The sequence below is a fragment of the Maribacter polysaccharolyticus genome (genome assembly GCF_028882255.1).
Classification (GTDB): Bacteria; Bacteroidota; Bacteroidia; order Flavobacteriales; family Flavobacteriaceae; genus Maribacter_A; species Maribacter_A polysaccharolyticus.
This window is the reverse complement of sequence record NZ_JARBUY010000002.1, coordinates 531,383-589,053: the sequence shown is the minus strand read 5'-3', so window position 1 is coordinate 589,053 and position 57,671 is coordinate 531,383. Positions and strand designations below refer to the sequence as shown.

General features: G+C 41.5%; 60 protein-coding genes (1 of these 60 cut by a window edge). 25 read left to right on the top strand and 35 right to left on the bottom strand.

All coding sequences use genetic code 11. The annotated features are described in order from the left end of the window. Positions 1-713, top strand: partial view of an ABC transporter permease gene (locus PHU20_RS08495; protein WP_274824924.1) — the 3' portion only. The gene continues 121 nt to the left of window position 1, outside the view; only the last 713 of its 834 coding nucleotides appear in the window; its start codon lies off the left edge, out of view; it ends in the stop codon at positions 711-713. Positions 714-887: 174 nt separating this feature from the next. Then, on the top strand, positions 888-2,876 hold the full coding sequence (gene uvrB, locus PHU20_RS08490) for an excinuclease ABC subunit UvrB (RefSeq protein WP_274824923.1): 1,989 nt from the start codon (positions 888-890) through the stop codon (positions 2,874-2,876). A 213-nt stretch (positions 2,877-3,089) separates the two neighbouring features. On the opposite strand, the gene PHU20_RS08485 is transcribed toward uvrB, so the two are convergent. Both PHU20_RS08485 and PHU20_RS08480 read right to left on the bottom strand, forming a co-directional pair. Continuing rightward, complete coding sequence (locus PHU20_RS08485) at positions 3,090-3,518, bottom strand: Hsp20/alpha crystallin family protein (RefSeq protein WP_274824922.1); 429 nt, start codon at positions 3,516-3,518, stop codon at positions 3,090-3,092. A gap of 181 nt (positions 3,519-3,699) precedes the next feature. Beyond that, positions 3,700-4,101 carry a TerB family tellurite resistance protein gene (locus tag PHU20_RS08480; RefSeq protein ID WP_274824921.1) on the bottom strand — a complete coding sequence of 134 codons (402 nt, stop codon included), beginning with the start codon at positions 4,099-4,101 and terminating at the stop codon, positions 3,700-3,702. Positions 4,102-4,404: 303 nt separating this feature from the next. Between PHU20_RS08480 and PHU20_RS08475 the strand changes: the two genes are divergently transcribed. Next, on the top strand, positions 4,405-4,794 hold the full coding sequence (locus PHU20_RS08475) for a DUF1456 family protein (RefSeq protein WP_274824920.1): 390 nt from the start codon (positions 4,405-4,407) through the stop codon (positions 4,792-4,794). A 46-nt stretch (positions 4,795-4,840) separates the two neighbouring features. Here PHU20_RS08475 and PHU20_RS08470 read toward each other — a convergent pair whose 3' ends face one another. From PHU20_RS08470 to PHU20_RS08460, 3 genes are all read right to left on the bottom strand, one after another. Then, a complete protein-coding gene (locus PHU20_RS08470) occupies positions 4,841-5,179 on the bottom strand; it encodes a hypothetical protein (protein ID WP_274824919.1) in 339 nt (112 codons plus the stop codon). Positions 5,180-5,458: 279 nt separating this feature from the next. Then, positions 5,459-6,652 carry an ADP-forming succinate--CoA ligase subunit beta gene (sucC, locus tag PHU20_RS08465; protein WP_274824918.1) on the bottom strand — a complete coding sequence of 398 codons (1,194 nt, stop codon included), beginning with the start codon at positions 6,650-6,652 and terminating at the stop codon, positions 5,459-5,461. Between the two features lie 71 nt (positions 6,653-6,723). Next, positions 6,724-7,365 (bottom strand): LON peptidase substrate-binding domain-containing protein, encoded by a 642-nt coding sequence (locus PHU20_RS08460; protein ID WP_274824917.1) that lies wholly within the window; start codon positions 7,363-7,365, stop codon positions 6,724-6,726. Between the two features lie 167 nt (positions 7,366-7,532). Here PHU20_RS08460 and lysA point away from each other — a divergent pair, with 167 nt between their 5' ends. Together lysA and PHU20_RS08450 are read left to right on the top strand one after the other, a co-directional pair. Next, on the top strand, positions 7,533-8,774 hold the full coding sequence (lysA, locus tag PHU20_RS08455; RefSeq protein WP_274824916.1) for a diaminopimelate decarboxylase: 1,242 nt from the start codon (positions 7,533-7,535) through the stop codon (positions 8,772-8,774). 61 nt (positions 8,775-8,835) lie between these two features. Next, on the top strand, positions 8,836-9,369 hold the full coding sequence (locus tag PHU20_RS08450) for a thioredoxin family protein (protein ID WP_274824915.1): 534 nt from the start codon (positions 8,836-8,838) through the stop codon (positions 9,367-9,369). Positions 9,370-9,459: 90 nt separating this feature from the next. Here the strand turns inward: PHU20_RS08450 and guaB are convergent, their stop codons facing one another. The 9 genes from guaB to PHU20_RS08405 form a co-directional block, all read right to left on the bottom strand. After that, positions 9,460-10,932: an IMP dehydrogenase gene (gene guaB / locus PHU20_RS08445; RefSeq protein WP_274824914.1), complete on the bottom strand. Its 1,473-nt coding sequence runs from the start codon at positions 10,930-10,932 to the stop codon at positions 9,460-9,462. Between the two features lie 65 nt (positions 10,933-10,997). Further along, the gene (locus tag PHU20_RS08440; protein WP_274824913.1) at positions 10,998-11,498 is read right to left on the bottom strand and encodes a hypothetical protein; all 501 of its coding nucleotides are present in this window, start codon (positions 11,496-11,498) and stop codon (positions 10,998-11,000) included. Continuing rightward, positions 11,498-12,034, bottom strand: a complete 537-nt coding sequence (locus PHU20_RS08435; RefSeq protein ID WP_274824912.1) for an FMN-binding protein — start codon at positions 12,032-12,034, stop codon at positions 11,498-11,500. The genes PHU20_RS08440 and PHU20_RS08435 overlap by 1 nt, the downstream gene beginning before the upstream one ends. 80 nt (positions 12,035-12,114) lie before the next feature. Then, positions 12,115-13,293: a porin family protein gene (locus PHU20_RS08430; protein ID WP_274824911.1), complete on the bottom strand. Its 1,179-nt coding sequence runs from the start codon at positions 13,291-13,293 to the stop codon at positions 12,115-12,117. Positions 13,294-13,448: 155 nt separating this feature from the next. Further along, positions 13,449-14,315, bottom strand: coding sequence for a hydroxymethylglutaryl-CoA lyase (locus tag PHU20_RS08425; protein ID WP_274824910.1), 867 nt, complete (start codon positions 14,313-14,315; stop codon positions 13,449-13,451). A gap of 33 nt (positions 14,316-14,348) precedes the next feature. Further along, on the bottom strand, positions 14,349-14,975 hold the full coding sequence (locus PHU20_RS08420; RefSeq protein ID WP_274824909.1) for a LysE family translocator: 627 nt from the start codon (positions 14,973-14,975) through the stop codon (positions 14,349-14,351). A gap of 92 nt (positions 14,976-15,067) precedes the next feature. Next, positions 15,068-16,108: a quinone-dependent dihydroorotate dehydrogenase gene (locus tag PHU20_RS08415; RefSeq protein WP_274824908.1), complete on the bottom strand. Its 1,041-nt coding sequence runs from the start codon at positions 16,106-16,108 to the stop codon at positions 15,068-15,070. 89 nt (positions 16,109-16,197) lie between these two features. Beyond that, the gene (locus PHU20_RS08410; RefSeq protein ID WP_274824907.1) at positions 16,198-16,644 is read right to left on the bottom strand and encodes a hypothetical protein; all 447 of its coding nucleotides are present in this window, start codon (positions 16,642-16,644) and stop codon (positions 16,198-16,200) included. A 245-nt stretch (positions 16,645-16,889) separates the two neighbouring features. Beyond that, entirely contained in the window at positions 16,890-19,784 is a 2,895-nt protein-coding gene (locus PHU20_RS08405; RefSeq protein WP_274824906.1) for a TonB-dependent receptor, read from the bottom strand. Between the two features lie 146 nt (positions 19,785-19,930). On the opposite strand from PHU20_RS08405, the gene pepT reads away from it, so the two are divergent. Continuing rightward, positions 19,931-21,157, top strand: coding sequence for a peptidase T (gene pepT, locus PHU20_RS08400; RefSeq protein ID WP_274824905.1), 1,227 nt, complete (start codon positions 19,931-19,933; stop codon positions 21,155-21,157). Between the two features lie 3 nt (positions 21,158-21,160). Further along, a complete protein-coding gene (locus PHU20_RS08395) occupies positions 21,161-21,760 on the top strand; it encodes a YdeI/OmpD-associated family protein (protein ID WP_274824904.1) in 600 nt (199 codons plus the stop codon). 148 nt (positions 21,761-21,908) lie between these two features. Here PHU20_RS08395 and yajC read toward each other — a convergent pair whose 3' ends face one another. Genes yajC through nusB form a run of 3 tightly spaced genes read right to left on the bottom strand, consistent with a single transcriptional unit; the run spans position 21,909 to position 23,685 of the window. Continuing rightward, a complete protein-coding gene (yajC, locus tag PHU20_RS08390) occupies positions 21,909-22,205 on the bottom strand; it encodes a preprotein translocase subunit YajC (protein ID WP_274824903.1) in 297 nt (98 codons plus the stop codon). A 20-nt stretch (positions 22,206-22,225) separates the two neighbouring features. Beyond that, positions 22,226-22,696, bottom strand: coding sequence for a DUF1573 domain-containing protein (locus PHU20_RS08385; RefSeq protein ID WP_274824902.1), 471 nt, complete (start codon positions 22,694-22,696; stop codon positions 22,226-22,228). 41 nt (positions 22,697-22,737) lie between these two features. Continuing rightward, entirely contained in the window at positions 22,738-23,685 is a 948-nt protein-coding gene (nusB, locus tag PHU20_RS08380) for a transcription antitermination factor NusB (protein ID WP_274824901.1), read from the bottom strand. A 185-nt stretch (positions 23,686-23,870) separates the two neighbouring features. Here nusB and PHU20_RS08375 point away from each other — a divergent pair, with 185 nt between their 5' ends. After that, positions 23,871-25,625 (top strand): ABC transporter ATP-binding protein, encoded by a 1,755-nt coding sequence (locus PHU20_RS08375; protein WP_274824900.1) that lies wholly within the window; start codon positions 23,871-23,873, stop codon positions 25,623-25,625. A 77-nt stretch (positions 25,626-25,702) separates the two neighbouring features. Beyond that, complete coding sequence (locus tag PHU20_RS08370; protein WP_274824899.1) at positions 25,703-26,074, top strand: PUR family DNA/RNA-binding protein; 372 nt, start codon at positions 25,703-25,705, stop codon at positions 26,072-26,074. A 171-nt stretch (positions 26,075-26,245) separates the two neighbouring features. On the opposite strand, the gene PHU20_RS08365 is transcribed toward PHU20_RS08370, so the two are convergent. Continuing rightward, complete coding sequence (locus tag PHU20_RS08365; RefSeq protein ID WP_274824898.1) at positions 26,246-26,584, bottom strand: tRNA-binding protein; 339 nt, start codon at positions 26,582-26,584, stop codon at positions 26,246-26,248. A 127-nt stretch (positions 26,585-26,711) separates the two neighbouring features. After that, positions 26,712-27,254, bottom strand: coding sequence for a YfiT family bacillithiol transferase (locus PHU20_RS08360; protein ID WP_274824897.1), 543 nt, complete (start codon positions 27,252-27,254; stop codon positions 26,712-26,714). A gap of 111 nt (positions 27,255-27,365) precedes the next feature. On the opposite strand from PHU20_RS08360, the gene PHU20_RS08355 reads away from it, so the two are divergent. Beyond that, a complete protein-coding gene (locus PHU20_RS08355) occupies positions 27,366-28,004 on the top strand; it encodes a peroxiredoxin (RefSeq protein WP_274824896.1) in 639 nt (212 codons plus the stop codon). 160 nt (positions 28,005-28,164) lie between these two features. Beyond that, positions 28,165-28,359 (top strand): cold-shock protein, encoded by a 195-nt coding sequence (locus tag PHU20_RS08350; RefSeq protein WP_027064347.1) that lies wholly within the window; start codon positions 28,165-28,167, stop codon positions 28,357-28,359. A 507-nt stretch (positions 28,360-28,866) separates the two neighbouring features. Here PHU20_RS08350 and PHU20_RS08345 read toward each other — a convergent pair. From PHU20_RS08345 to PHU20_RS08335, 3 genes are all read right to left on the bottom strand, one after another. Next, positions 28,867-29,799, bottom strand: a complete 933-nt coding sequence (locus PHU20_RS08345; protein WP_274824895.1) for a peptidylprolyl isomerase — start codon at positions 29,797-29,799, stop codon at positions 28,867-28,869. Between the two features lie 126 nt (positions 29,800-29,925). After that, positions 29,926-31,308: a M20/M25/M40 family metallo-hydrolase gene (locus PHU20_RS08340; RefSeq protein ID WP_274824894.1), complete on the bottom strand. Its 1,383-nt coding sequence runs from the start codon at positions 31,306-31,308 to the stop codon at positions 29,926-29,928. Continuing rightward, positions 31,305-32,183, bottom strand: a complete 879-nt coding sequence (locus PHU20_RS08335) for a PPK2 family polyphosphate kinase (RefSeq protein WP_274824893.1) — start codon at positions 32,181-32,183, stop codon at positions 31,305-31,307. The genes PHU20_RS08340 and PHU20_RS08335 overlap by 4 nt, the downstream gene beginning before the upstream one ends. A gap of 199 nt (positions 32,184-32,382) precedes the next feature. Between PHU20_RS08335 and PHU20_RS08330 the strand changes: the two genes are divergently transcribed. Continuing rightward, positions 32,383-33,066 (top strand): hypothetical protein, encoded by a 684-nt coding sequence (locus tag PHU20_RS08330; protein ID WP_274824892.1) that lies wholly within the window; start codon positions 32,383-32,385, stop codon positions 33,064-33,066. 6 nt (positions 33,067-33,072) lie between these two features. Here PHU20_RS08330 and PHU20_RS08325 read toward each other — a convergent pair whose 3' ends face one another. From PHU20_RS08325 to PHU20_RS08280, 10 genes are all read right to left on the bottom strand, one after another. Next, positions 33,073-34,236: a sigma-54-dependent transcriptional regulator gene (locus PHU20_RS08325; RefSeq protein ID WP_274824891.1), complete on the bottom strand. Its 1,164-nt coding sequence runs from the start codon at positions 34,234-34,236 to the stop codon at positions 33,073-33,075. Positions 34,237-34,247: 11 nt separating this feature from the next. After that, positions 34,248-35,138, bottom strand: coding sequence for a DUF6268 family outer membrane beta-barrel protein (locus tag PHU20_RS08320; protein ID WP_274824890.1), 891 nt, complete (start codon positions 35,136-35,138; stop codon positions 34,248-34,250). Beyond that, complete coding sequence (locus tag PHU20_RS08315) at positions 35,135-36,046, bottom strand: mechanosensitive ion channel family protein (protein ID WP_274824889.1); 912 nt, start codon at positions 36,044-36,046, stop codon at positions 35,135-35,137. Before PHU20_RS08315 ends, PHU20_RS08320 begins: the two co-directional genes overlap by 4 nt. Then, positions 36,031-37,368, bottom strand: a complete 1,338-nt coding sequence (locus tag PHU20_RS08310) for an ABC transporter permease (protein ID WP_274825178.1) — start codon at positions 37,366-37,368, stop codon at positions 36,031-36,033. The genes PHU20_RS08315 and PHU20_RS08310 overlap by 16 nt, the downstream gene beginning before the upstream one ends. Beyond that, complete coding sequence (locus PHU20_RS08305; RefSeq protein ID WP_274824888.1) at positions 37,361-38,296, bottom strand: ABC transporter ATP-binding protein; 936 nt, start codon at positions 38,294-38,296, stop codon at positions 37,361-37,363. Before PHU20_RS08305 ends, PHU20_RS08310 begins: the two co-directional genes overlap by 8 nt. A gap of 751 nt (positions 38,297-39,047) precedes the next feature. Next, a complete protein-coding gene (gene dnaJ, locus PHU20_RS08300; RefSeq protein ID WP_274824887.1) occupies positions 39,048-40,169 on the bottom strand; it encodes a molecular chaperone DnaJ in 1,122 nt (373 codons plus the stop codon). A gap of 9 nt (positions 40,170-40,178) precedes the next feature. Then, positions 40,179-40,739, bottom strand: coding sequence for a nucleotide exchange factor GrpE (locus PHU20_RS08295; RefSeq protein WP_274824886.1), 561 nt, complete (start codon positions 40,737-40,739; stop codon positions 40,179-40,181). A 179-nt stretch (positions 40,740-40,918) separates the two neighbouring features. Further along, entirely contained in the window at positions 40,919-41,833 is a 915-nt protein-coding gene (locus PHU20_RS08290) for a TIGR01777 family oxidoreductase (RefSeq protein ID WP_274824885.1), read from the bottom strand. Positions 41,834-41,956: 123 nt separating this feature from the next. Further along, positions 41,957-42,625 (bottom strand): tRNA (5-methylaminomethyl-2-thiouridine)(34)-methyltransferase MnmC2, encoded by a 669-nt coding sequence (gene mnmC2, locus PHU20_RS08285; RefSeq protein ID WP_274824884.1) that lies wholly within the window; start codon positions 42,623-42,625, stop codon positions 41,957-41,959. Further along, positions 42,625-43,173 (bottom strand): DUF4920 domain-containing protein, encoded by a 549-nt coding sequence (locus PHU20_RS08280; protein ID WP_274824883.1) that lies wholly within the window; start codon positions 43,171-43,173, stop codon positions 42,625-42,627. The genes mnmC2 and PHU20_RS08280 overlap by 1 nt, the downstream gene beginning before the upstream one ends. Positions 43,174-43,211: 38 nt before the next feature. On the opposite strand from PHU20_RS08280, the gene PHU20_RS08275 reads away from it, so the two are divergent. Together PHU20_RS08275 and PHU20_RS08270 are read left to right on the top strand one after the other, a co-directional pair. Further along, on the top strand, positions 43,212-44,276 hold the full coding sequence (locus PHU20_RS08275; RefSeq protein ID WP_274824882.1) for a branched-chain amino acid aminotransferase: 1,065 nt from the start codon (positions 43,212-43,214) through the stop codon (positions 44,274-44,276). A gap of 192 nt (positions 44,277-44,468) precedes the next feature. Beyond that, a complete protein-coding gene (locus PHU20_RS08270) occupies positions 44,469-45,281 on the top strand; it encodes a hypothetical protein (protein ID WP_274824881.1) in 813 nt (270 codons plus the stop codon). A 166-nt stretch (positions 45,282-45,447) separates the two neighbouring features. On the opposite strand, the gene PHU20_RS08265 is transcribed toward PHU20_RS08270, so the two are convergent. Further along, positions 45,448-45,834, bottom strand: coding sequence for a nucleoside triphosphate pyrophosphohydrolase family protein (locus tag PHU20_RS08265; RefSeq protein ID WP_274824880.1), 387 nt, complete (start codon positions 45,832-45,834; stop codon positions 45,448-45,450). A 733-nt stretch (positions 45,835-46,567) separates the two neighbouring features. Here PHU20_RS08265 and crcB point away from each other — a divergent pair. The 5 genes from crcB to PHU20_RS08235 all read left to right on the top strand — a co-directional run bounded on the left by crcB (position 46,568) and on the right by PHU20_RS08235 (position 50,421). Next, on the top strand, positions 46,568-46,942 hold the full coding sequence (gene crcB / locus PHU20_RS08255; RefSeq protein WP_274824878.1) for a fluoride efflux transporter CrcB: 375 nt from the start codon (positions 46,568-46,570) through the stop codon (positions 46,940-46,942). 242 nt (positions 46,943-47,184) lie between these two features. Continuing rightward, positions 47,185-47,523 carry a P-II family nitrogen regulator gene (locus tag PHU20_RS08250; protein ID WP_274824877.1) on the top strand — a complete coding sequence of 113 codons (339 nt, stop codon included), beginning with the start codon at positions 47,185-47,187 and terminating at the stop codon, positions 47,521-47,523. 29 nt (positions 47,524-47,552) lie between these two features. Beyond that, positions 47,553-48,833, top strand: coding sequence for an ammonium transporter (locus tag PHU20_RS08245; protein ID WP_274824876.1), 1,281 nt, complete (start codon positions 47,553-47,555; stop codon positions 48,831-48,833). Positions 48,834-48,950: 117 nt separating this feature from the next. Beyond that, complete coding sequence (locus PHU20_RS08240; protein ID WP_274824875.1) at positions 48,951-49,952, top strand: outer membrane beta-barrel protein; 1,002 nt, start codon at positions 48,951-48,953, stop codon at positions 49,950-49,952. 130 nt (positions 49,953-50,082) lie between these two features. Beyond that, positions 50,083-50,421: a P-II family nitrogen regulator gene (locus PHU20_RS08235; protein ID WP_274824874.1), complete on the top strand. Its 339-nt coding sequence runs from the start codon at positions 50,083-50,085 to the stop codon at positions 50,419-50,421. Between the two features lie 132 nt (positions 50,422-50,553). On the opposite strand, the gene PHU20_RS08230 is transcribed toward PHU20_RS08235, so the two are convergent. Continuing rightward, complete coding sequence (locus tag PHU20_RS08230; protein WP_274824873.1) at positions 50,554-51,216, bottom strand: DUF1684 domain-containing protein; 663 nt, start codon at positions 51,214-51,216, stop codon at positions 50,554-50,556. A gap of 225 nt (positions 51,217-51,441) precedes the next feature. Here PHU20_RS08230 and PHU20_RS08225 point away from each other — a divergent pair, with 225 nt between their 5' ends. Together PHU20_RS08225 and PHU20_RS08220 are read left to right on the top strand one after the other, a co-directional pair. Then, a complete protein-coding gene (locus PHU20_RS08225) occupies positions 51,442-52,650 on the top strand; it encodes an MFS transporter (RefSeq protein ID WP_274824872.1) in 1,209 nt (402 codons plus the stop codon). After that, a complete protein-coding gene (locus tag PHU20_RS08220) occupies positions 52,651-53,388 on the top strand; it encodes a DJ-1/PfpI family protein (protein ID WP_274824871.1) in 738 nt (245 codons plus the stop codon). It begins immediately after the preceding gene. Here the strand turns inward: PHU20_RS08220 and PHU20_RS08215 are convergent. Next, positions 53,375-54,787, bottom strand: coding sequence for an alpha/beta hydrolase (locus PHU20_RS08215; RefSeq protein ID WP_274824870.1), 1,413 nt, complete (start codon positions 54,785-54,787; stop codon positions 53,375-53,377). The two genes, PHU20_RS08220 and PHU20_RS08215, sit on opposite strands and share 14 nt — an antisense overlap. A gap of 66 nt (positions 54,788-54,853) precedes the next feature. On the opposite strand from PHU20_RS08215, the gene PHU20_RS08210 reads away from it, so the two are divergent. The 4 genes from PHU20_RS08210 (at position 54,854) to PHU20_RS08195 (ending at position 57,537) form a co-directional block, all read left to right on the top strand. Continuing rightward, positions 54,854-55,027 (top strand): hypothetical protein, encoded by a 174-nt coding sequence (locus PHU20_RS08210; protein ID WP_274824869.1) that lies wholly within the window; start codon positions 54,854-54,856, stop codon positions 55,025-55,027. Between the two features lie 418 nt (positions 55,028-55,445). Then, positions 55,446-55,850 (top strand): hypothetical protein, encoded by a 405-nt coding sequence (locus tag PHU20_RS08205; protein ID WP_274824868.1) that lies wholly within the window; start codon positions 55,446-55,448, stop codon positions 55,848-55,850. 101 nt (positions 55,851-55,951) lie between these two features. Further along, entirely contained in the window at positions 55,952-56,803 is an 852-nt protein-coding gene (gene purU, locus PHU20_RS08200) for a formyltetrahydrofolate deformylase (protein WP_274824867.1), read from the top strand. Between the two features lie 26 nt (positions 56,804-56,829). Further along, positions 56,830-57,537 carry a DUF4197 domain-containing protein gene (locus PHU20_RS08195; protein ID WP_274824866.1) on the top strand — a complete coding sequence of 236 codons (708 nt, stop codon included), beginning with the start codon at positions 56,830-56,832 and terminating at the stop codon, positions 57,535-57,537. Positions 57,538-57,671: the final 134 nt, after the last annotated feature.

Below are 57,671 nucleotides of genomic sequence, written 5' to 3'. Positions count from 1 at the left end.
ATATCGGTCCGATAAAATTCCATTTGGCCGAGCAGGGTATTTTCAATTTTCCATATATCTGGCATTTCAACACCTTCATTACCGCCTTTTTTAAATTGTTCCTGGCGATTGTCATAGTATCCATGATGGCCAACGAATACAGCAATAAGACCATAAAACAGAATTTGATCGACGGACTTTCGAAAAAAGAATTCATTCTTTCCAAATTTTTGACCGTAGTATCCTTTTCCCTCATATCGACCTTCTTTGTTTTTTCGGTCTCCTTGATCTTAGGACTCATCTATTCCGACTACAATGAACTAAGTATCATTTTTTCCGATATGGAATTTCTGTTAGCCTACTTTGTGAAACTAATGGGATTCTTCGCTTTCTGTCTTTTTCTGGGCATCTTGGTAAAGCGTTCCGCTTTTGCCCTAGGATTCTTGATCTTATGGCAGGTTTTTGAGGGATTCGTGCGGGGAATGATACGATGGAAACTTTTTGATGGGGAAACCACGGATTTTATCATGGGCTTTTTCCCCTTGAATGCCATGTGGAAACTGATCGATGAACCCTTCACCCGATTGGGTGCCGTACAATCTGTGGCCGATCAAATCGGTGAAAAATTCGACATGGATTATGGGGTACATGGGTACGAGATCTTGATCGTATTGGCATGGACATCCCTATTTATTTATTTCTCCTACGCCCTACTGAAAAAGAGGGATTTATAGGCGATCCGTATCCCGTAAACTGGGGATTGCGTAAACCAGGGCCGCAGGTGGGATCATACCAAGGCCATCGGTTTTGACGAAAAAAGTAGATTGAAGGGTTTCACTATGTACCACAGTGTGAATTTTAAGAAAACCTTTCCCCTAATAATCCCCGTGCTTTTGTATTTTTAAAAAATGAAATTCAAGGTCGTTTCCGAATTCAAGCCCACAGGTGATCAACCGGAGGCCATAAGACAATTGGTCAACGGAATAGAAACCCAAGAACCCTACCAAACGCTATTGGGTGTAACGGGTTCGGGTAAAACCTTTACCGTGGCGAATGTGATCGAAGCGGTTCAACGCCCAACATTGGTCCTTGCCCATAATAAAACTTTGGCCGCCCAGTTATATTCGGAATTCAAACAGTTCTTTCCGGATAATGCAGTGGAATATTTTGTTTCCTATTATGATTACTATCAACCGGAAGCCTATATCCCCTCCTCCGGACTATATATAGAAAAGGACCTATCGATTAATGAGGATATCGAAAAACTGCGTTTAAGTGCCACCTCCTCCTTACTTTCAGGCAGAAGGGACGCACTTGTCGTGGCATCGGTGTCTTGTTTATATGGTATCGGAAATCCGGTGGAATTCCAAAAAAACGTCATTAGCATACATAAAGATCAGGTCATAGCACGTACCAAACTATTGCACATGTTGGTACAAAGCCTGTACTCCAGGACCACTGCCGATTTTCGCAATGGAAATTTCAGGGTAAAAGGGGATGTGGTGGATATTTTCCCCAGTTATGCGGACCACGCCTTTAGAATCCATTTCTTCGGGGATGAAATTGAAGAAATCGAAGCCTTTGACCCCTTTAACAATTCCGTGATCGAGGTATATGATAATTTGAATATCTATCCGGCGAACATGTTCGTAACCTCCCCCGATATTCTGCAAAATGCCATTCATTCAATCCAGGACGACTTAGTGCACCAAATCGATTATTTTAAGGAAATCGGAAAACCTTTGGAGGCAAAACGATTGGAAGAGCGTACGAATTTCGACCTTGAAATGATTCGGGAATTGGGATATTGTTCAGGTATAGAAAACTATTCCCGCTATTTGGACGGTCGCGAACCAGGAACACGTCCATTCTGTCTGTTGGATTATTTTCCGGACGATTACCTTATGGTAATCGATGAAAGCCATGTGACCATACCGCAGGTACATGCCATGTATGGAGGGGACCGTTCCCGAAAGGAAAACTTGGTGGATTACGGATTCCGGTTACCTGCAGCAATGGATAACAGACCCTTAAAGTTCGAGGAATTCGAAGCGCTACAGAACCAAGTGATCTATGTGAGTGCCACTCCCGCAGATTACGAATTGCAACTTTGCCAAGGGGTATATGTGGAACAAGTCATCCGTCCTACAGGGTTATTGGATCCCATTATCGAGGTAAGGCCCAGCCTTAACCAAATCGATGACCTGATCGAGGAAATCCAACAAAGGGTTGAAAAGGATGAACGGACCTTGGTCACCACCCTTACCAAACGGATGGCTGAGGAATTGACCAAGTATTTGACACGTATAAATGTGCGTTGTAGATACATCCATAGTGATGTGGACACCTTGGAACGGGTCGAGATCATGCAAGATTTACGTAAAGGCATTTTTGATGTACTGATCGGGGTAAACCTTTTAAGGGAAGGATTGGATTTACCCGAAGTATCCCTCGTGGCCATTTTGGACGCCGATAAGGAGGGCTTTCTGCGCAGTAACCGATCATTGACCCAAACTGTTGGAAGGGCGGCAAGACACCTGAATGGGAAAGCCATTATGTATGCGGACAAAATTACGGACAGCATGCAAAAGACCATTGACGGCACCAATTACCGTCGCGAAAAGCAGATTGCTTACAACACTGCCCACAATTTAACCCCTAAAGCTTTGAACAAGGGACTTGACAGCGTATTGGCCAAGAATTCGGTTTCTACCTACCATTTTGAAAAAGAAGAGTTACGGGCCGCGGAACCGGATCTGGATTATCTGACCAAAGAACAGATAGCGAAATTGATTCGGGAAAAACGAAAAGCCATGGAAAAGGCTGCCAAGGAATTGGATTTTATGCAGGCGGCCAAACTTCGTGACGAAATAAAAATGTTGCAAAAGCAAGATTGACAGCCCCCTATTCCATTGAACCGGTGGCATAACCATACATCAACCAAAGAAAAAGCGTCCCAATTACTTAGGACGCTCCTCCATGCCGACTCTTCCCTGAGAAGGAAAGACTTACGGCAACCTGATGCCTACCTACAGGCCATCAGTCCAAACCAACTAAACCAACCAATATGCAATGCCCGGAAAGGACATTGCATAAGTTTCTTAAAGCCATTACGACAATTCGATCATTCTTTTAGGCTTTGGTAAAGCCTCTTCCCTTTTTGGTAAATTGAATTTCAAAATACCATTTTCGTACGTTGCCTTGATATTTTCCTCATCTATGGTCTCGGGCAGTGTAAATGCGCGTTTGAAAGATGTAAAGGAAAATTCCCTTCGTGTATAATTCTCTTTTTCCTCATTTTCCGTAGCACTTGTTTCTGAGGAAATTGTCAATACATTATCATCGACCTCAATTTTAAAATCCTCTTTATCCCTACCGGGAACAGCTAATTCCAGTTCAAAATCGGTTTCATTTTCCTTGATATTGACTGCAGGTACAACATTGGTATTGAAATTTTCCAATCCACCAAACCAATCAGGCTTTAATATTTCATTCATAAATGATGGGAATAAAACATCGTTTCTCTTTATTAAGCTCATAACTTTTATTTTTTAAGGTTAAATTTTAATTTCAAATCAAACAATAAAAGACAAAAGCCATACCAACCAAAAAAAGATGTCATTATGACATTTTTAACACCAAAACAGGTGTCAATTTGACATTTTTACTAATAGTACGCATTGTGAATATGGAAATCAAGGCTAAAATGGCATTAGCGCCCTAATTGTAATACGTCTTGAAAATATCGATCAATACATTGGGAGGAATGATTTTATCGGGATATTGGTGCATTACCGTTAACACGCTTTCTATGGCTGCCGGTGGCAATCCCATTCCCAATCCGATATTGTGGATTTGATCGATTTCGTTTTGGTCTTGTTTCTTATCCACGTTCATTAACAGGACCAACCTATGGAACTGAAGAATACGATCCGCTTCCGATTTCGGAATGACATACTCCACCTCCTTATGAAAAAGGGACTCGAAGGTTTCCTGCCCCACACCCAGTTGTTCGGCAATACGGTTCAAAAAAGCGTACTCTTCGGGTTTGACGTTGTTTTTCACCTTTGCAAAGGCGATCATTTCCGAGAGTATACTAAGTTTTTCTTTGCTTGTAGGCATAATCATCCCCTTTTTAAAGTTCTTTCATAATTGGGACTACCGGTAATCGTCGTTGACGACCTAATCAAAATAACCCAATTGGAAAAACAAGTATGGATCGCTGTAATTCTTTTGGCAATCAATCCTAGTTACAAAAAAGCAAGTATTCTTCACCTCTTTACAGCTTTATTTCCGATAAACCGACTAATAACCAATCTATGCTATAACTGATATTACCCCGCTTTCGTATAATAAATTGCTATTTTCCGTTGAAATACCACTGGCTATCCTTAATTTGCAGCCCTATTCCAAAAAATCGGAAACATGACGAACAACGATATCTTCAAAAAACTTCGCGTAGCCCTAATGTTGAGGGACGATGACATTGTGGAGATCCTTAAATTAGTGGATTTCAATATATCGAAAAGTGAACTAGGGGCTTTTTTCAGAAATGAGGACCATCCGAAGTATATGGAATGTGGAGATCAAATCCTTCGCAATTTTTTAAATGGCCTTGTCATCCATTTGAGGGGCACCAAGGAGAACCCCAAAAGCCCGGGAGAAGTACTATTAAAGGCAAAGACTTCAAAACCGGCACAGTCACCAAAGAAAAAGGATTTTAAAACCGGCAAACCCAAAGCGTTTAAACCGGATATCTCACCGGTAAAATACAAAAACAAGCCTTCCCAATCGAAAGGCAAAAAAAAATCCTGAAATCGGCACAGGCCAGATTTCAGGATCCAATCAACTTTTTGAAGTATTATACACCTGCGAACCTTACAGGAACGGTATACAGTGCACCTTCTTTAAATTCCCCCACTTCAACTTTCTTGTAGTTTAATCTTGACTTCACAAAGGTTTCGAGTTTTTGATGGTCCGAATCCACGGACAATACCACGATCTCCCCTTTTTTGTTCAAGGTAAACCTAACCTGTGCCGTTAAATCAACGAACTCAGCAGGTAAGGCTTCGCTATCCAAGAGCTCACCGATCTGAGTTGATAATTGCTTTACCGGATTTTCATTTACGGGGTTATTGGCAAAACTACTACCGGTCATTAGTAACATCGCAGCTACAAATACTAAACTTAATTTTCTCATGATTTGTTCGTTTAATGATTGATGAATAATTGATGATTGTTTAAAAGACGCCTTAGAATCGAGTTTGTTACAACGATATTCTCATTTAACATAAATTTAAATAATGATATCCTTAATTCTTGGGCAAAGAAAAACAAGATTTACCAATTACGGACAGGTCGCCCAAAGGTTTAACCATAACTTAAAACCCATAACATTCAGGAAACTTTCAATGACACAAAAAAAGGGCGACACATTGCTGCGTCGCCCTTTATATCCTTAACTCAGAATAGGGTAGCTCTAGCTCAATACCTCTTTAACTTTATCGGCAGCTTCCTGAAATTGCACTGCTGAATGCACCGCCAATCCTGAAGTATCGATGATCTCTTTCGCCAATTCCGCATTGGTCCCCTGTAAACGGACAATAATCGGCACCTTAATGGCATCCCCCATGTTCTTATAGGCATCAACAACGCCCTGAGCGACGCGATCACAACGCACGATACCACCGAAAATATTGATCAATATCGCTTTTACGGCTGGGTCTTTCAATATGATACGGAAAGCTTCCTCAACCCTTTTGGCATCCGCGGTACCCCCGACATCCAAAAAGTTGGCAGGCTCACCCCCGGCCATTTTAATAAGGTCCATGGTAGCCATGGCCAAACCGGCACCATTGACCATACAACCTACATTCCCATCCAAATCAACATAACTCAGTCCAACGGACCTCGCTTCTACCTCAATTGGATTTTCTTCCCTTAAATCACGCATCTCGGCATATTGCTTTCTACGATACAAAGCATTGTCATCAATGGAAACCTTAGCATCTACCGCCATGATCAAATTATCGGACGTCTTTAATACCGGATTGATTTCGAACATGTTCGAATCACTTTCCACATAAGCCTTATATAACGAGGTTACGAATTTGGTCATTTCCTTGAAGGCCGTACCCGAAAGCCCTAAATTGAACGCGATCTTACGCGCTTGAAAAGGCAATATTCCCGTTGCCGGATCTATTTCCTCCGTAAATATCAAATGGGGGGTTTTTTCCGCTACTTCCTCGATATCCATTCCACCCTCCGTGGAATACATGATCATATTACGACCCTTACTACGATCCAATAATACGGACATGTAAAATTCACTTGTTTCACTTTCGCCTGGGTAATATACGTCTTCCGCTATCAAAACTTGATGGACTTTCTTACCTTCCGCAGAGGTCTGGGGGGTAATTAGGTTCATCCCGATGATCTGCCCAGCAATATCTTCAACCTCCTGAAGGTTTTTGGCCAGTTTTACTCCACCACCTTTTCCACGACCACCGGCGTGCACTTGCGCTTTAATGACATGCCAACCCGTTCCCGTTTCCGCGGTTAATTGCTTTGCCGCCGCAACAGCTTCCTTGGGACTATGTGCTACGATACCCCTTTGTATGCGTACACCAAAACTTTCTAAGATTTCTTTTCCTTGATATTCGTGAAGGTTCATATGGATTTGTTATATGTTTGAAAACAAAAATAGGAAACGCACAGGATCTACCCTAATGATTTTCCGCGGTTTTAGCGAATTTTGAAATCCTCAAAATCCAAGGGATCGAAATTTTTGAAATCACCGTTCATTTTAATGGCCCCCTTAGTTCTATCGACCTCCTTCAATACGCCTATGGTCGTTGACAAATGCCTGTTGATATACTCCAATCGCTCCTTTTCGGTCTGCATTTGCAACAGTTGATATTCCTGTTCAAAGGAAAGACCGATTTTATGGATCAATCGGTAAATATTGAATTTTTCGACCGGATCGGCCCTAAATGGGACATCCATAAGACCATAGAGGACTTTTATCTTACCCAGAACACCAACTTTCAGTTCATCGGAGGCATTACGTATATCTTCCAAAAATTCCACCTCACCCCCTGCATATAATTTATAGGGCAATTGATTTTGAAAAGACAATACCTTGAATACCTGACGGCCCACACATACCACATCCATCTCACCTCCTTTATATGTATTCACGACCTCTACCAGCTGCACCTCGGTACCATAAGCTATCTGCTTATGGATATAGACAGGAATACCGAAGGTAAGCGCCTCGTTGCGACAATCCCTTATCAGTTGCTTATACCGTTCCTCAAAAATATGGAGCGGTACGGTCTCCCCTGGAAAAAAGATGGATTTTAAAGGAAATAAAGGTAGCAACATGACATTCTTTTGTTTAAAAATACAACTCCCTATCGATTGTAACAAATACAGCACCCCCTTTAAAATGTTATATTTACAACATTTTGTTTTATTTATTATTTAAAGTTGGATTTTTTTGTCCAAATCGAAATAGAATCCTAGTTTTGCTCAAAATCAAAAGGATAACAATGAAGAATGCTGATTTATTAAAAATCGCCAAAACATACGGTAACCCAGTGTATGTTTATGATTCCGAAAAAATCATTTCCCAATTCAATAGGTTGACGAATGCCTTTAAAGGGGTCAAGCATTTGCGATTGAACTATGCCGCCAAAGCCCTTTCCAATATTTCCATATTGCGTTTAATGAACAGTTTGGGCAGTGGGTTGGATACGGTTTCGATTCAGGAAGTACAACTCGGACTATTGGCCGGTTTTAAACCGGAATCCATCATATATACACCTAATGGCGTTTCCTTGGAAGAAATCGAGGAGGCGGCAAAATTAGGGGTACAGATCAATATCGACAATTTGTCGGTACTGGAACAATTTGGAAGCAAGCATCCGGACATCCCTGTTTGTATCCGTATCAATCCCCATGTAATGGCCGGAGGCAATTCAAACATCTCCGTAGGGCATATCGATTCAAAATTCGGAATCAGCATTCATCAAATCCCGCATTTGTTACGCATTGTTGAATTGACCCAAATGAACATCAATGGTATTCATATGCATACCGGTAGTGACATTTTGGATATCGACGTGTTCCTTTATGCCTCCGAAATCCTTTTCGAAACGGCCAAAAATTTCAAGAACTTGAATTTCATCGATTTTGGAAGCGGCTTTAAAGTCCCCTACAAAGAAGGTGATATTGAAACCAATGTTGAGGAATTAGGTAAAAAATTGACCGATAGGTTCAATGCTTTTTGCAAGGAGTACGGCAAGCAACTCACTTTGGCCTTTGAGCCCGGCAAGTTTTTGGTCAGTGAAGCTGGATTCTTCTTGGCTAAAGTAAATGTTGTAAAACAAACGACCTCTACGGTCTTTGCCAGTGTCGATTCCGGTTTCAACCATTTGATCCGTCCCATGTTGTACGGGGCCAACCACAGTATCGAAAACATCTCGAATCCCGAAGGCAGGGAACGCTACTACTCTGTGGTAGGTTACATCTGTGAAACCGACACTTTCGGCAATAACCGTCGGATCAATGAGATAACCGAAGGGGACATCCTTTGTTTTAAAAATGCAGGTGCCTATTGTTTTACCATGGCCAGCAACTATAATTCCAGATACAGGCCAGCAGAAGTACTTTGGCACAAAGGAAAGGCCATTTTAATTCGGGAAAGGGAGACTTTTGATGACCTTATCAAAAACCAAACAGACCCAAAAGATCTGTTTTCCCCCATCAAAGAGGAAGCAGTTGCAAAATAAAGGTTATAAATAATCGTTAGCTTTGTGGAGTCGGTTCGACTAAATCGCAAAACTAATCAGTATGAAATCAAGTATAAACCCTTTAAATAAATTTCCCTTATTCCTGTTCATTGGATTATTATCCTTAATCGGAAATGCCCAAGAAGTCGAATGGTTGAGTTGGGATCAAGCCGTAGAACGGGCCCAAACCGATGAAAATCCCAAAAAGATGTTCATTGATGTGTATACGGACTGGTGTGGATGGTGTAAAAAAATGGACAAGGATACTTTTCAGCATCCCGATGTAGCCGCTTATATGGCCTCAACGTTTTATATGGTGAAATTGGATGGTGAAGGTAAGGAACCTATTGAATTCAGGGGACAGACGTACAATTTTGTACCCTCGGGAAGAAAAGGATACCATGAATTTGCCGCTGCCTTAATGCAAGGCCGTTTAAGTTATCCGACCACCATATTCCTTGATGAGCAAATGAACATGCTTTCCCCAGTACCCGGGTACCAAAAACCCGAACCCTTCCTAAACATTGCAAGGTATTTCGGGGACAATATTTATTTGGAAAAAGATTGGCAGACCTATAGTGGCCAAAGCAAATAAAGCTATTCAACACAAACAAAAAAAAAAAAGAGCTGTTTCTAAGAAACAGCTCTTTTTTTTATCTTCCGATTATCATTCGGTAAGGATTTTTTATCGACTATAATTCGGGGATTCCTTTGTAATGGTTACATCATGGGGGTGACTTTCATTGATCCCACTAGCGGTAATCTTAACAAATCGTCCGTTTTCCTTTAATGTCTCGATATCCTTGGCACCGCAATACCCCATACCTGCCCGTAGACCACCTACAAACTGATGGATGCTTTCATAGAGTTCTCCCTTATAAGGTACACGACCCACGATTCCTTCCGGAACCAATTTTTTAATGTCATCTTCAACATCTTGAAAATATCGGTCTTTCGATCCTTTTTTCATGGCTTCGACAGAACCCATACCACGGTAGGATTTGAATTTCCTGCCTTCATAAATAATGGTTTCACCCGGGGATTCCTTGGTACCGGCCAACAATGAACCCAACATAACCGTATCAGCCCCTGCTGCAATGGCTTTGGGTATATCCCCCGTATATCGGATACCCCCATCGGCAATTACGGGAACCCCACTGCCTTTTATCGCCGCAGCAACTTCAAGAACTGCCGAAAATTGCGGAAAACCGACCCCTGCCACTACCCTGGTAGTACAAATAGACCCCGGTCCGATTCCGACTTTTACCGCATCCGCACCTGCTTCCACCAAATATTTGGCAGCCTCCCCAGTGGCGATATTACCCACAATGACTTCCAATTTCGGGAATTTCTTTTTTACTTCCTTAAGTACATTGACCACCCCTTTGGTATGGCCATGGGCCGTATCAATGACAACGGCATCGACACCTGCGTTGACCAATGCTTCGGCACGATCGACGGCATCCGCAGTTACCCCTAAGGCCGCGGCAACCCGAAGTCGACCAAATTGATCTTTGTTCGCACTGGGTTTTTGGGTCAACTTGGTAATATCCCGAAAAGTGATCAGCCCTATCAATTTATTGTTGGGCCCAACTACCGGGAGTTTTTCGATTTTATATTCCTGTAAAATGTCTTCCGCCTGTTCCAAGGATGTACCTTCGCTTACGGTAACCAAATTCTCGGAAGTCATAACCTCTGCAATCGGCCTTTCATTGTTTTTCTCGAACCGAAGATCGCGATTCGTAACAATACCGATCAATATACCTTCATCGTCAATGATCGGAATCCCACCAATACTGTACTCCTCCATACTGGCTTTGGCATCTTTGACCAAGGCCGTGGAAGGCAAGGTCACCGGATCTATGATCATTCCGCTTTCGGCACGTTTTACCTTTCGGACTTTCATCGCCTGTTGCTCTATGGTCATGTTCTTGTGCAAAACACCTACCCCCCCCTCTTGGGCAATGGCAATGGCCATTCTGGATTCGGTAACCGTATCCATGGCCGCAGAAACTATGGGCACATTGATGGTAATGTTTCTAGTGAATTTGGTCTTGATACTTACCTCGCGAGGCAGTATTTCTGAAAATGCAGGTACAAGCAATACGTCATCATACGTTAAACCTTCCCCGAGAATTTTATTTTGGTGAGCTTCCATGCAATTAAGGATTAATTGCGTGCAAATATACTACTTTTAATATGAATTCATTACAACCATCGCATTTAATGGACAGGAGCCGTACTTTGGGTCAGTTTATAAAGGACCACGAGAGAGGAAACCATAAAGGTCACTGTCATCAAAACACCGGAAAACAGGACAATATATTTCATCCAATCGACCCCGGTCCATAAAAAATAAATTCCCCCGAAAGTCAATATCACCGATAAAAATGGCTCTACGGTCAAAAATAACTTATAGTTCCTGGAAATATCGGTCATCCAAACCAAACTCCCAAGAAGGAAAAAAATCATGGACATCGAAAGAATATGGGTATGGACAATGGTCAGCATTTCACGATCACTTTTCTTGAATTTCATGACCTCCGCATCCTCATCCTCCTCGTTACCCAAATAATTTTCCTCGATTCCACCTATGGAAGTTGAACGGGTCTCATTGATAAAGAGCAAGCCTGTATAAAAACCAATGGAAAGCACGACCACAAAGGCAGCTATAAAAACCCTTATCTCTTTTGACAAAGTGGAAAGAAGTCCGTTTAATTGCATTACAATACGTTCTTTGCTTTCAACACACCTATCGTTTGCAGGATTTGATCCATGGCAGAAGTCATCGATCGCACCGAAATGGTCGCCCCGGCAATGCCGTCAATATTTCTTTCGTGATCTACACGATCCCCGGCCGTTTTACCCAGAAACTGTTTCAACCAACGTTTACTACCGATCTCGCCACCATACTCTTCCCTGTAGACCAATACCTTGGTGTGAACGATCTTCAATTCCGCATTAAAAACCACCATATAATCGAACTGGGCCGTTTTACTTGGCGCTTTATCCACAAAAACATACCCTAAATCAGTGCTATCTTTGTAAACCTTGAAAAAATTATCCCCATTTAGCTTCTTAGGCAGTTTCGCATTCAACACATCCCCTACCTTTATGGCATTCAATTGAATACCGGTCTCCAAGAAAACCTTCTCAAGTTCTTTATGTACTTTCTTCTCAATATTTTTGGGCAAACCATAGCCCATCAATAAAAAACATAATACTATGGATAATCCGTAAAAACGATTTGACTTACGCATAACGTAAAAATATTAATTTAGAATGACTCTCAATAGTATTGTACTTTTATTTTTTTATAGTACCCTTAAGGATGAAGGAATTAGAACCAAACGCCTATACCAAAATTCAGCCTATTTTGGACTTCACTGTTATCGGCGGCATTACTTCTAAACTGATAATCCCCTTTTAAGACAACACCAGGGGCAATATGGTAGGTAAGCCCCGATGTAACATCGGTACGGTCATAAGCCTCGTTTTTGACTAAGGAACCAGCAGTGGAAGCATGGGTATCGTACCTTTCATAACGAGTGAAAACAAATAATTTCTGATCGTTTTGTACCGGTAGTAAATTGAAGGCCCCTTCAACATACCAACCTTGCAAGGCACTTCCCAAATCATTACCTGTCAAGGCATTGTAGGCTTCGGTATCGGAGAGTGAGGCATGGATGAATTGGCCACGTGCCGTAAAACGATCATAGGCATATCGGGCATCCAATCCAACCATCGAAATACCGATATTCGCACCATCAATGGTCTCAATATCATCCTCGGCTTGTGTTTTTCCGAAATAAGTGGAGAAGCCCAATCGCAAACCAGGTATCCCATAATAGTCCAGTTTTGTTGAGAGGGTCGGACTGTCTATTGTGGATTGTATTCCCTTTTGACGACCACCACGTAAGCCGTTAGACCCTTTCAGGACACCGGAAACACCACCGTCATCATCGGCAACAGTAGATTTGAACCCATTGAACAAATAAGCTTGGTATCCTAATGACAGACTATTGAAGCGCCCACTTACACCTACCCCGAGTTCTCTCCATGTGGTAGGAACGATCGCATTGTCCATCGCAGGTCTTTCCGTACCATTGAATGTGGTGGGTTCATGAAACTCATTAATGATCCCCATTGGCACCAACATCAAACCTCCCCTTAAGTTGACATTATCGGCCACATTGTAGTTTACAAAGGCCTGTTCCACAAAAACCTCCTCTACGTGTTCGAATTCTATTTCAGTAACGAACTGTGTTTTATCATTAAAACGGTAACCCATTAGCAACACCAACCTTTGTACATCCAATTCCCCGTTGTCACCTTCTGGTTGGTTATACAACATTTCACCATAGGCCCCCATAGTAACCGCCGAAGCGTAGTTTCCGGACAATAATCGCTGTGCGGCATTCAATTGTTTTTGTGGATTAAGGGTAATTGAATCGGTCTTGGTCTGTCCGGACATCGTCGCACAGAAAAGAATCGCTAGCAAGAGTATGGGATTTTTCATTGTTTATTATCTTTATTTAGACTTAGTTTAGTTTATTAAAAATCTGAGCGCAAATATACCCTGTGAATTGCTTATCACAAAATTTATTTAAATTAAGTCTTAATAAAAGCAGTTCGAGCCAACAAGAAGCCTTTAAAAAATATCACAACTCTTGTTCATCGATAATGGGGAAAAAGCTCCAAGGCTTTATTATAAGCAGCCTCAAAGGTCATCCAATGTACATTGGTATCGACCTTTTTCGCCGTAAAATAGGAAAGTATTTTTTCAGTGGGCATATTACCCGTCAATTCATCCTTGGCCATGGGACACCCCCCAAAACCCTGAATGGCACCATCGAACCTTCTGCAACCCGATCTAAATGCCGCATCGATTTTTTCATGCCATTTTAAAGGGGTCGTATGTAGATGTGCCCCGAATTCAATATCCCGGTATTTCGGGATTAGATCGGAAAACAGGTATTCGATATTCTCCGGGGTCGAAGTACCCACGGTATCGGAAAGGGATAAAATCCGCGCTCCCATTTCGGCCAATTGTTCGGTCCAATCCCCCACGATATCCACATTCCATGGATCACCGTACGGATTTCCAAACCCCATGGATATATAGGTAACCACTTCCTTACCATTCGCATTTGCAATATGCAATATTTCCCTCAAGGTTTCTACCGATTGCGCGATGGTCTTATGCGTATTACGCATTTGAAAATTTTCGGAGATCGAAAACGGATACCCGAGATAATCTATTCTTCCATGCTCCACGGCTGCTTCGGCACCCCTGACATTAGCGACAATGGCCAGCAATTTACTGGTAGTACGGGAAAGGTCGAGCCCGGCCAAAACCTCAGCGGTATCGGCCATTTGCGGTATGGCCTTGGGTGAAACGAAACTCCCGAAATCCAACGTATCAAAACCGCACCCTAATAAAGATTGAATGTATTTAACCTTTTTCTCCGTTGGAATAAAGTCCTTGATACCCTGCATGGCATCCCGTGGACATTCGATTATTTTCACCTTATCGGTCATATTCTTCGCTTTGGACGCTTTATAAAATTACCATTATTTATTTGATAATAGGATAAACAATCCTATCCCGATAAATACAAAAACCTGAAGCCATTTCAATAGGACACCAAGATTGGAATGTCCTTTTATATATTTTGAAATCGTACCGGAAAGAACGGCGATAAGACTGAATATCACGAATGCCACCAACATAAAGACCAGGCCCAATATATAAAACTGGATTATGGTACTCAAAGAATCACTAAAAAGGAAACCCGGAAAAAAGGCCAAATAGAAAATCGCGACTTTCGGGTTCAAGACGTTCATCAAGAAACCCTGTTTAAATAGTGTGAAGAACCCGTTTTTCGGCAATCGATCGCTTGACAATTGCAATCGCCCATCACTCCGAAATACCTTATACGCCAAATAAAACAAATAGAGGGCCCCGAAAAGCTTGATCAACAAAAAAACAAGGTCGCTTTCCGCAATAAGCAAAGACACCCCAAAGGCCAAAAAGGTCGTATGTACCAAACAGCCCGAAACCAAACCGATAACGGTGGCCATACCCTGTTTCTTCCCGTTGACGATGCTCTGTGTCAACACATATATATTATCGGGTCCAGGAGCTATGGCCAAGGCAGCAGAAGCCATTATAAACGTTGAAAGAATATTGTAATCCAATACTGCAAGCTATTAGTGTTAAAAACTACGGATTTCCTTCCTTCGGTCATTGAACCATCAAAAAACAGATCCTGAAGGACATTTCAACAGATTTACCCTTTGGACAATAAGGCTTTGTTTATTCGCCTGACCAAGGCGGGACCTTCATAGATAAAACCGGTATACAATTGGACCAAATCCGCACCGGCTTCCAGTTTTTCAATGGCATCCTCGGCAGAATGGATACCCCCTACCCCAATAATAGGAAATGCCTTATTGCTCTTATTGGCTAAAAATCGAATCACTTCGGTACTCCTATCCTTCAAGGGTTTACCACTTAACCCCCCTTTTTCCTCAGACAACAACAAAGGAGAGTTGAGTCCTTCCCGGGCTATGGTGGTATTGGTCGCGATAATACCATCTATCTTTGTGCTTTCCACAATGTTGATAATATCCAACAATTGGTCATTGGTCAAATCCGGGGCTATTTTCAACAAAATAGGCTTTTCCGATACCCCTGAATGGGCCTTGGCTATTTTGGCATTCTCATGCTTAAGCTCCTTTAAAAGGGCCGTCAAAGGCTCTTTATCCTGAAGCTCCCTCAATCCAGGTGTATTGGGAGAACTAACGTTGACCACAAAGTAATCCACATGGGGGAAAAGGGCATCAAAACAAATGAGGTAATCCTTTATGGCATCCGCATTCGGTGTCACTTTGTTCTTTCCAATATTACCCCCGATGATAACCTTATGCTGCTTTTTCAATCGATCAACAGCATCAAAAACCCCCTTGTTATTAAATCCCATACGATTGATCAGGGCTTCATCGGCCTTAAGCCTAAAAATCCGTTTCTTCGGGTTCCCACTTTGGGGCTTCGGGGTTAGGGTCCCTATTTCTATGAACCCGAAACCAAAGTCCGACAGCTCATTGTACAAATTGGCCTCCTTGTCAAAACCTGCGGCAAGTCCAACAGGATTTTTGAATTTTAGTCCGAAAACTTCTTTTTCCAACGATTTATCCTCAATCGCAAAGACCGATTTATATAGGTTCGTAATACCTAACTTACCCAAACAACGGATGATTGAAAAGGTAAGGTGATGTACCCTTTCGGGATCCATTAAAAAAAGAATTGGGCGAACTAGTATTTTATACATGGATTACTCGGAAATTTTAACAAAAATACGAACTCGCCTCCAGTATTCAGACTTAATATCCCAATTTTGTCAACACATTTAGGTTAATATCATTTCTCGGATATACTGTCTTGGTATTTCATAGGTATAACTCGATAAGGTTGGCGAAAGGCTTTTTCACAAAGTTCCAAATACAGCCCATACTGTTTGCCGTTCAATAATTTCAAGGTGCGCATATCGATCATGCGCTGAATCGTGACCAAACTATCACTTATCGCCTTGTACTTTTCGGCCAAAACGACGAGTTCGGCAGGAGAATTTTGTGGGTGGCGTTTCAATAGATTGTCGGCTTCATTGGTCAACAGTTCATTCCTATATTTCAACTCGGCACTCCAATTCCTGATTTTTTCGGCCTGTTCCCCATTGAGTTGAAAAACCCTGACCAAGGTAGAATCCGGGGTAATCCCAACCCCTAGAATACAATCTTCCTGTGCATGTATCCCTTGGGGGATAAATGCCAAAAACATAAAAATGAAACCAAACAATCCTTTTTTCATGTAGGGTACGTCTATCCTTAAAAAGCGGGAGTAAAATACTAATTATTATCTGCATTTTAAAAACAGGCTTCTGAAATAACCTTTTGGCCATTTTCAAATTCGATCCTGAAAACCTTTCTATTGAAAAAGACACTTCTTCCTGATTAAAACAAGATGAGTAATACCGTAATCGAGGCACCCAAATCCATTAAGAAAAAGGCCTCCTATAAATGGAGGCCTTTAATGGGTCATGAGGTAATTTATAATCATTTCAGCGTGAAACTCAATCTTGCAAATAAAAATCTGCCTCCAATACCAAATTGTTGTGCCCTTCGGGACCAATCAAATCTTCCCCCACTCCTATTCGTTCCTGTTTGGGTAATCCCGTTTTCATCTACATACGTAATGGATTCCTTGGCCCTATCAGGATAAATATCCAATAGGTTATTGGCACCTATGGTAATCGTACTACTTTCGGATAAATTATAGCCCACAGATAAATCCGTCACTATTTTTGTACCAAATTCTTGTTGCAATCCCACATTGGTAGTAGCCTCGGTAACTTTACCAAAAAAAACATTCCTTAAAAAGAAATTCAAATTATCCACATTCAACATATGGGACAGATTAATCTTGGTCCTTGGGACTGCTTCTTCGAGATAAACCCTACTATCTTCAGCGAAATATGTATCCACTAATCCCGCATCTTCCAAAACCTGGGAAGCATTTATGTCCCCTACTTTTTTAGTCTTTGAAAAAGTAGCGGATAAGGTATTCATCAATTTATGGGCATTGCCTACGGCCAGATCCCAAGTAACAACGGCATCGATCCCCCTTGATTCCGTGTCAATCGCATTGGCGAAAAAGGAAGCCGCCGATGCATTGGCCTGGATCAACAGATTATCCAGTTCCGTTCCAGTACCCGGACCAGAGAACTGTCCCGTATAAACCACCCTGTCGTCTATGGCTACAAAATATCCATCCAAGGAAATCGTAATATTGGATTCTGGGAACTTTGTGGTCAACCCCACACTTATACTCTTTGAAGTTTCTTCTTTTAATTGAGGTATCCCGAGCAACTGTGCCGCCCTACTGTCGTTGGCGAAAGTACCTACCTCCACGGGGTTTCCACTTTGGTCGAAAATGGTCGAAGTGGAATTAAAGTTCAATTGATGTAAGGATGGCGCCCTAAAACCGGTATTCAAGGCAGCTCTAAGATTCAGGTTTTCGGTTGCTTTTATCAGAGTGGCCAATTTAAAATTAATCGTTGAACCAAAATCGGAATAATCTTCAAAACGAGTTGCAAAACTTGCCAGGAAGGTATCGCTTATGTCCGCTTCCACATCAAAATAACCGGCTATACTGCTTCTACCCCTTGAGAGTTCATTATCCGGACTAAAGCCAGGAAAAACTTGAGAACCACCAGGTCTTGAATTTCCAAAGAAGTCTTCAGAAGCACTTTGCGAAGCCAAGGTGATAACCTCCCCTTCTGCCGTATATCTGGAATAGGAAGCCTCTTCCCCGGCTTCGATCTCATAATTTTCCAAACGATACTCCACACCAAAAGCAATATTGAGCCCTGACATAATATCGTCATGGAATTTCGAAATATCCAGGTTGACCGTATTTTGCTTAAAGTTAAACCCTCCAGCGTCAAATGTTGTGGGTGATGCATTTTGAAGCGATGCATTGAACGTATTCCCTATGATATAAAGAAACGCATTCTTACCGTAGGTGTTGCTAAAATCGATGTTCCAATCAGAAATCATACCTCGTATTCCCACAGCAATGGACTTATCGGTTATTTGGGAATTTATTTCAGGTAAAAATCCATTGAAATACGCCGGTGTATATGTCCTACTTTGGTTAGGCAACCTGTAAAAACCTGCTGAATTCCCGGTTCTTGAACTAATACCCGCAAAAGAATACATTTCGGTACCATTATCGTCCAAAGGCAATGAAAAATTAGCAAAGAAACGCCCTCCTCTCAAGGCCGATTGACCAACCCGCATATTAAAGTCACTCCTTTGGAGGCCTCTGGCCGATATTTCGGCTTCCGTATTATCCGCAGAAAGGATTCCCTGTAATTCTTCTTTGGTAGCGGTCGGACTAAGTCCTAAACCGGCTTGGTTCCCATATGTTATAACATCATCTACATCATCGTCTAACAGGTCGGCCAAATTATAGCCATCATTCAAGGCAAATCTTTCTACCGTATTATAAAGATTAAAGACATCCCCTTCCCACTCTTTCATTCGGTTATAATCTTCCCGATAGTCGAAATCCCCAGTAAAATTGATAAAACCACCGTTATCCCCTATGGGCAAACCATAATTGGCACTAACATTAACCGTTTCACCATCGACCCCTCCGGTTTGGCCATTTGCATTTTTACTGAAATTCGCGCCAGTCGTCACTTTAAAACTCAGTTCATTAACATTATCGTTCAATACGATATTTATGACTCCGGCAATCGCATCGGAACCATATTGTGCCGCGGCTCCATCACGTAACACTTCCAATCGCTTTATTGAAGCCGAAGGTATTGCATTCAAATCCGTACCGACACTTCCTCTACCGAACGTTCCATTTACGTTGACCAACGAAGAATTGTGCCGCCTTTTTCCATTAATCAACACCAAAACCTGATCAGGCCCCAAACCTCGTAAGGATGCAGGATCGATATGATCGGTACCATCGGAAATAGTCTGTGTATTCGAAGTGAAAGACGGAGCCACATAATTAAGGATTTGATTTAAATTTACCTGTGGGGCTACATTATTGAGCTCTTTAACATCAATAACATCTACGGGTACCGCGCTTTCAAGAGCCGTTCTATTGGGGTTACGCGATCCGATAACAACTGCCTCGGCCAACTGTATGCCAGATGTCAATGTGATGTTCATTACCGAAGAATTTATTACAACTTGTTTTTTCTCAAAGCCAATATAGGTAACGACCAAAGTGTCCCCCAAACTGGCATCAATGCTAAAGTTACCGTCAAAATCGGTTGTAGTACCTGTTGTGGTACCTTTGATAACTATGGAAGCGCCACCAAGAGGCACCCCATTTTCATCTACTACGGTTCCGGAAATTTGTGCACTGACAAAACTCATGGTCCCTAATAGAAATACCATAAAAATCAAGTGGATTTTTTTCATAATAGTGTCATTTAAGTTAATTTATTTACCATAAGATAGGAATTTTACCATAATTAATTACTAATCAATAATTTGACGATTTAAATTACTGCGAAAAATGCATTGTCATTTCCCCAAAATCGTACTTTTGAAAAAACAACTGGCTTATGCAACAACTGATCGACCGTTTTTTGGAATATGTTCAAATAGATACACAAAGCAATCCCAATTCGAAAACCACTCCGAGCACTGAAAAACAATGGAATTTGGCTACGGAATTGGCCTATGAACTGGAACGTATCGGCATGAAAGACGTAACCATTGATGACAATGCCTATATTATGGCGACCTTACCGAGCAATATCGAAAAAGAGGTCCCCGTAATAGGTTTTATATCCCACTTCGATACTTCACCGGATTTTAGTGGAACCGAGGTAAATCCGCAAATCATCAAAGATTATGATGGCAAGGACATAATCCTGAACCAAGAGAAGAATATCGTATTATCCCCTGATTATTTCGAAGACCTATTGCAGTACAAGGGTCAAACCTTGATCACAACCGATGGCACCACCCTACTTGGAGCCGACGACAAGGCCGGAATTGCGGAAATCGTAACGGCCATGGAATATTTGATAAAACATCCCGAAATAAAACACGGTAAAATTAGGGTGGCCTTTACGCCGGATGAGGAAATTGGGCGGGGGGCCCATAAATTCGATGTAAAAAAGTTCGGTGCCGATTGGGCCTACACCATGGACGGTAGCCAAGTCGGGGAATTGGAATATGAAAATTTCAATGCAGCCAAAGCAAAGGTCATCGTTTCGGGAAAAAGCGTGCATCCCGGCTATGCCAAGGGCAAGATGATCAATGCCATCAGTATCGCCAATGAATTTATCAGTATCCTCCCTCCGGAGGAAACCCCCCAGAACACCAGTGGGAGGGAAGGTTTTTTTCATGTTCACCATATAAAGGGCGAAATTGAACATACCGAATTTGAATTGATCATCAGGGATCATGACCGGGAACAGTTCGAGGAAAGAAAAGAACTATTGAAAAAAATAACCACCAAACTAAATGCCTTACATGGCCCTTGCATAACCTTGGACATAGAAGATCAATATTTCAATATGCGGGAAAAAGTAACCCCTGTTTTCCATATTGTTGAAATAGCGAAAGCCGCAATGGAAGAAATCGGGATTTCCCCGATCATCAAACCGATACGCGGGGGAACCGATGGTTCCCAATTAAGTTTTATGGGACTTCCTTGTCCGAATATATTCGCAGGCGGCCACAACTTCCACGGAAAGTACGAATACGTACCTGTTGAAAGCATGGTCAAGGCCGTTGCCGTAATCATCAAGATCTGCGAGTTGACCACAAAAAAGGTTTGACACATGGATGCTGCTTTAAAAATAGAAGCGTACTACGAACACGAACACCCTTTCAAAGAAGGGATTTTATTATTGAGGGCCTTGGCCTTAAGGACCGAGGCCGAAGAAACCTTTAAATGGCAATCCCCGGTATACTGTCTGGACGGGAAAAACGTTTTTTGGATAGCACGCTTTAAAAACCATTTTGGAATCGGATTTTTCAATGGTATTTTTTTAAAGGACCCAAAAGAATTATTGATCAATGCCCAAGAAGGTAAAACACAAGCCATGAGGCATCTGAAATTCACCTCAATTGAACAGATAGATTCCGTGAGTGTATCGGCCTTTATGAACGAAGCGCTTGACAACCAGGAAAAGGGATTGCAATTAAGTCCCGACAAAGGGCAAAAACCACACCCCGGCCTGCCTAAGACATTGGCAGAGGCTTTTGGGGAACACCCTCATATCAAGGAGGCCTTTAATCAACTTACCCCATACAAACAGCGGGAATATATTGAGTTTATTTCCGAGGCCAAGCAGGAGAAAACAAAACGATCGCGACTACAAAAGATCCTCCCCATGATCCGTGCCGGTAAAGGGCTCAACGATAAGTACCGCCCATAACAAGCCAAGCCCCTTGGGCCGAAGAACACCGAAACCACCCTTAATAACGGCAATCGGCGAAATGCCAAGCGACACCTTATAAACATGAAGTCATAAAAAAAGCCGATGGGAATCCATCAGCTCTTTCTTTCACAATACTATTCCAATTTTATTTGGTCGTGGCCGGGGTATTCAATTTTTTGCTCATTTCCATTGAAATTGCCGAACGATCGAACTTCAATTTACCTGCCATTGTTTCAATGACACATGAAGAATCCTTATCATTCAATTCAACCACTTTGCCGTGCAATCCACTTTTTGTAATAATACGATCTCCTCTTTTTAATTCCGAGGCGAATTTTTTTTCATCCTTTTGTCTCTTCATTTGCGGACGGATCATAAAAAAATATGCCACCACAAAAATTAGGATCATCGGTAGAAAATCCATCAAACTGCCACTTCCCATGCTATCTATTTAAATTTAATTTATTTTACAGGCCCTAACGGAGCTGCATCTTTAGGATTCACGAAAGCCTTTATTTTCAACATTTCGGATCCTTTTACTGTATTGGCCACTACGGTTATGGTCTTTGTCACTTGGTTTCTTCCTGAACCGTTGAACTTGACCTTCAACTCACCTTGTGCTCCCGGTGCGATCGGCTCTTTTGGGGGATTGGGCACCGTACATCCACAACTACTGGTGGCTTTGGTGATCACCAATGGGGCATTCCCTGTATTGGTGAATTTAAAAACAGTTTCCTGAGGCGTCCCTTGGGTAATTGTCCCAAAATCATGCTCAACCTTTTCAAATTCCATTACGGGTACAAGTTTAGCGGCCTCATCACGTTCAGCAGCAACTGCCACATTATCGGTCTTTACTTTACTAGTGGCCTTTTCCTTACAGGAAACAAACCCTAACATCGCAATCAGACCTAATCCTAAAATAGCTCTTTTCATTGATTATATTTTTTAATTCGACCCAAAATTAAAGAATTAATTTATAATAGTCCTCGGCCCACCTTATTAAGTTTGCCTTCCTCCTTGTATTCTTTTACCAATTTATCGAGAATACCGTTAATGAAAATACTGCTCTTTGGCGTTGAATATTCCTTGGCAATTTCCAAAAACTCATTTATGGTCACCTTGGCCGGTATTGAGGGGAAATTAAGTAATTCACATATGGCCATTTTCAATAATATCGAATCTATATCCGCAATACGGTCCTTATCCCAATTGGGGGTCTTACCCTCAATTTCCTTTTCCAACGAACTATTCTTCAATAAGGTTTTGGCCAAAAGATCTTTTGCAAAAACCATATCCCCATCATCTTTCAAAAGCTTTGGCAAGAAATAGGATTCGGGATGATCTTCCTTGACTTTTTTCAATTGCTTAAGGATAAAAGTGTTCACAATGGGAATATCATCTACCCAGGTCAATTTATCATCCTCAAGGTATTCATATATCTTCTCATTGGGGGCGATGATCTCTTTGAACAAAACCGCGATCAGCTCCTTATCCTCCTTATAGGTTCTAGACGGTATTTTCATATACTCAAGATATGCACTGCTCCCTATGATTTCTTTGTAAATGAGTTTTACATACTCTTCGTTCAAATACCAATTCTGCAGTTTTCGCTTCTCCAAGGTCTCTTTTAGCCTTTCGTTATTGGCCAATTGCAAAAGCAATTTGTTATTCACGAACTTATGGTTGTCGGGGAAGGTATCGGCTTCGTTCGCCATATACTTTTTGGAGGATAACTTTACTTTCTCATCTGCCAATTGTCGAATCTCCATCAACAAACTCAGCATCACCAAGTAGAGCGTATACATGTTCTCAATGCTTACTCTTAAAAATTTCTCTTGTTTTTCAAGGGAACCGTCCTTAGATTGGATCAATGCATATATACATTGCATCACTTTTACGCGTATGTGCCTTCTTGTAAGCATTTCGAAGAACTTTTTTTATAATTGATTTACATTCTGAGCCGCAAAAATAGAAATCATTTTTCAATCTATGGTCCCTATTACAACTATTCTCTTATTTATAAATTTTATAACAGCTGTTTTTATGTCAAACTTCTATCTTTGGCGAATGGTTTGCCAATAACAAACCCACTCAGCTGACCGGCTATATGAAAGAACTTAAACATCTAAACAAATACTTTAAAAAATATTGGTTGAAACTCCTTGCAGGAATGGCAATCACCATTGTTGCAAAGATTTTTCAATTGGTCATGCCTTCCTATGTCCAAAAATCGATATCCACCGTTGAAGATTTCATCAAAGGGGAAATTACCCAAGAAGTGGCCAAGGACGGCCTATTGGAGTATATCCTGATCATCATCGGTGCCGCTTTGCTTTCCGGTTTTTTCACATTCCTTATGCGGCAAACGATTATTTATGTTTCCCGCTATATTGAATACGACCTCAAAAATGAGATCTTTGACCATTATCAATTCCTGAGTCTGAACTTTTACAAAAAAAACAGGACGGGTGATCTTATGAACCGCATCAGTGAAGATGTCAGTCAGGTGCGAATGTACACAGGTCCTGCACTTATGTACGGTTTGAACACCATTACCCTATTTGCCTGTATCATACCCATAATGTTCATTACGGCCCCGACCTTGGCCGCATATACCCTTATTCCCCTACCCATTCTTTCGGTACTCATTTATCAAATAAGCAAGATCATCCATAAACGCAGTACGGTTGTGCAGGAATACCTATCAACCCTTTCCACATTTACGCAAGAGGTTTTTTCCGGGGTATCGGTCATCAAAGCATATGCCATCGAACCAAAGATCAATGAGGAATTAAAGGTCCTGGCTTTGGAAGGAAAACAAAAGAGCATGGATCTGGCAAAAGTAAATGCCTGGTTCTTCCCGCTAATGATCCTCCTCATCGGAATCAGTAATATTTTCGTCATCTATATCGGAGGGCAACAATATATCAAAGGGGAGATTACCTCTGTCGGTGTAATTGCCGAATTTGTTTTATATGTAAACATGTTGACCTGGCCCGTAGCCGTTGTTGGGTGGTTGACTTCAATCGTTCAACGGGCCGAAGCCTCCCAAAAAAGAATAAACCAATTCCTGAACGAAAAACCGGAAATAATCAATGAAGTTGAAAAAGAGACTCCCATAAATGGGAAAATTGAATTCAAGAATGTCAGTTACACCTACGAGGACACCAATATCGTAGCCCTAAAAAATATATCATTCACCATTGAAGAGGGGGAAACGGTTGCCATTCTGGGCAAAACAGGTTCAGGCAAGTCCACCATACTGGATTTGATCGCACGGCTTTATGATGTTACCTCAGGGGAAATTCGCATCGATGACACCCCGATCAAAAAACTGAACCTTCATAGTCTACGAAATGCCATCGGGGCCGTTCCCCAAGATGCGTTCCTTTTTTCGGACACCATTAAAAACAATATAAAATTCGGCAACTTCAAAGCCTCGGATGAAGAAGTGATCCAAATGGCGAAAAACGCCGTGGTACATGAAAACATCATGGAATTCAAAAAACAATACGATACGGTTTTGGGAGAACGTGGCATTACGTTAAGTGGCGGTCAAAAACAACGGATTTCCATTGCCAGGGCCCTTTTGAAAGATCCGGAAATATATTTATTCGATGATTGCCTTTCGGCTGTCGATACCGAAACCGAAGAAACCATCCTCAACAATCTTCAGAAAGCCTCAAGAGCCAAAACCACCATTATTGTCAGCCATAGGGTATCTTCTGCAAAAAATGCGGATAAAATACTGGTACTTAATGAGGGTGAGTTGTTACAGATCGGCACACACGAAGAACTGAACAATATCAAAGGCTACTACAAAGAACTTCATTTACATCAACTTTCTGAGAAAGAAAACTAACAATATTGTTGCGATCTACATTTTTTTTCTTCAATTTTGAGGATTCGACACTAATTTCTTAACCATAAACTTGAAAAATGAGCGACAAAGAATCTTTAGAGCAGGAAGAGATACATTCCAAGGTATTGCGAGCTGGAAGAAGAACGTATTTCTTTGATGTAAGGAGCACCAAAGCAGGAGATTATTATCTGACCATAACCGAAAGTAAAAAATTCACCCATGATGATGGATCGTTTCATTACAAAAAGCATAAAATCTATCTATATAAAGAAGATTTTGCCGCTTTTAAGGAAAATGTAGACGAAATGATGGACTTCATCATAAAAGAAAAGGGTACTGAGGTTATTTCAGAAAGACACCAAAAGGATTTCAAAAAAGAAGAATTCCATCAAAATGGTGAAATGACAACCACAGAAAATTTTACCAATATCAGTTTTGATGACATTTAGGATTCTGATGTTTGGAAATAAAAACGGCCCGCAAAAAATGCGGGCCGTTTTTATTTCCATTACCCTGTAAACAGCTTTTCCAATTAAACCGCACTTACTTTATCTTTGGTCGTATCACCGGTTACCCATTTGCACATTACCTTTGGCCTACAGTTATATTATCCGCGCCAATCAACCTATCTTTAGTCCGTTAGGGACCGATGAATCTGGTTTGAGCAAAATGACATCCTTACCGTCAACTGCCCCTAGGATAAGACATTCGCTGCTGAAATTCGCAATCTGTTTCTTGGGAAAATTGATTACCGCAATGACCTGCTTCCCCAATAGTTCTTCCTTAGCGTACAATGCCGTTATCTGGGCGGAAGATTTTCTAACCCCAACCTCTTGGCCAAAATCGATTTTCACTTGATAGGCCGGATTCCGGGCTTCAGGAAAATCACGTACCTCGATGATCGTTCCTACCCGCATGTCCACTTTAGTGAAATCGTTCCAACTTATAATTTCGTCCATAATAATCCGTCAAAGTTTTTAAAGGAATGTACGATATAAAAAACTACGGTAAAAACAGTACCGCAACAACTATACGAAGCGTTCCAATGGGAATGTAAAGGGAACTAAACCGTCGCTTACCCCCAATCTACCAGCCTTTCCTTTCCAACAACCTTTGGATGTGGGCACAATGATGTCGGCTATGCCAAGCGTACTTGCCGATATTCTCCTTAACCGAAATCTTACCATGGTCCTCGGGGTGTATGTATGATCTTTCGAAATCTTCGGCTTGTAGGCCTTTTAGAAGAAAAACCAATTTGGCATGCAACGCTTTTAAATAGGCCAATGAAAGTTCAATGGGTGCTTTTTTGGCATCAAACAATCCACTCCAATTTTTTTCCTCATACGCCTTTATCACCGGTTCCTCCTCCGTCAAGGCCCATTTAAACCGCGTATAACTATGGTGATGGCTATCGGCAATATGGTGCACCAATTGCCTTACTGTCCAGCCACCGGGCCTATAAGGGGTTTCCAATTGTTCCTGGGTCAATGGTTGTACCAATTGTTCCAATACCGTGGGCAATTCCTCTAAAATCGCTATCCAACCTTCAACGGTTTTACCCGAAACTTCAGGGTCGTACCTAAAATGGCCGATAGGATATCTCAATGTTTCCAGTGCTTCATTTTCCATTTTCTAAAATTATAAAATTTAATACAGTTTTAACCCTTCTAAAATGGACAGGGATTTAAATATCTACTACTTTTATCGGGTAAATAGTTTAATAATTTAAATACAACCAAAATGGCATCATTACGATTGGGGGACAAAGCCCCGAACTTTAAAGCGGAAAGTTCCATGGGAACAATTGATCTTTACGATTATTTAGGGGACAGCTGGGGAATCCTATTTTCCCATCCTGCTGATTTCACTCCTGTATGTACAACGGAATTGGGCACTGCGGCTAACTTTAAGGGTGAATTCGACAAGCGAAACGTAAAAATGTTGGCTTTGAGTGTTGATGGGAAAGCATCCCATATCGAATGGATAAAGGATATCAATGAAGTACAGCAAACCACTGTTAACTTCCCTATAATTGCCGATGAGGACAGAAAGGTATCCGATCTATACGATATGATACATCCAAATGCCGATAGCACCTTAACGGTACGGTCGGTATTCATTATTGCCCCTGACAAGACCATTAAATTTACCTTGACGTATCCGGCTTCAACAGGGCGTAACTTTTATGAACTATTAAGGGTAATCGATTCGCTACAATTGACCGCAAATCACAAAGTAGCCACCCCGGCCAACTGGGAGCACGGCCAAGATGTCGTTGTTAGTCCCGCCATACCTACCGATGAGGCAAGGGAATTGTTTGCCAAAGGGGTTGAAGAAGTAAAACCATACCTAAGAATGACCCCTGACCCTACGGCTTAAATAGGGGTTTCAAGGCCCACACCACTACCTTTTCCGTACGATCGGGAAGTCGTCCCATTAATTTAAGCATGTGTTAATACAAAGATAACTTCCAAAATATCATACAATTAAATATATTAATCCTACATTTGCACTTTAATTAATATTTAATAATTTTATTATGAGTAAAGGAACAGTTAAATTCTTCAATGATTCCAAAGGTTATGGTTTTATCACTGAAGATGGTTCGAACGAAGATCATTTTGTACACATTTCTGGCTTAATCGACGAAGTTCGTGAAGGTGATGTTGTGGAATTTGAACTACAACAAGGTAAAAAAGGATTAAACGCCGTTAATGTGAAGGTAATTGACTAGGTAACGATTTTAACTTTTTTATATACCCCCGATGTTTTGCATCGGGGGTTTTTATTTGCGTAAATTCTTACTTATTATCTACATTTTCTTATTTTTGCTTTGCAATTAACGCAACCCCCCTCCGTTTTCTGCATCATGCTTTAAACACACTCTCCCCCAAAAAACACTTAACTAAAAAAAACCATTGACCATGACCACCTTTATCACCATTTTACTCGCATTACTCATTATCAATATTGCTCTTATATTAATGAGCATTGCAAGTACAAAAAATATTTTCAACATTTTCAACAAAACAAAGTAGGGTTTAAGAAGTTATCGTTGTTATACCATAAAACGAACCATTTAAATTATTAAACCATGTCTACCTTTATCATTGTTATTGGCATTTTAGTGTTGATCAATATTGTAATGCTGTTAGCGAGCATGATTCAACAGCGCACAAGATAAAAACAAAAAAAGGCCCCGGTCAATAACCGAGGCCCTATATTCATCATGGCTTGATGTCTATTTCACTTCCATCAATTCCACATCGAAGAGCAACGTCGCATTCGGTGGTATGACCCCTCCGGCACCTGCGCTGCCATAGGCCAAATTGGATGGTATTACGAAACGTGCCTTGTCCCCTACCTGCAGTAGTGCTATACCTTCATCCCATCCAGGGATTACTTGTCCGACACCCAATTTAAAATCGATAGGTTGGTTTCTCTTGTATGAGGAATCGAAAACCTGCCCGTTCAACAAAGAACCTTCGTAATGCACTGAAACCGTTTGTCCGGCTTCCGCCTTTGCCCCACTTCCTTTTTGAATGATCTTATAGCGAAGTCCACTCCCTGTCTCATCAAAACCGGCAGCTACCTTGTCCAATTCCGCAGCCTGTTTGGCCTTTTCCTCAGCAAGTCTTTTTTCCTTTGAACTTTCAAAGGACTTAAAAGCCCCCAAGGCGTCCCAATTCTCGGCCTCACTACCTACCCTTATGATCTCCAAACTTTCAATCGTATCTGCTTGTGCTATGGAATCAACTACTTCCTGACCGGTTTCCACTCGACCAAAAACCGTATGCTTGTTATCTAACCAGGGGGTAGCCACATGGGTAATGAAAAATTGACTTCCATTGGTTCCTGGGCCTGCATTTGCCATGGAAAGTACCCCTGGGGTATCATGGATCAATTCCGGATGGAATTCATCGTCGAATTTGTATCCAGGATCACCGGTACCCGTCCCTGAAGGACAACCACCTTGAATCATGAAATCGGGGATTACCCTATGGAATTTCAATCCGTCATAATAAGGCTCCCCAAGGGCCTTGGCCCTATTCTCCATTTTCCCTTCTGCCAAGGCAACGAAGTTACCCACCGTTCCGGGCGTTTTATCATACGTGAGTTTGACAAGTATCTCTCCTTTCGAAGTGTTGAATTTTGCGTAGATTCCGTCTTGCATTTTTCGCTTTTTTTAATGAGCTGCAAAGATATACAAATTAGTTAGGGAAAAGAACTTAGGTCTTTTCTTCCGTTCGGTATGTTAAACGGATGGGGAGCGGAAAACACCCCAATTAAAAGGTTGACCTTATTTTACGACCCCGTAAGTATCAAAAAGGTATACCAAGCTGGTCATGGCAGCGGCTCCGAGTTCCAGTTCCCTTTTATTCACATGCTCAAAGGTATCATAGGCTGAATGATGATGGTCAAAATACCGTTGTGAATCCGGTCGTAATCCCGCCAATACCATATCACTATCCTTTAAGGGACCGATATCGGCGCCACCATGGCCTTTTATTAGCATATGTATCAAGTAAGGTTCAAATAACGACCCCCAACTTTTCACTTGCCCATAATTGGCTTCTGAACAGTCAAATGAAAACCCTCTCGGTGTGAAGCCCCCGGAATCGCTCTCCAAGGCGACGATATGGTTTTCTTGCTTACTTTTTGCCACTTCGGCATATTTTTTCCCTCCACGTAAACCATTTTCCTCATTCATGAACAATACAACCCTAATCGTTCTTTTGGGTTTGTATCCACTTTCTTTCAAAAGCCGCAATACATCCATACTTTGAACACAACCGGCACCATCGTCATGTGAGCCATCCCCTAAATCCCAGGAATCCAAATGTCCCCCGACCACAATGATCTCATCCGGATAGGTACTCCCCCGAATTTCCCCGATAACATTGTACGACTGTACATCATCATAAACCTTACAGGATTGTTTAAAATAGAAATTGGCATTGGGACTCAGTTTAAGCGTTGTGCTTAAGAAATCGGCACCGTTCGTACTGATCGCTGCCGCAGGAATCCTTTGTGCGGATTCGGTATCCCCATACCCCATGGAACCCGTATGCGGATAATCGTCAAGCCTTAAGTTCAAGGACCGAACGATAACACCTACCGCTCCATATTTAGCTGCCTCCTTGGCTCCGGCATAGCGTTGGTCGACACAACCCATATACGACTCGTACGTATTGATCAGGGTCGGATCCATGGGCTTATTGAAAAAGACGATTTTACCTTCAATTTTTTCTTTCCCCAAAAGCTCCAATTCCTCAATACCATTAACCTCGACCATACCGGCTTTTACACCTTGCAAAGGGGTAGCCACTGAGCCGCCAAGGGCACAAATCGGAAGGTTCGTGGTTATTCCTGGAGCGGTTTCCACATAAGCGAATTCAGGAGTGCCCCTCACCCATTTGGGCACCATGACGGGCTGAAGCCATACACGGTCCAAACCTAAGGAATCCAATTGTGCCTTGGTATAATCCACGGCCTGTTGTGCCTGAATCGACCCCGATAGCCTGCCCCCTATTTGATTCGAGAGATAATTAAGCCAATCATAGGATTTACTTTGGGTCAAAGCGGTTTTATAAATGGTCTTGATCTGTTTTTCATCTTCAGATTGTGAATACCCTTGCCAAGTTAGCAGTACGCACAATACGATAAATTTCAAATACCTCATTCCCTTTCCAATTGTTGTTTATAGTCGTCTAAATTAGCCTTTATTTTATCATCGAGTACAGGAGCGACTATATCTTTGTATTTTTTTAACTCTTGCATTAAAATTTCAGCGACTATGAGCCGAGCCGCCTTTTTACTATCCGCAGGCACAATAAACCATGGGGCTTTGGGCTTCGATGTCCTTTGAATTGCCTCTTCATAACAGCGCTGATAGTCTGCCCATAACTTCCGCTCTTTTAGGTCATCGGGAGAAAATTTCCAGTTCTTTCGTTTTAAACGCAACCTACGTAGGAGTCTTTGCCGCTGCTCTTCTTTGGAAAGATGTAGATAAAATTTAAAGATCAGGGTACCGTTTTGGACCAAGTGCTTTTCGAAATTATTGATTTGTTCGAATCTTGTATCCCAAAAATTCTGGTCTATATCGGAAACCTGTTCTATTCCGGGTATATTCTCGCCCAGGATATATTCCGGGTGCACCCGGGTAACCAACACATTCTCATAATGGGTTCGGTTAAAAATCCCGAATTTGCCCCGTGCGGGCAATGCAATATAATGGCGCCAGAGGTAATCGTGTTTTAATTCCAAGGGGGTAGGGACCTTAAAACTATGTGCTACCACACCACGAACATTGAAATCCTTGAACACCTCCCGGGCAAGGCTATCCTTCCCGGAAGTATCCATACCCTGTAGACAGATCAGTACACTGTACTTACCATGGGCATAAAGGATATCTTGAAAGTCTGCCAGTTCCCTACGGACCTTTACCAGTTTTTTTTTCAATTGCTTATCGGTCATCCCGAAATTTTCAAAAGTGGGGGTATTCGCCAAATCCGTGGTCGAATTTACCCTATATGTATTCATATCAATATTATCCATGCCTTGAATATAATTATATTTTATGGTTGAACTACCCAAGAGGTTGAAAACATGATTATTTGGCCTTGCTTTGTGCCCCTATGCCCCACTTATGGGAAACTTCATACATTCTATCGAATAAATATGGTGATAGCACGTTCCCTATGTAGCTTTACCATGTAATATTCCCAAATTTTACAACGAACCTAAGACTTATATTATGAAGAACCATTCCTTAGTTGCGGTTGCATCATTGATTTTGTTTTCTTCCTTTCTTGTCGACAAAACATGTGAGTATGCCAGTTCCAATATGAACTATTCAAAATCCCAAATCGAAAAATCGATTGGGGTCGATGATATCAATCAGGCAAAATATTATGCCTACAAAGCGATCAACGCCATAGAAAAATCCAAACAAAACATTCAGGATTGTGGTTGCGTCTATGCGGAAAGTAGTATCGAGGACGGTAAATATGACTTGATTTTAGCCACCAGGGCAACTTCCCTGAACAGCACACGTATTCTATTGAACAGGGCTTTGGAACACCTTAAGGAAGGTATTGAATCACTAGGGGATCATGGTCTTCATGAAAGCAAATATGGGACCGACTTGTTGGCCCTGAATACCATTATCCCAAAAACAGAAAAAATAGCGAAGCCCATCCCCAACGAAAAGGAACTGGAGCGAAAAATCGATGCTTCATTGGAAAAATATCGGGAATCCCTTGAGAATATCATCAATTCGGTTGATTGCGCCTCGGCCAAGGCCTTTGCCAAAAACATTTATTCACATTGCGAACAACAACTATTGATCCCAAACCTTTCAGAAGGCAAGAAATACTATAATTTCAAAACAAAACAAATAACGGCCGAAGCCATGGAAAGGCTTGATTCCTGTAACTAAAAAACCTTATTTACTGGCAAAGAGCCTCACGTCTTCCTCGGTCACTTCCTGACCTCCCAAAATGATTAGACGTTCCACCACATTACGCAATTCCCGGATGTTACCGGTCCAATCGTAACTTTTCAGGAGTTTAATGGCTCCTTTTGAAAAGGCTTTTGGGGTAATACCCTGTTCACCGGCGATCTTATCCGCAAAATAATCGATCAGCAAGGGAATATCTTCCCTCCGATCATTTAGGGCGGGTACCTTGATCAATATCACCGCCAAGCGATGATAAAGATCTTCCCTGAATCTATTTTCCCTGATTTCTTCGGCAAGGTCTTTGTTCGTAGCGGCAATGACCCTAACATCCACTTTAATGTCCTTATCAGAGCCGACCCTAGAGATTTTATTCTCCTGTAAGGCGCGCAGCACCTTTGCTTGGGCCGAGAGGCTCATATCCCCAATTTCATCCAAAAATATGGTTCCTTTGTTGGCAGCCTCGAACTTGCCCGCCCTATCCTTAACGGCAGAGGTAAATGCCCCTTTCACATGACCGAAAAGCTCACTTTCTATCAATTCAGAGGGAATGGCCGCACAATTCACTTCGATAAAAGGGGCGGAACTTCTTGGACTTTTTTCATGGATCCAATGGGCAACCAATTCCTTTCCCGTACCGTTTGCCCCCGTTACCAATACCCGGGCATCAGTAGGAGCCACCTTTTCAATGATATCCTTAATAGCGTTGATTTCCTTACTATTACCGATCATTTCATAGTTCTTACTGACCTTTTTCTTCAATTTCTTATTCTCTACCACCAATTCCTTTCTATCCAAAGCATTTCTTACGGTGGTCAAAAGACGGTTTAAATCCGGTGGTTTCGAAATATAGTCAAATGCCCCGATTCGCATGGTATTCACCGCGGTATCCAGGTCCCCGTGTCCCGAAATCATAATAAAAGGAACCTCCGGTTTAATCTTTCGGGCCGCTTCGAGTACCTCAACCCCGTCCATTTTTGGCATTTTGATATCGCACAATACCAAATCGTAATCATTGTTCTTAACCGCCTCCAATCCTTTTAAACCGTCCTCGGCCTCTTCTACTTGATAGGTTTCGTTCTCTTCGGAAAGAATTTTCACCAACACCCTCCGTATTGCCGATTCATCTTCCACTACCAAAATCTTTGACATATTGTATTTTTTTATATTCCTATTCTAAATCCCGTCCTGAAATACAGACTAGGTTCGTCGTTCAAGGTATAAACATCGTTCCTATCCTCATCACGTAGTACCCCATCCTGGAAAACAGTATGACCGATATAACCGTAGAACGACATAATTTTTGATATGTTATATTGATACCCGATTGTTAACAAGGCGGCCGACGAGGAAACCGATGATGCAAAACCCGTATTGGGTAAAATGATGTTATTTTGAAGGTTTACAAAATACCCATCCAGGATAAATTCGGTCTGGATCAAATGGTTGTCATCAATATGGTATTTGAATCCGGTTTTGGGTGCTCCGACCACATAGGACCAATTGGGATGGAATCTTTTTTCATAATACACAAAGGGCAAAGGGATCCGTAATGATACCGTTGAATTATAGGCTAAACCCAACACCAAACGCATCGGCTTATCAATGTCCTGTCGCTCTTTAAAAGCACCGACGGTAACATTTATCGAAACGTCCCCATTTTCAAGTGGGTTGGTAAGGGTAGAAGACAATCTCGGGGTAAGGACCCCAATGAATCGCCAATTATCATTGTGTTTGTAGACATAGGCCAGGTTTAAATCGACCACATGAAGATTTTCCAAACCCTCACTGTCGAAATATTCATTACCCCCAAGTTTATAGGCCAAATAATTATATTCCGCCCCGACGATGACATTGTCGGCTTCCCTGACCTTTAAGGGCATATTGGCTACCAACTTATAACGTGAAAGCTGGGCATCAGCCTTATTTTTTGGCATGATCATATATTCCAATCTGAAAACATCAGGGGATTGGGCGTATACCAGACCGTTGGCCCCACCCCACAAAAGCAGGAGAACCATTCGTATAGTCGTCCTTAGCGAACTATTTTTCATATTTTTTTCGTAGGTTGTATAAGGTGTACATCCCTTTGGGGAAAGGGTATCGAGATATTATGTTGCCTGAATTTGGCATCGATGGCATAACGCACCTTGCTCTTAACCCTGGTATCGGCAAAACTATCATTCGTAAAGTAGTAAATGGAGAACAACAGGGCCGAATCTCCAAAATCCTCAAACAAAACAAAGGGTTTGGGGTTTTGCAGGATTCCTTTTTCATTTTTTGCTATTTCCTCAAGTATCCTTGTCACCAAAGCTACATCACTACCGTAAGCTACCCCTATTTGTACCCTTTCCCTTGTCGTTTTATGGTTTTGGGTATGGTTATATATGGTATCACTTATAAATTTATGGTTGGGAACAATGATTACCTTGTCATCCCTGGTAATGGCCCTGGTGGTGCGGAGCTTGATCTCATAGACCTTTCCGACCTTACCTTCCAACTCAATAATATCCCCCACATTCAACGATTTATCAAGAATGATCAATATTCCTCCGATAATATCCTGGAAAAGATCCTGTAAGGCCAAGCCCAAACCAACGAAAAGTACGGCTGAAGCGGTCAATAGAATGGTAATATCGATACCCGCCATACTCAATATGATCAGGACTACCGCCAAATATGCCCCATAATTAATGAACTTGAAAACACTGACAAACTTAAGTTCGTCTTCTTTTACCATCTTACGGGTTATGATTTTCCGAATCCATTTTAGAATGAAGGCCGTTGCCATAAACGCGATCGTGATCATTATCAACAACCCAATGGTCACATGCAATGATTTATCGCCTATAGTCATATGAAATCCCCAATTAAGGAAATCCTGGATCGAACCCCAGATATCCTCTTTTATGATTTCTTCCAATTTATCGGTTTCCTGTGCCATGATCAATACTTTATCCATTTTAGCAATTCCTTATAGGTCGGTTTCTTTCCATACATCAATATACCCACCCTATAGATTTTGGCGGCAAACCAAACAATTCCCAAAAATGTCACTATCAATAATAGGATGGAAGTCACCAATTCCCAAACAGGCACCCCACCTTCCCCTATACCCCCGGGCAAACGCATCAACATTACAATTGGCGATGTCAAAGGAAAAAGGGAAAAACCAACTGCGATGGGTCCGTGGGGATTACTGAAAACGGAAAAGAAGCCAACATATATGGCCAACATCAAGGGAAGGATGATCGGAAAAATAAACTGTTGCGTATCGGTTTCATTATCGACAGCGGCCCCAATGGCAGCATAAATGGAACTGTAGATCAAATACCCTAGGGTAAAATAAACAACGAATGAACAGATCAACATGGCCCAAGGAATCTTAAAAAGTTCCTGTGCATATGCCTGTACGGTCTGGTTCGCCGTAGGAACGGCATACCCCATTTCACCAGCCATATGGGATGCTTCGACCCCATTGTTCAACGTTGAAGGGTCGATATCGAAAACCGCAAAGGAAACAAACAACAGTAAGGACGCCGAGACTATCCAAATAGCGAATTGCGTAATCCCTGCCAAGGAAGTGCCTATAATCTTCCCCATCATCAATTGAAAAGGTTTTACCGATGAAATGATCACCTCGATAATTCTACTGGTTTTCTCTTCGATGACACTTCGCATTACAAAACCGCCATATATAATAATGAACATCATGATCAAATATCCGAACCCACCTCCGATGATGGCTTTGATCTCATTGATCCCCTTAAGGTTCTGTACGCCATCAAAGGTTTCCGTATTGATCTCAAATTTCTTGTCCAATTGACCAAACTCCTGTGAGGAAACACCCATTTCCTGTAACCGCCTTTCCCTTAATCTTGCCTGAAATATATTTTCCAACTGACCCAACACGGAAGAACTCGGAGTTTCCTTGGTATAAAAATGGGACTGCTGCGCCACCTTTTCAAGTCCATCCCCTTTCGGTATGTGCAAAAGTCCATAATACCCCATTTGCAAAGTTGAATCCTTGGCTTCTTGGAGGGAAATCTCATTGAACATCACGTAGGAAGTACTCTTCGTGATCTTAAAATCGTTGGGGAAATAATCACTTTCGTTAAAAACCCCGATGATGTGTTTTTGATTGTCATTGATCTTGGTCAAATAGGCAATAAGCACCACCATCCCTACCAAAAGAATCGGGCTAAGAAAGGTCATGATAATGAATGACTTGTTCCGTACTTTGGCTAAATACTCCCTTCGGATAATAATGGGCAGCTTATTCATTTGCATCCTTATTGTGTATGGTTCGAATAAAAATCTCGTTCGCGGAAGGAATGATCTCGGTAAATTGATGTATGTTGGCTTGCTGTGCCAAATAAGCCAAAAATTCCCCGGATTCATCCTCAGGAATTTGAATTTTAAAATCCAATTGATTTTCCAGTGGATCGATCATTGGGCCGATAATATTGAATTTATCGGATATCACCCCCAACAGTTCGTTTACATTATTTGCCTGAAGTCCTACTTTGAATATATTGTTTTTATACGCCTTTTTTATATCCGACAATTTACCATCCAATATCTTTTCCGATTGATGGATCAAGGCGATATATTCACAGAGTTCCTCGACAGATTCCATCCGATGGGTTGAAAAAATAATCGATGTGCCATTTTCCTTCAATTGAAGTATCTCGTCTTTAATGATATTGGCATTTATAGGATCAAAACCACTGAAAGGCTCATCGAATATGAGCAATTTGGGCTCATGTAGGACGGTTACGATAAATTGGATTTTTTGGGCCATTCCCTTAGACAGTTCCTGGACTTTCTTATTCCACCAATCACCGATATCCAAGCGATCGAACCAATACTTTAAGCGTTGTTTGGCCTCTGCTTTATGCATTCCTTTCAACTGGGCCAAATACAGGGCCTGCTCACCTACTTTCATACCCTTGTACAACCCTCTTTCCTCCGGTAAATAACCGATCAAGGAAATATGCCGCGGCTTTAAAGGTTCCCCATCAAAAAACACTTCGCCTTTATCCGGAAAGGTGATTTGGTTTATAATACGGATCAAGGTGGTCTTTCCCGCACCATTGGGACCTAAGAGTCCGTAAATGCTATTTTTAGGTATTTCCAAGGAAACTTTATTCAATGCAATGTGTTCCCCAAACCGTTTGGTAACCTCCTTAGTGACCAAAATATTATCCATGAAAGCAATTTTGCCAAAGATATAGAATTGCTTTAAAAGACCCTTCGATAATTCCAATTATACTAAGAATTAAACATCGGGACAATGGCTTCAAAAATCGTTAAAAACCTTAAAACAAAATGAATCTAAGGATCCTCACCAATAGTTTGGGGTCGATGCTGTTTAGGCAATGTCGAACACCTGCCCTACCCGCTCGTTTGGCCCATGATTTGCAGTAACGTAAACCTGGATATGTGAAGCTTCGGTTTCGTTTTATTGCTGTCCTGCATACTTTTGAAAACGACCTTAACGAACCCCTTATTGGGTTTCATAGGACATGCTTGAAATCGCAGATTCACGAAAACATAGAGCAACCAATGGAATTTCCTGGGAAAAAATTGGAGGGGTAAAAATCGCCGATCGACTTTTTTTTTGATACACCACTTGACGTAGGGGTTGATGGGAACCCTCCTTTTGGGTTCGCCAACCATTTTTGCACAAATACCGTTATGGACCATGATTCCCGTTAATACCTAGGATATGTGCAAACACTGGGATCTATCGGGAAGGAACTTTCCTTAAACCCCCCTAGACTTACATCTACGTTCTCCCGGCAGCAAGGATGAACCGAACCAAAAGTCGTATAAAAACAAAACCCACCCTTAAATGAATCAAGGATGGGAAAAAAATTGCTATGAAAAAGAAAATTAATATTGGTAATCCAATATCGAATCAAATATACGTTTTTTATTTAATTCTCAAATCATTATCCTTAAGAGAACATATCTTTCACTTTTTCAAAGAAGGATTTGTCGGATTTTTCCGGTTTTGGCACAAAGTTTTCATTACCGTCCATACGCTCAAAAAACTCCTTTTGCTCCTTATTGAGTTCTTTAGGCGTCCATACGTTCACATGTACCAAAAGGTCACCGCTACCATATCCGTTTAAGCTGGAAATACCTTTCCCCCTTAATCGCAAGATCTTGCCGGATTGTATTCCCGATTCCAATTTTATACGTACTTTTCCACCTACTGCATCTATCTCTTTGGATGTACCCAAAACAGCCTCTGGAAAACTTATATATAGATCATAATGCAGGTTATCACCTTCCCGTTTCAGGGTTTCGTGATCAAGGGTCTCTATGGCCACCAAAAGGTCTCCCGGAATTCCGTTACCTGGCGCCTCGTTTCCTTTACCCGGAACTTTCAATTGCATACCATCCTCAACCCCGGCTGGGATTTTTATGGAAACGGTTTCCTCCTTGACCACAAGGCCTTGGGCATCCGCATTACTTGGCCTTTTATCGATGATTTGACCACTTCCCCCGCATGTTGAACATGCGACGGCTGTTTGCATTCTACCCAGAATGGTATTCGTTATTTTGGTCACCTGACCATGGCCCCCACAAGTACTACACGTTTTATAGGTTACGCCCGGTGCCTGCAGCTTACGCCTTACTTTCACTTTCTTCTCAACACCATTGGCCACTTCGTCCAAGGTCAATTTAACCCTTATCCTAAGGTTACTGCCTTTGACCCGCCGTTGGCCACCGCCACCGCCGAAACCACTGAAACCACCAAATCCACCGCCGAATGCGCCACCGAAAATATCCCCGAACTGACTGAAAATGTCGTCCATGTTCATTCCGCCGCCGCCAAAACCACCGGCACCTTCAAAAGCCGCATGGCCATACTGATCGTAACGCGCCTTTTTATCCGGGTTACTCAGTACTTCGTACGCTTCCGCCGATTTTTTAAAAAGTTCTTCTGCTTTGGTGTCCCCGGGATTTTTGTCGGGGTGATATTCCAAGGCCTTTTTTCTATAGGCCTTTTTTATTTCCGCTGCCGTGGCATTTTTACTTATGCCGAGTACTTCGTAATAATCTTCCTTCATACTCCAATTTTAATTACCTACCACTACTTTAGGATGGCGTATTATTTTGTCGCCCAATTTATACCCCCGTTCAACAATATCAACAATCTTTCCTTTTAGCTTTTTATCGGGAGCGGGTATCTGTGTAATCGCATCATGTATTTCGGCATCAAAGGCATCCCCTTGTTTAACATCCATTTCCTCCATGCCTTTCGATTTCAAAGTATCCCTGAATTTTCCGTTGATCAATTCAACACCTTTGAACATTTCCTTATCCTCGGATTTTGACAATTCCTTTAAGGCCCGTTCAAAATCATCCAAAACAGGAAGTAAGGATACGATGACCTCTTGTCCTGCCGTTTTGAACAGATCCATTCGTTCCTTGGAAGTTCGTTTTTTATAATTCTCGAATTCGGCGAACAACCGGAGGAACTTATCTTTCTCCTTGGCCAAGGCGTCTTGAAGCTGTTCTTCCACAGACTGCTCCTCTTTTTCGGTCGGTACTTCTTCTTGTTCCTTCCCGGTATCGTTTACCGCTTGTTCATCGGGAATGGTCTCGTTAACCTCTTCGGTCTTATTTTTATCACTCATTTTCGGATTCAGTTTTAAAACTCTTTTCGTATGACGGCAAAAGTACTGCCATTTATTTAAAAATGTCAAAATGTCACCAAACTTTACCATTTTTACGCCAACGGTATGGTTACAAAAAAGCCAAAAGAAGATATTCAGGAAAGATTTTCAGGGATAGTACATGGGTGGAAAGGAAAACTTCAATCCCCTTTGTAAAAAAAATCGAGGGCATTCCCGATATTCGGATAATCGAATACAAATCCTTCTTCGGAAATTTTTTTACTACTTACCCGCTGACTGGCAAATAATAGATCGGACATTTCGCCAAGGATCAATTTCATGGTAAATCGGGGGATACGAGGCAAAATAAGAGGCACTTTAAAGACTTTTGCCAATTCACGTACCATCTTTTTATGGGTCACGGGATTGGGGGCCACCCCATTATAGATGCCTTCCAATTTATTTTCAACAACGAATAGGAAGAGTTTTGCCAAGTCACCGATATGGATCCAGGACTGCCACTGTTTACCCTTACCAAACGTCGTCCCGACAAACGATTTGATCGGTCGGGATAATTTGGGAAGCATGCCCCCATCTTTGGACAATACCAAACCAATCCTGATTTTCGCGACCGGAAAACCAAAATGGGATAGTGCATCGACTTCTTCTTCCCACTTCTGGACCACCTCACCTATGAAACTATCGTCAACAACCTTGTCTTCCTCGGTATATAAATGATCTAGGGAACTCGGGTAGACCCCTATTGCGGATGCCGATACGAAAGTTGTTATTTCTTGGGTGTCTATTTTACCCAAAGCATAGTTGAGTGTCTTTAAACTATTTATCCTGCTATAGAGGATTTGGTTCTTATACTCCGCTGTCCATCTTTCGGCAATGTTCGAACCTGCAAGATTGATAATCGAGGTCACCCCTTCAAAACAATCCAAATCGATCTTATTCTTCTCCGGATTCCAATAAAAGCCTTGAAAATTCTCGTTCGACACAATTTTATCCTTACTCGTGGTCAAGTAATTTACAGGAATCCCATGCTTATTGCTCAATTCAACAATGGCCCTACCAACTAATCCTGTCGCTCCGGTAATCAATAATTTCATAATTTAAAGGTATGGGATCTTAAAACGGCGAAGTACTATTTTAGTTTGGATTTAACAGTATTATCGATGTAGGATTCCGATTATGGATGAAATTCAGAAAAAATTAAGATTTATGGCAAACCATTAACCTTTTACTGCCCTCAACATCTCCCTTTTTCCCGGTGGCCCTGGCAATCGTTCCACCTGAAAACCAACATCTTGCATGGCCCTTCGCACGCTTCCTTTAGCTGCATAGGTAACCAATACCCCGTTCTTTTTAAGGGCCTTGAACATTAGCTCAAAAACATCCACTGTCCACAATTCGGGTTGCACCCTAGCCCCAAATGCATCGTAATAAATAAGATCTATGCAATTTTCAAAAGTTATTTGCCTAAAATCACATTGTTTCTTACACAGTGAAAAACCATTTGAAATCCCCAAGGGCGCTTCCCAAGGCCCACTGTGCATCCGATTGAATCGCTCTTCGAAATCCAATGCATCCAATTCCCTTATGTAGTTCAATTGGGACAATTCCTCCTTTGAAACGGGAAACGCCTCAACACCGTAATAATCTATCCCCATACCCGATTTCGAAGCTTCGATCAGTGTTATCAAGGCGTTTAAACCGGTACCAAAACCGATTTCCAATAGCTGTACCTTTTCCTTTTTATCCCGGAATAGGTCCAGGCCATGTTTAATGAAAACGTGATATGCCTCCTGTATGGCCCCATGTTTGGAATGGTACTGTTCGTTCCAATCCTTTATCTGAATGGTCGTTGAACCATCCGCCGTAGTTATGATCTCCCTTTGCATCAATTCTTTTTTCCTTTCAACAAAACCCCGTCGGCCTCGAAGCCCAAAGTCCTCTTTACCTCGGCGATCTTTTCGATCTCGGCCGCTGGCCTTCCGGCATCTTCAAGATAATGTTTTTGCTCCTCAACACCCATCTCCTCAATAAACGCCAAACCATTGACGACCACTTCTTTACCGGCGATATCCTTGGGCATAAAAAATGCGTAATCCTTAAATCGCACCATAACTTCTTCCCCATCATTCAATGCCACCTTCATCCAACAGCCTTTGGCCTGACAAACTTCTTTGACAACCCCGTTAAATTTTACCTGAATGGTATCGTTCAATTGCATGGAAGCATACTTACGGGACATTTCCAAATCGGAAATGCTACCCTTGGCCTGTATCCCATCCCCGAATGAGGACATTTCCGTTTTCCTATCCTGGGCATAACCCACCACAAGGAATAAGGATAATACAACAAACGTGTTAAAACCTTTCGTAATTGCCAATTTTAGGATTAGAAGGGTAAAATTGATCAATTTTAAAGAAAAAAGGAAGATTCCCATGCGATAATTTTCTAATTTTATTCGGTAAAAATTATCCCATGGAGACCAAGATGATGAACATAAAAATTGAAAAGGCAAAAACCTCTAAAATAAATCAGGTAGATTTTAACAATCTGGCATTCGGAAATGTTTTCACAGACCATATGTTGGTCTGTGATTATAAAGAGGGCTCCTGGAAGGTTCCGGAAATCATCCCTTACCAACCGATAAGCCTTGACCCCTCTGCCAAGATATTCCATTATGGGCAGTCGATTTTCGAAGGCATGAAAGCCTATAAAGACGAGAAAGGTGATGTATTCCTTTTCCGCCCTACGGACAATTGCAAACGTTTGAACATCTCGGCCAAGAGAATGGCGATACCTGAAATTCCTGAAGATTATTTCATGGAAGGACTTATGGCCCTATTGAAGTTGGAAAAGGATTGGATACCCCAAACCCCGGGAAGTTCCTTATACATCCGTCCATTTATCTTTGCGTCCGGAACAGGTTTCCATGCTTCACCGGCCGATGAATATAAATTCATCATAGCCTTCGCCCCTTCAGGAGCCTATTTCTCCGGAAAGGTAAAGGTGTTGATTGAAGAGAAATATTCAAGATCCGCCAACGGCGGCGTAGGATTTGCCAAGGCAGGCGGTAATTATGCCGGACAGTTCTACCCTACCCAACTTGCCCTTGAGAAAGGGTACAACCAAGTCATCTGGACAGACGACAATACCCATGAGTATATCGAAGAAGCCGGGGCAATGAATATTTTCGTTCGGATTAACGACACCTTGTTAACCGCCCCTACAAGTGATCGAATCTTAGATGGTATAACCCGTAAGAGTATCCTTAAAATAGCCCAAGACGAAGGTATTGCGGTCGAAGAACGGAAAATCACCGTGGCCGAGATCATCGAAGCTGCCAATAACGGCTCCCTAAAAGAAATGTTCGGGGCCGGTACCGCTGCCGTGATTTCACCCATTTCCACTTTTGGTTTCCGTGATGTGGATTATGATCTACCCGAACTTTCCGATAACTATGCAACCATGCTAAAAAATAGGATTACCGATATCCAATACAATAGGGCTGAGGACAAATTTGGCTGGCGGGTAAAGCTTTAGTCGAAGGAAACCTTCCCTGATGGCGATTATTGTTATTCAATGGTAGGGACAATTGTACCAAAATGGCATTGCCCTTGGACATCGATATTTATTTCTTACTTTCATAAACAAGTAGTTAACAAATTTCAATTGACCTACCTATGAAAAAAAACAACTGTCCTCATCGTTCTTATCCTATTTGGCCTAAGTATAATGGCTTGCAACACAAAAAGCAAGAAAGCCGAACCAAAGGCGACCGAAGGGGAAACAACCCAAAACCCCACTCTAGCGAAAATAGCCGAGTTAAAGAAAGCAGGGTACGACATCGTTGATTACCACGCCCATTTAAAGGGCGGTCTTACCATGGAGGAGTTATTGGAACATTCCAAGGAAACAGGTATTGCTTATGGAGTGGCCTTCAATTCCGGGGTCGGTTTTCCGATAACCGATGATTCGACGCTTTTGGCGAATTACAGAAAGTACAAGGACTACCCGGTTTATATGGCCATGCAGGCCGAAGGTAGGGAATGGGTAAATATGTTCTCCAAGGAAAATATTGCCACCTTCGATTACGTCTTTACCGATGCCATGACCTGGACCGACCGCAAAGGGAGGAGAATGCGCCTTTGGATGCCCGAAGAAGTTTTTGTGGACGACAAAGAAGATTTCATGGATCAATTGGTCGCTAAGATCGTCGGGGTCATGCAAAACGAACCTATCGACCTCTATGTAAACCCAACCTACCTTCCTGATATCCTCCAACCCCAGTATGATGCCTTATGGACCGATGGGCGCATGCAAAAAGTGATTGATGCCGCTGTCGAAAACCACATTGCCATAGAAATAAACGCCCGCTATAAAATACCTTCGGCCACTTTTATAAAAAAAGCGAAAGCGGCAGGGGTAAAATTCAGTATGGGCACCAATAATGCAGATAGGAATTTAGGCACATTGGACTATGCCATTGAAATGATCGAAACCTGCAATCTTGAGCCCAACGATTTTTTTAAACCCTCGAGTAAATAACACTTTTCAGCTTCTAGATCATTGGAACGATTCCATTTCAATTACCTCTTCCACAGGAAGGAAGAACCAAAATGGATACGAAAAAGAAATGGTCCGGTATATTCGGCCAAACCAATAGGATTATCGACCATCGTTCACAACTACGGCCAAACAAGGTCGAACCCACTTATTTATTTAAAATACGTTCAATATCAGGTTTAAAATATTTTGGCCCCTTGAGCACTTTACCATCATCCCTATAAATAGGTTTGCCATCGGCCCCCAACTTACTCATATTACTTCTTTGTATTTCTTCAAAGACCTCTTCAATTTTATGCTGCATGCCATGTTCCAAAATGGTACCGCATAATATATAGAGCATATCACCCAAGGCATCGGCCACCTCCACGAGATCGTTATTATTGGCCGCCTCAAGATATTCCCTATTTTCCTCATCCATCAAATCAAATCGCAACTTATTCTTCTTTTTACCCAAATCGGCCTTCATGGTAGGCGACACCCCCAAACCGAATGAATTATGGAACTGTTCCACAGCTCCTATTTTATGCTTCATATCCCTGAATTTAGATTAGCTTTGCCTAAAATTATAAAAGAAAAGATGATTTTCTCAATGATTTTATCCACAATGAAACGAAACAAGTCGGTACTAATGTTTTACCTAACCCAAAACGCATCATTTTAATAAAACAATAACCAATCACCCTATAAATTATGTTCAGCACAGGACAATTGATTTTTGCCATTCTTTTTATAATCGTTTTCGCCATAATTATTGCAAGCACCTATAAAAGAGACATAAAACTCCATAGAAAATATTACAAAGGCGTCAAATGGGTAGGAATTGTCTTCATAATCTTTTTAACAATCCTATTCCTAATTAAGTATTTACTCAAAAACCAATAGTATATTTGTCCATATCATAAAAATGCTCGCTTTTAGAACATTAGAGGTATTTTTTTACGTATATCATACCAAACGAATTAATTTTACGTTACACTAACAAAGCACTCAACTTATGATTACATTTTTAACTTTGGTTTCTATATTGATTTGTATTAATGTAGGAATGATACTTACCAGCCTATACAGTGTCAAAAAAAGTAAAGATTCATCAAAGCAAAGCATTACGGAATCGAGTACTTCAAACATCCACCCTTTGAATGTTTTGACCACGGATTATAAAAAAGCCGTTTAGTTTTACTTTTTAAAGGGACACAAAACCTTGGTGGATGGTCATTGAACGCTGCATATAGTACTAGGGCTATAATTTTGAATGTAAAAAACAAATGAAACAACTGTTGCTTGTTTTTTTGGGTGGAGGTATCGGAAGCATGCTACGGTATATCATATCAAGGACTTTCAACGATTACTATCAACATTTTTACCTGGGCACCTTTTTAGCGAATATTATAGGTTGCCTCATTATCGGGCTGGTATTCGGCCTCTCAATAAAGAACAATTTGCTGACCCAAAACCAAACCCTTCTATTGGGAACCGGCTTTTGTGGGGGCTTCACTACCTTCTCCACCTTTGCTTTTGAAAACCATGCGATGCTAAAAGCAGAGGAAATCATACAATTTTCAATTTACACCATTTCCAGTATTACCATTGGTATTTTAGCTGTTGCCCTCGGTTTTTGGCTGGCAAAGCTCATCCATTAGTACCACAACTTCAACCCATTACCTTAATTCAAGAAGTTTTCGACCCCTTTTTGGGCCTTACCGTTGTATCCAATCCCAAGCTTATTTTTAACAAGACGTTTAGAAAAATTTATTTTTTTTTGACGAATACCTCTAATTTTTAGGGTATAATTTATTATAATCATAATTTTTTGCAATATACCCCTCATTTTTTAGGGGTGTAGAATGAAATAATATACATTTAGCGCCATAAACAACAAATTATGAAGCAAATCGAAGCAATTATTAGAAAATCAAAATTTGATGAAGTGAAGAAAGCATTGCATCAAATTGAGGTCAATTTTTTTAGTTACTGGGATGTAACTGGGGTTGGCAATGAAAAACAAGGGCATGTCTATCGAGGCATTTCCTATAGTACAAGCGACATCCAGAGAAGATATTTATCCATCGTGGTTTCCGATGAGTTTGCAGAAAGAACGGTAGAAACCCTATTGGATGCAGCCTATACGGGTAATGTCGGGGATGGTAAAATTTTCGTTTCAGAAGTAGTCGAAGCGTATAGGATAAGGACCAAAGAAAGCGGACACGCCGGCATCAACTAAATTAACTCTTACAACTAAATCAAAAAATTATGACAGAAATACAACAAGAAGCATTGGATAAGGCTGTTGAAAGTATCAATGGCGATATGGGTGCATTATGGATTACTATAGCCGCCGTGCTGGTTTTCTTTATGCAAGCAGGTTTTACCTTGGTAGAAATAGGATTTACCAGAAGTAAGAACGCAGGGAATATCGTAATGAAGAACATTATGGACCTTTGTATCGGTTCCATTATGTTTTGGGCTGTAGGATACGGTATTATGTACGGTAGCGACCTGGTTTTGGGAGGCTTCTTTAGAAGTAGCCCCGCTGACCAAGGTTATTTCTTTTTTAGCGCCTCGGATTGGTATAATTTATTTTTCCAAACCGTATTCTGCGCCACCGCAGCTACCATCGTTTCAGGAGCGGTAGCCGGTAGAACAAAATTTTCTACCTACTTGATCTTATCCGCGGTTTTAACAACATTGATTTATCCTATCTCAGGAAGTTGGTACTGGCCTTTCGATGATGATGCTTGGCTGAACACCGCTGGTTTCATCGATTTCGCTGGTTCATCCGTAGTACACGCTGTTGGTGGCGGTGCGGCAATGGTCGCCGCTATAATGATAGGCCCCAGAATAGGAAAATATGTAGATGGTGAGGCTATTGCCATCCCCGGCCACAATATCCCTTTCGGGGCGATCGGTGTCATGATCTTATGGCTAGGATGGTTCGGTTTTAACGGAGGTTCCCAATTGGCTTGGGGAGGTGATGATACCATCGCCGCCGGTAGTGTTATCATCAACACCAACCTTGCCGCTGCCATTGGAGCGATTTCCGCCTTACTTCTAACTTGGCTGAAATACGGAAAGCCCGATGTATCAATGACCTTGAACGGTGCATTGGCCGGACTGGTAGGAATTACCGCCGGTTGTGGGGCCGTAAGCGCATGGGGTGCTTTGGCCATAGGGTTGGTTTGCGGAATAATGGTTGTTTTATCCATTGAATTCATTGACAAAAAACTTCATGTAGACGATCCAGTAGGTGCCATATCGGTACACGGTGTATGTGGTTTCATAGGTACGGTACTAGTAGGTGTATTTGCCTTGGATGGCGGATTGCTTTACGGTGGTGGTGCCAGCCTTTTATGGGTACAGACCTATGGTTCCCTAGCCTACATAGCTTGGGCTGCTTTCGGTACGTTCGTCGTATTGATCATCTTAAAGAAAACCATCGGATTAAGGGTGCCCAAAGAAGTTGAAATGGACGGATTGGACATTCACGAACACGGATCTGAAGCCTACCCTGACTTTAGATTGAACTCCCACTAAGAACAGTGCATAAACGGAGTGTACCCAGTACACTCCGTTATATAAAATTCCCCCGAGAAAATAATCAAACAACGGATATCCCATGCAAACTCCATGGGGTATTATAAACTCTAGAGCATGAAAACAACTCAAAATTATTTCAAAAGTTTAGCAATCCTTGCTATCCTATTCTCGGCAACTACAACTTTCGCACAAGAAGAAGAGGCCAAAAAAGTTTCTATCAGTGGTAGTGTAGATGCCTACTACCAAACCAATTTAAGCGCTTCGGATACCGAAGCCCAATCATTCGGGACATCATTCGCCGACGAATTGGGATTTGCATTGGGAATGGCCAATATCATTGCCACTTATGAAGGCGAAAAAACCGGCGCAGTTGCCGATGTTACTTTCGGGCCAAGAGGCGACTCTGCTACAGGTGGATACAACCTTAACCAATTATATGCCTACTGGAATGTTTCCGATGCCACTACATTGACCATGGGTCGGTTCAACACATTCTTGGGCTATGAGGTAATATCACCGGTTGGAAATTTCAACTATAGCACCTCCTATCTTTTTTCCAGTGGACCTTTCTCACACGTTGGATTAAAGGCCGATTTTGCCCTTTCCGATGATTTTAGTTTAATGTTGGCCCTAATGAATGTCACCGATACAAACAATAACCTTACAGGTGTTTACTCTGCAGGTGCCCAATTGGGATACGCCGGGCAATACCTGAACCTTTACTATGATGGCGGTGAAGTTTTGGGCTTTGAAATAGACTACACCGGAGGATTTGATTTGTCCGATGATTTCTTTTTAGGTATAAATGCCGCATACGCCGATAACGAAGGAGAAGGTTTCTCAGGTGTGGCACTTTACCCACAATTGGCCACATCAGATGATTTTACCATTGGGCTAAGAGGTGAATATTTTGCCACCCGATCTGATTTTGTATCTGATGACCCAAGTGTTTTTGCCGCTACCATTACAGGTAGCTATACGGTTGAAAACCTGACCATTAAACCAGAAATCAGATTGGATTCTTGGGGTAGCGATTTTGAACCTTATTTTGATGCGGATGGTGCAGCTTCAAAAAGCTTATCATCATTTCTAATAGCAGCGGTCTACTCTTTCTAAAAAATAGTTGATTGATTTTATTATAGTTTAAGTTGATACACAACCCTGGCAGAAATGTCGGGGTTTGTGTTTATTATTACCACGATCTTGTTATCTTTAATAGTAATATCCAGATTAAAACAATGCACTTATGAAAAAAATCGAAGCGATCATACGCAAATCAAAATTTGATGACGTAAAAAAGGCCCTGCATGCCATTGGTGTTAATTTTTTCAGCTACTGGGATGTCACCGGTGTGGGGAATGAAAAACAAGGGCATGTCTATAGGGGAATTTCATATAGCACTTCCTATATACAAAGAAGGTACCTTTCCATGGTGGTATCGGACGACTTCTTGGACAAAACCGTAGAAGCTATTTTTGAATCTGCATACACGGGCAAGGTGGGCGATGGCAAACTATTCGTTTCGGAAATTACCGAAGCCTACCGGATCCGAACCAAAGAAAGCGGCCACGCGGGAATAAATTAAACTGCAGATCGATAACCACGGGGAGTATTGGTTTCGACCATCTTCCATTTCACAACAATTCGTGATACGGGTGCCATCACTTGATTCCACCCCCTATTCCGTGCAAAAAAAGTTACCCTAAAGGGGGATTCTTTATGATTTCCCCTTACCTTTCTTAAAATCCTTTACCCCCGCCAAAACCTTTGTATCCAATGTATTCACACTAGGTACGATCGGGCATGAAAATTTCTTATTGTAGGCACAGTAAGGATTATATGCCCTGTTGAAATCAATGGTTATCACATCCCCTTCAGGAATGGTCAAATCAATATACCTGCCCCCTGCATATGTTTCTTTCCCATTCGTACCATCGGTAAATGGCAGAAAAAGATACTCCTCAAAACCTTCTTCAAGCATTAATTCGGTATTTTGATACACCTCCAATCGATGTTCCTTTCCATTGAGTTGAAAATGGGCGACACCGTAAACAGTCTCCTCTGTTTCCCTTTCCGTAGTGGTAGGCATCAAAAAAGGTAAAGCATCGGGGGTCAACACCAACTTGGCCTCAACGATATAGTTCGTATCGGGTTCAAAAAAATCGAGCTTTGTAAAATCCTTTCGATAACGATCAGGCAATGGCGATGTCTCCGGATTTTTGAATTCTTCGTTCAATTCATGTTGAAACTTCAGTATATCCTTCACTGCATCATTAGCCCCTTGGGTTATTTCCACCTTGTTTTCATCATGATACGTCTTACCTTGTTTACAACCCAACACGGTCAAAATAAAAAATACCCCTAGAAAAGTATACCTCATAATGGTTCAATTTATGACCAAAAATACAACATATCATTTTTTTAATTAGATTTACCGTTCAAATGAAATAAAAATCCGTGCGACAAACTTCGATTTATTATTACGTGAAACTATCTCCATCAAAATGGGTCCAGTGCTGCTAGGTATAAAATCGAACAAACGATAATAACAAACAATATAAAGCCCTGATGATACCATCGGGGCTTTTTTTTTAGCCTTCAAACCATGAAAAAACTATACATCCATTATATCTCCTCCTTCAAAGGGTTATCAAAGGAAGTCTGGTGGTTGGCCCTGATCACCTTGGTGAACAGAGCCGGCACCATGGTCATCCCGTTCCTATCCTTATACTTGACCCAAAGTTTGGGATTCAGTTTGGAAAATGTCGGGAGTATTATGACCAGTTTCGGCTTGGGATCACTGGCAGGCACTTGGATCGGAGGTAAATTGACCGATACATTGGGATTTTACAAAGTAATGCTTGTCAGCCTGTTGGCCACAGGCGTGTTGTTCATAGGGGTCCAATTTCTCGAAGGATTTTGGCCGATATGCATCGGTATATTTTTTTTAATGGTCATAGCCGATGCTTTTCGACCTGCCGTATTCGTCGCCTTAAGTACCTACAGTAAACCGGAAAATATAACCCGATCGGTCACTTTGATCCGTTTGGCCATCAACTTGGGTTTTTCAGCTGGACCGGCATTGGGCGGACTTATCATTGCCTCTTTGGGATATGGTGGACTTTTTTGGGTCGATGGGATCACCTGTATGATTGCAGGTACACTTTTGTTTGTGGTACTACATCCGAAAAAATCAAAAGTACTGGATACGATAAGCCACCCATCGCCAAAATCAGCCTATAAAGACTCACGCTTTCTCGTGTTCATAGCCGCCATGGTACTTTTCGGTTTTACCTTTGTGCAATACTTTTCGACAATGCCCGTATACTATAGTGCGGTACATGCATTGAGCGAATTTGAAATAGGCATGCTCCTTGCCCTCAACGGTCTTTTCATTTTTGTTTTTGAAATGCCCTTGATCAAATTTATGGAGACCCGTTCCTGGTCAAAAATATCAAATGTCATTTTTGGCCTGGCCTTGACCGCTTTTAGTTTTTTGATATTGAATTTAACCTCTTGGATCGGTGTTTTGACAATAGGAATGCTATTGATGACCATTGGTGAAATGATCGCTTTCCCTTTTTCAAATGCATTTGCGATGGAACGTGCAAAAAGGGGAAACCAAGGTGAATATATGGCCCTTTATAGCATTTCATTTTCAATGGCCCACGTTTTCGGGCATAATTCGGGCATGCAAAGTATCGCCCACTTCGGATATGAAATTACCTGGTACGGGATTACCGTGGTTTGTATCTTGGGAATAATACTACTTTTGATTTTAAAGAATTTACTTTTACAACCTAATCAAACCTGAATGAGATTCCTCTACCCCTTTATAGGCCTATGTCTGATCGCCACCGCATGTACCCAAAAAATACCGGAAAACCGGCCCACTACGGAACAGCTAAGGCACCTCCCCCATTTAGACCCCAACAACTATAATGTGGCTTTTTTAATAATGGACGGCACTTACAATACGGAATTCACGGCGCCTTTTGATATTTTTCAACACACTCGATTCCGAAAAGGAATTAAAGCCATGAACACTTTTACGGTAGCAAAGACCATAGACCCGATAACCACCTTTGAAGGGGTGCGTATTTTACCCGATTTTGATTACACCCGGGACACAATCCCTAAGATTGATATCTTGGTGGTCCCCAGTGCAGAACATCATTTGGATACCGATTTAAAGGATACGGTATTATTGAACTTTATCCGAAAGATCGATAAAGATGCCTTATTCATGACATCCCATTGCGATGGGGCCTTTGTTTTGGCAAAATCCGGGGTACTCGATAACGTGGTATCCACAACATTTCCAAGCGACATCGAAATTTACCGCAAGACCTTTCCCCACCTAAAAATAGCCGATAGTGTGCTGTTCGTCCACGACGACAAATACATTACCTCCGCAGGGGGCGCGAAAAGTTTTGAAGCATCCCTTTATTTATGTGAATTGTTGTACGGGAAGGAAATTGCCGAATCATTGGCCAAAGGACTGGTCATTGATTGGGATATTACCCAAGTGCCCCACCTTATTCCTCAATGATATCGTAACGGGCTTTTTTAAGGTATTCATCGATTAACTGATTAAATTCGGGCGTAATCCTTAAAAGGGCCGTATGTTCCAAAGCATAAAGCCTATCTACATCATCATAACCGATTTTCAGCAATTCTTCAAGATAGAACAGAGCCGTCCCAAAATCCTCAAATTTGGAATTTATGGAAATCACTTTCAGATAATTATCGTACACCTCGGGAGCGGTAATGGTCTTCAACATCCATAAAAAATTCAAGGCTTCTTCATCAACCGGGGAATCCGACCGGATCATATCCATATGATCGGCAATCAAGGCTTCCAAATAAGACCTTAGTCGAACTCCCATATGCTGCATAAAGATATTGGGGTTTTTTTCGTACTTCCTAAGCTCTTCCATCTGATATTTCCACCAACCTAAATTGTTATAGTTATAGGTATAGATATCTTCTTCCAAAGCATAATCATAATCTTGCTTGATCAAGGCTTCCTTGAAAAAAACCGAGGATTCATTCCGTTTTTGAGCCTTATACCCCGAACTTCTTCTTAAGGTCTTTAAACTATTTTTCAACGAATCGACGAAAATCAAAGGTTTATAGACCTTCATGATATCTTCAAGTTTACGATATGCGAATAACGGGTTGTTTTCAGAAATCAATTTATTTACCCTACCTAAATTCCCCCTATAGGTTTCCTCAATAAAAGCCGTATCCAAGGGAATGACCCTGTCTACCATTGCCCCGATATTGAACAGTTCCATCGCCTCGGAAAGCAATTCCTGATTGGGCCATTCGTGCCCGCCATCGAATACCAAGGTCTGGTTTTTGAATTTAAGGGAATTGAATACATTCTCTTTTTGTAGCATATCGGGATAATTGTAATCCTTCAGCCCTACAATACCAATAAAATGAAAAGGATTATTGCTCGATAAAACTTCGCTATTGGCGATACCCGCCCCACAGGAAATAACACCTTTTATCTGGCTGAAAAAAGTGGGCATAACGGATGCCAAACGAGCCCCTTCGGCAAAACCGGCCGTATACACCCTTCCTTTTTGGATGTTGAACATATCAAAGACCGTTTGGAACATTCGCTTTGAAATAAGCACGTTTTTACTCAGTGGTTGATCACCCCGAACATTGTTCGATGCAGCAAGGACAAATTGGTTCTTTTCCGCAGCCATCATAAGCATCCTCACCACGTTCGCGCCCCTCCCCTCGGTATCGTATATGAATACGACCGGAGAAGGTTTGGTAACTTCAAATTTTGTCGGCAAATAAAGGGCAAAACTCTCTGAAATCGTATCGAGAACCTTAACGGAGTCCATGACAACCCCTTTTCCAAAAGTCAATTGTTGAGCCGTAGCTGCATATGCGGAACAGAAAAGGAAGAAGAGGATTATTTTTTTCATAATAAAGATCATATCAAAAATCTCGCCAAATAGACCTATCAAAGATATAAATATGGGACTTTAAAAATGGATTTATTTCCTATTATTTCCCATTTCAACACCTTAAGGATAAGCGACTTTGACCAAACGGTTATAAAAGCCCTGTGTTTGGCCTTATCGATTATAAAGATCACTCCCAGTAAGACTTCCATTACCGCCTGGGGACATATGGGTTGGATGTACATTCGAAACGACCTCTGAAAGAATGATAAGCATTCTTACCTCCCCATACCCTATCAATTCATCCATAAAACACCTTAAATGAAATTGGTCTTTCAACCCTCCGTCATAACATGATTCCCATGACCGGTAACCCTAAAATAGTCATTACCCATCAAAGTTTTTTTTTACATTTCCAGGAAAAGCATCAATCTTTCCCTTTAGGCAACGGCGAGAGGAATAAGTCCTTCTTTTTTACCTAAACCTGTAAAAGGTGCCTTTGCATTTTCTTGAAGGCAGCCCAATACCCAGCTTTTTATTCCATCCTTTACACCATTTAAAGTACCAACCTCATATTATTTTTGGTTTTAATTTAAATTTAACATTTTACCGTGGTTTTTAAATTAAAATTTAAAAAATCGAATGTAACTTTAGGGCATTGCAATCAGTATTCAAAAGGATGTCACAAAAAAACCTAGGTCAGATACCTATATATAGAAAAGCACTTGAGCTTTGCGCAACAAGCAGGGCCATTGCCTCTTACGTCACATTCAACAAGGACCTCCTAAAACTATATACTTCAAATAGCTTTAGGGATATTGTTGCAGATGCCCTTTTGACCGATGCGATACTGATCCCCCAAAAAATTGCGCAAACCGAGTTCTCTTGCTCGCCCGATGAAAAAAGAAGAAACATTTCGTTTATCAGGGTCATGTTAAAGAACATCAGTTCCTATTGTACGGGATTGGAACGGGATGGTCACGAAAAAGAATACCTGAACCTCCTCCGCCAAGAAATAAAAAGTTTCAGGAAATCCTTAAAAAAATGGACGGGTTCATTGCCTAATGGCGACACCCTTCAGTAATATTTGGCCACTAGTAATCCCACCTTCATTAAAAAACAAGCATTTCTATACTAATTTGATGGTTTTTTAGTTCTAATTTTGAGCCTTAAAAATTATTTAGGTTGAAAACTATAATTCTTATCCATTGCCCCGATCAATCCGGGATCATAAGTGCCGTTACGGGATTCATACACACCAAAGGTGGCAATATCATTTATCTAGACCAACATGTCGACAAAAGTGCCAATACGTTCTTTATGCGGTTGGAGAGTGATTTCGAGAACAATTCCTTGAATCTGGAAAAATTCAAAAACGAATTCTCCAATACCCTTGCCATTCCTTACCAAATGGAGTGGAATCTTCATCTGGACAGTGTTTTGCCCAGAATGGCCATCTTCGTATCCAAATACAACCACTGCCTTTACGATTTGCTGAGCCGCTATCATTCGGAGGAATTAAAGGCCGAAATACCTTTTATCATCAGTAACCATAATGATTTGGCCCATATAGCGGAACAATTCAACATTCCCTTTTATCACATTCCCGTCACCAAGGATACCAAGGAAAAGGCCGAAAAGCAACAATTGGAATTGCTTAAGGAACACCAGGTAGATTTTGTGGTATTGGCACGTTATATGCAGATCGTAAGCAGTCGCTTGATCACTGAATACCCCAATAAGATCATTAACATACACCATTCGTTCCTACCTGCATTTGCCGGTGCCAAACCTTATCATGCCGCTTTTGAGAGAGGGGTCAAGATCATTGGTGCAACGAGCCATTATGTCACCGAGGAGCTCGATGCCGGTCCCATCATTGAGCAGGATGTAACCGCGGTTTCCCACAGTCATACCATTCAGGATTTTATTACCAAGGGAAGGGATCTTGAAAAAATCGTGCTCTCAAGAGCCGTTAAATTGCATGTTAAACGTAAAACCATGGTGTTTAACAACAAAACCGTAATATTTTATTAATCACGCATAATCATTAACCAATAAACATGAAAAGAAAGATTCTTATCCTATTTCTTTCCCTAAACCTTTTGGGCTGTGGGGAATTACAGCAAGTCATCGATCAATTACCCCAAGGTACCTCAAGCATTGGCAACCTTGAAATTGCCGAAGGTCTCCGGGAAGCCCTGAACCTCGGTATCGAAAAGCAAGTGGCCAAATTAACGCAGACCGATGGTTTTTATAAAAACGAACTTGTAAAAATCATGTTGCCCGAAGAATTGCAAAAGGTCGACAACACCCTTAGGAACATAGGATTGGGCAGCTTGGCCGACGAAGGCCTTAAAGTATTGAACCGTGCCGCCGAGGATGCCGTGAGCGAAGCCACTCCCATATTCGTCGATGCCGTTAAAGGAATAACATTCGACGATGCCAAAAACATATTGATGGGAAGTGACGATGCCGCCACCCAGTATTTAACGAACGCCACCGAAACCGCTTTATACGCCAAATTCAATCCCATAATCAAAAGCTCGTTCGAAAAAGTGGGAGCCGACCAAATTTGGAACAACCTCATTACGAGATACAATAACCTACCGCTCGTCAACGAAGTAAATCCGGACCTTACCGACTATGTTACCAATGAAGCACTCAATGGGGTCTATACCATGATCGCCGTTGAGGAAAAGGAAATAAGGACCAATGTGGGATCGCGTACCACGGATCTTTTACGAAAGGTGTTTACCCTACAGGACTGATTTTGGAATACTTAGCCTTGTCTATACTAAATACCGAATAGTTACGTTGATTAATTAAGGACAATTTTAACATAATGCTAATCTTTATTTAACTAAGTAGCAATTATATTTTAAGTTCCTTTGTACAGAATTAT

Excerpts from the sequence above, each read along its gene's own strand:
- PHU20_RS08315 (WP_274824889.1), bottom strand. The coding sequence starts at position 36,046 with ATGGATAAAGTATTGATCATGGCACAGGAAACCGATAAATTGGAAGAA.
- PHU20_RS08375 (WP_274824900.1), top strand. The coding sequence starts at position 23,871 with ATGAAAGAACTTAAACATCTAAACAAATACTTTAAAAAATATTGGTTG.
- PHU20_RS08415 (WP_274824908.1), bottom strand. The coding sequence starts at position 16,108 with ATGTATAAAATACTAGTTCGCCCAATTCTTTTTTTAATGGATCCCGAA.
- PHU20_RS08470 (WP_274824919.1), bottom strand. The coding sequence starts at position 5,179 with ATGAGAAAATTAAGTTTAGTATTTGTAGCTGCGATGTTACTAATGACC.
- PHU20_RS08220 (WP_274824871.1), top strand. The coding sequence starts at position 52,651 with ATGAGATTCCTCTACCCCTTTATAGGCCTATGTCTGATCGCCACCGCA.
- PHU20_RS08205 (WP_274824868.1), top strand. The coding sequence starts at position 55,446 with ATGTCACAAAAAAACCTAGGTCAGATACCTATATATAGAAAAGCACTT.
- PHU20_RS08450 (WP_274824915.1), top strand. The coding sequence starts at position 8,836 with ATGAAATCAAGTATAAACCCTTTAAATAAATTTCCCTTATTCCTGTTC.
- PHU20_RS08245 (WP_274824876.1), top strand. The coding sequence starts at position 47,553 with ATGACAGAAATACAACAAGAAGCATTGGATAAGGCTGTTGAAAGTATC.
- PHU20_RS08410 (WP_274824907.1), bottom strand. The coding sequence starts at position 16,644 with ATGAAAAAAGGATTGTTTGGTTTCATTTTTATGTTTTTGGCATTTATC.
- PHU20_RS08385 (WP_274824902.1), bottom strand. The coding sequence starts at position 22,696 with ATGAAAAGAGCTATTTTAGGATTAGGTCTGATTGCGATGTTAGGGTTT.
- pepT (WP_274824905.1), top strand. The coding sequence starts at position 19,931 with ATGCAACAACTGATCGACCGTTTTTTGGAATATGTTCAAATAGATACA.
- PHU20_RS08475 (WP_274824920.1), top strand. The coding sequence starts at position 4,405 with ATGACGAACAACGATATCTTCAAAAAACTTCGCGTAGCCCTAATGTTG.
- PHU20_RS08240 (WP_274824875.1), top strand. The coding sequence starts at position 48,951 with ATGAAAACAACTCAAAATTATTTCAAAAGTTTAGCAATCCTTGCTATC.
- PHU20_RS08295 (WP_274824886.1), bottom strand. The coding sequence starts at position 40,739 with ATGAGTGATAAAAATAAGACCGAAGAGGTTAACGAGACCATTCCCGAT.
- PHU20_RS08395 (WP_274824904.1), top strand. The coding sequence starts at position 21,161 with ATGGATGCTGCTTTAAAAATAGAAGCGTACTACGAACACGAACACCCT.
- lysA (WP_274824916.1), top strand. The coding sequence starts at position 7,533 with ATGAAGAATGCTGATTTATTAAAAATCGCCAAAACATACGGTAACCCA.
- PHU20_RS08320 (WP_274824890.1), bottom strand. The coding sequence starts at position 35,138 with ATGAAAAATAGTTCGCTAAGGACGACTATACGAATGGTTCTCCTGCTT.
- PHU20_RS08480 (WP_274824921.1), bottom strand. The coding sequence starts at position 4,101 with ATGCCTACAAGCAAAGAAAAACTTAGTATACTCTCGGAAATGATCGCC.
- PHU20_RS08435 (WP_274824912.1), bottom strand. The coding sequence starts at position 12,034 with ATGCGTAAGTCAAATCGTTTTTACGGATTATCCATAGTATTATGTTTT.
- dnaJ (WP_274824887.1), bottom strand. The coding sequence starts at position 40,169 with ATGAAGGAAGATTATTACGAAGTACTCGGCATAAGTAAAAATGCCACG.
- PHU20_RS08325 (WP_274824891.1), bottom strand. The coding sequence starts at position 34,236 with ATGTCAAAGATTTTGGTAGTGGAAGATGAATCGGCAATACGGAGGGTG.
- PHU20_RS08225 (WP_274824872.1), top strand. The coding sequence starts at position 51,442 with ATGAAAAAACTATACATCCATTATATCTCCTCCTTCAAAGGGTTATCA.
- PHU20_RS08275 (WP_274824882.1), top strand. The coding sequence starts at position 43,212 with ATGGAGACCAAGATGATGAACATAAAAATTGAAAAGGCAAAAACCTCT.
- PHU20_RS08265 (WP_274824880.1), bottom strand. The coding sequence starts at position 45,834 with ATGAAGCATAAAATAGGAGCTGTGGAACAGTTCCATAATTCATTCGGT.
- yajC (WP_274824903.1), bottom strand. The coding sequence starts at position 22,205 with ATGGGAAGTGGCAGTTTGATGGATTTTCTACCGATGATCCTAATTTTT.
- PHU20_RS08440 (WP_274824913.1), bottom strand. The coding sequence starts at position 11,498 with ATGCAATTAAACGGACTTCTTTCCACTTTGTCAAAAGAGATAAGGGTT.
- PHU20_RS08350 (WP_027064347.1), top strand. The coding sequence starts at position 28,165 with ATGAGTAAAGGAACAGTTAAATTCTTCAATGATTCCAAAGGTTATGGT.
- PHU20_RS08270 (WP_274824881.1), top strand. The coding sequence starts at position 44,469 with ATGGCTTGCAACACAAAAAGCAAGAAAGCCGAACCAAAGGCGACCGAA.
- PHU20_RS08485 (WP_274824922.1), bottom strand. The coding sequence starts at position 3,518 with ATGAGCTTAATAAAGAGAAACGATGTTTTATTCCCATCATTTATGAAT.
- PHU20_RS08290 (WP_274824885.1), bottom strand. The coding sequence starts at position 41,833 with ATGAAATTATTGATTACCGGAGCGACAGGATTAGTTGGTAGGGCCATT.
- PHU20_RS08335 (WP_274824893.1), bottom strand. The coding sequence starts at position 32,183 with ATGGATAATATTGATATGAATACATATAGGGTAAATTCGACCACGGAT.
- PHU20_RS08365 (WP_274824898.1), bottom strand. The coding sequence starts at position 26,584 with ATGGACGAAATTATAAGTTGGAACGATTTCACTAAAGTGGACATGCGG.
- PHU20_RS08360 (WP_274824897.1), bottom strand. The coding sequence starts at position 27,254 with ATGGAAAATGAAGCACTGGAAACATTGAGATATCCTATCGGCCATTTT.
- PHU20_RS08215 (WP_274824870.1), bottom strand. The coding sequence starts at position 54,787 with ATGAAAAAAATAATCCTCTTCTTCCTTTTCTGTTCCGCATATGCAGCT.
- PHU20_RS08405 (WP_274824906.1), bottom strand. The coding sequence starts at position 19,784 with ATGAAAAAAATCCACTTGATTTTTATGGTATTTCTATTAGGGACCATG.
- PHU20_RS08195 (WP_274824866.1), top strand. The coding sequence starts at position 56,830 with ATGAAAAGAAAGATTCTTATCCTATTTCTTTCCCTAAACCTTTTGGGC.
- PHU20_RS08230 (WP_274824873.1), bottom strand. The coding sequence starts at position 51,216 with ATGAGGTATACTTTTCTAGGGGTATTTTTTATTTTGACCGTGTTGGGT.
- PHU20_RS08210 (WP_274824869.1), top strand. The coding sequence starts at position 54,854 with ATGGATTTATTTCCTATTATTTCCCATTTCAACACCTTAAGGATAAGC.
- PHU20_RS08370 (WP_274824899.1), top strand. The coding sequence starts at position 25,703 with ATGAGCGACAAAGAATCTTTAGAGCAGGAAGAGATACATTCCAAGGTA.
- PHU20_RS08250 (WP_274824877.1), top strand. The coding sequence starts at position 47,185 with ATGAAGCAAATCGAAGCAATTATTAGAAAATCAAAATTTGATGAAGTG.
- PHU20_RS08305 (WP_274824888.1), bottom strand. The coding sequence starts at position 38,296 with ATGGATAATATTTTGGTCACTAAGGAGGTTACCAAACGGTTTGGGGAA.
- PHU20_RS08460 (WP_274824917.1), bottom strand. The coding sequence starts at position 7,365 with ATGTTGCTACCTTTATTTCCTTTAAAATCCATCTTTTTTCCAGGGGAG.
- PHU20_RS08235 (WP_274824874.1), top strand. The coding sequence starts at position 50,083 with ATGAAAAAAATCGAAGCGATCATACGCAAATCAAAATTTGATGACGTA.
- PHU20_RS08355 (WP_274824896.1), top strand. The coding sequence starts at position 27,366 with ATGGCATCATTACGATTGGGGGACAAAGCCCCGAACTTTAAAGCGGAA.
- mnmC2 (WP_274824884.1), bottom strand. The coding sequence starts at position 42,625 with ATGCAAAGGGAGATCATAACTACGGCGGATGGTTCAACGACCATTCAG.
- PHU20_RS08425 (WP_274824910.1), bottom strand. The coding sequence starts at position 14,315 with ATGACCGATAAGGTGAAAATAATCGAATGTCCACGGGATGCCATGCAG.
- PHU20_RS08340 (WP_274824894.1), bottom strand. The coding sequence starts at position 31,308 with ATGAGGTATTTGAAATTTATCGTATTGTGCGTACTGCTAACTTGGCAA.
- PHU20_RS08330 (WP_274824892.1), top strand. The coding sequence starts at position 32,383 with ATGAAGAACCATTCCTTAGTTGCGGTTGCATCATTGATTTTGTTTTCT.
- PHU20_RS08280 (WP_274824883.1), bottom strand. The coding sequence starts at position 43,173 with ATGGGAATCTTCCTTTTTTCTTTAAAATTGATCAATTTTACCCTTCTA.
- nusB (WP_274824901.1), bottom strand. The coding sequence starts at position 23,685 with ATGCTTACAAGAAGGCACATACGCGTAAAAGTGATGCAATGTATATAT.
- PHU20_RS08310 (WP_274825178.1), bottom strand. The coding sequence starts at position 37,368 with ATGAATAAGCTGCCCATTATTATCCGAAGGGAGTATTTAGCCAAAGTA.
- PHU20_RS08430 (WP_274824911.1), bottom strand. The coding sequence starts at position 13,293 with ATGAAAAATCCCATACTCTTGCTAGCGATTCTTTTCTGTGCGACGATG.
- guaB (WP_274824914.1), bottom strand. The coding sequence starts at position 10,932 with ATGGAAGCTCACCAAAATAAAATTCTCGGGGAAGGTTTAACGTATGAT.
- PHU20_RS08345 (WP_274824895.1), bottom strand. The coding sequence starts at position 29,799 with ATGCAAGACGGAATCTACGCAAAATTCAACACTTCGAAAGGAGAGATA.
- uvrB (WP_274824923.1), top strand. The coding sequence starts at position 888 with ATGAAATTCAAGGTCGTTTCCGAATTCAAGCCCACAGGTGATCAACCG.
- sucC (WP_274824918.1), bottom strand. The coding sequence starts at position 6,652 with ATGAACCTTCACGAATATCAAGGAAAAGAAATCTTAGAAAGTTTTGGT.
- crcB (WP_274824878.1), top strand. The coding sequence starts at position 46,568 with ATGAAACAACTGTTGCTTGTTTTTTTGGGTGGAGGTATCGGAAGCATG.